General features: G+C 57.1%; 44 protein-coding genes (2 of these 44 cut by a window edge). 19 read left to right on the top strand and 25 right to left on the bottom strand.

Going from position 1 to position 57671, the window contains the following annotated elements:
* Window positions 1–316, top strand: the 3' portion of a protein-coding gene (locus FBR45_RS22670; protein ID WP_138506615.1) for a lytic transglycosylase domain-containing protein. The gene continues 1265 nt to the left of window position 1, outside the view; the window shows 316 of its 1581 coding nt (coding positions 1266–1581); its start codon lies off the left edge, out of view; it ends in the stop codon at window positions 314–316.
* Between the two features lie 106 nt (window positions 317–422).
* Window positions 423–1013, top strand: coding sequence for a Holliday junction branch migration protein RuvA (gene ruvA / locus FBR45_RS22665; RefSeq protein WP_138506613.1), 591 nt, complete (start codon window positions 423–425; stop codon window positions 1011–1013).
* A gap of 59 nt (window positions 1014–1072) precedes the next feature.
* Here ruvA and FBR45_RS22660 read toward each other — a convergent pair whose 3' ends face one another.
* Window positions 1073–3307 (bottom strand): S9 family peptidase, encoded by a 2235-nt coding sequence (locus tag FBR45_RS22660; RefSeq protein ID WP_138506611.1) that lies wholly within the window; start codon window positions 3305–3307, stop codon window positions 1073–1075.
* A 265-nt stretch (window positions 3308–3572) separates the two neighbouring features.
* On the opposite strand from FBR45_RS22660, the gene FBR45_RS22655 reads away from it, so the two are divergent.
* The gene (locus tag FBR45_RS22655; RefSeq protein WP_171044945.1) at window positions 3573–6740 is read left to right on the top strand and encodes a SusC/RagA family TonB-linked outer membrane protein; all 3168 of its coding nucleotides are present in this window, start codon (window positions 3573–3575) and stop codon (window positions 6738–6740) included.
* Window positions 6741–6806: 66 nt separating this feature from the next.
* On the top strand, window positions 6807–8120 hold the full coding sequence (locus FBR45_RS22650) for a RagB/SusD family nutrient uptake outer membrane protein (RefSeq protein WP_138506607.1): 1314 nt from the start codon (window positions 6807–6809) through the stop codon (window positions 8118–8120).
* Between the two features lie 155 nt (window positions 8121–8275).
* On the opposite strand, the gene FBR45_RS22645 is transcribed toward FBR45_RS22650, so the two are convergent.
* The 3 genes from FBR45_RS22645 to FBR45_RS22635 form a co-directional block, all read right to left on the bottom strand.
* Window positions 8276–10837 carry an RICIN domain-containing protein gene (locus FBR45_RS22645; RefSeq protein WP_171044944.1) on the bottom strand — a complete coding sequence of 854 codons (2562 nt, stop codon included), beginning with the start codon at window positions 10835–10837 and terminating at the stop codon, window positions 8276–8278.
* A gap of 684 nt (window positions 10838–11521) precedes the next feature.
* On the bottom strand, window positions 11522–12601 hold the full coding sequence (locus FBR45_RS22640) for a Gfo/Idh/MocA family protein (RefSeq protein WP_138506603.1): 1080 nt from the start codon (window positions 12599–12601) through the stop codon (window positions 11522–11524).
* A gap of 137 nt (window positions 12602–12738) precedes the next feature.
* Window positions 12739–13812: an acyloxyacyl hydrolase gene (locus FBR45_RS22635; RefSeq protein WP_138506601.1), complete on the bottom strand. Its 1074-nt coding sequence runs from the start codon at window positions 13810–13812 to the stop codon at window positions 12739–12741.
* A 378-nt stretch (window positions 13813–14190) separates the two neighbouring features.
* Here FBR45_RS22635 and FBR45_RS22630 point away from each other — a divergent pair, with 378 nt between their 5' ends.
* Window positions 14191–14658, top strand: a complete 468-nt coding sequence (locus FBR45_RS22630) for an energy transducer TonB (protein WP_171044943.1) — start codon at window positions 14191–14193, stop codon at window positions 14656–14658.
* 45 nt (window positions 14659–14703) lie between these two features.
* Here FBR45_RS22630 and FBR45_RS22625 read toward each other — a convergent pair whose 3' ends face one another.
* Window positions 14704–15735, bottom strand: a complete 1032-nt coding sequence (locus tag FBR45_RS22625) for a galactitol-1-phosphate 5-dehydrogenase (protein WP_138506597.1) — start codon at window positions 15733–15735, stop codon at window positions 14704–14706.
* A gap of 138 nt (window positions 15736–15873) precedes the next feature.
* Window positions 15874–17460: an McrB family protein gene (locus FBR45_RS22620; protein WP_138506595.1), complete on the bottom strand. Its 1587-nt coding sequence runs from the start codon at window positions 17458–17460 to the stop codon at window positions 15874–15876.
* Between the two features lie 96 nt (window positions 17461–17556).
* Here FBR45_RS22620 and FBR45_RS22615 point away from each other — a divergent pair, with 96 nt between their 5' ends.
* Entirely contained in the window at window positions 17557–18426 is an 870-nt protein-coding gene (locus FBR45_RS22615) for a hypothetical protein (protein ID WP_138506593.1), read from the top strand.
* A 6-nt stretch (window positions 18427–18432) separates the two neighbouring features.
* Here the strand turns inward: FBR45_RS22615 and thrA are convergent, their stop codons facing one another.
* Window positions 18433–20889, bottom strand: a complete 2457-nt coding sequence (thrA, locus tag FBR45_RS22610) for a bifunctional aspartate kinase/homoserine dehydrogenase I (protein ID WP_138506591.1) — start codon at window positions 20887–20889, stop codon at window positions 18433–18435.
* Between the two features lie 196 nt (window positions 20890–21085).
* Window positions 21086–22387, bottom strand: a complete 1302-nt coding sequence (locus FBR45_RS22605; protein WP_138506589.1) for an MFS transporter — start codon at window positions 22385–22387, stop codon at window positions 21086–21088.
* 481 nt (window positions 22388–22868) lie between these two features.
* Between FBR45_RS22605 and FBR45_RS22600 the strand changes: the two genes are divergently transcribed.
* Both FBR45_RS22600 and FBR45_RS22595 read left to right on the top strand, forming a co-directional pair.
* Window positions 22869–24227, top strand: a complete 1359-nt coding sequence (locus tag FBR45_RS22600) for a neutral/alkaline non-lysosomal ceramidase N-terminal domain-containing protein (protein ID WP_138506587.1) — start codon at window positions 22869–22871, stop codon at window positions 24225–24227.
* Between the two features lie 55 nt (window positions 24228–24282).
* Window positions 24283–24675, top strand: a complete 393-nt coding sequence (locus tag FBR45_RS22595; protein ID WP_138506585.1) for a VOC family protein — start codon at window positions 24283–24285, stop codon at window positions 24673–24675.
* A gap of 12 nt (window positions 24676–24687) precedes the next feature.
* Here the strand turns inward: FBR45_RS22595 and FBR45_RS22590 are convergent, their stop codons facing one another.
* The 7 genes from FBR45_RS22590 to FBR45_RS22560 all read right to left on the bottom strand — a co-directional run bounded on the left by FBR45_RS22590 (window position 24688) and on the right by FBR45_RS22560 (window position 33168).
* Window positions 24688–25899 (bottom strand): ATP-grasp domain-containing protein, encoded by a 1212-nt coding sequence (locus FBR45_RS22590; RefSeq protein WP_138506583.1) that lies wholly within the window; start codon window positions 25897–25899, stop codon window positions 24688–24690.
* 50 nt (window positions 25900–25949) lie between these two features.
* Window positions 25950–27422: a leucyl aminopeptidase family protein gene (locus FBR45_RS22585; protein WP_138506581.1), complete on the bottom strand. Its 1473-nt coding sequence runs from the start codon at window positions 27420–27422 to the stop codon at window positions 25950–25952.
* Window positions 27419–28507 (bottom strand): alpha/beta hydrolase-fold protein, encoded by a 1089-nt coding sequence (locus FBR45_RS22580; protein WP_138506579.1) that lies wholly within the window; start codon window positions 28505–28507, stop codon window positions 27419–27421. The genes FBR45_RS22585 and FBR45_RS22580 overlap by 4 nt, the downstream gene beginning before the upstream one ends.
* Before the next feature lie 33 nt (window positions 28508–28540).
* Complete coding sequence (locus tag FBR45_RS22575; RefSeq protein ID WP_138506577.1) at window positions 28541–29281, bottom strand: HNH endonuclease family protein; 741 nt, start codon at window positions 29279–29281, stop codon at window positions 28541–28543.
* A gap of 7 nt (window positions 29282–29288) precedes the next feature.
* Window positions 29289–30539 (bottom strand): AAA family ATPase, encoded by a 1251-nt coding sequence (locus tag FBR45_RS22570; protein WP_138506575.1) that lies wholly within the window; start codon window positions 30537–30539, stop codon window positions 29289–29291.
* A gap of 118 nt (window positions 30540–30657) precedes the next feature.
* Complete coding sequence (locus FBR45_RS22565) at window positions 30658–32439, bottom strand: ABC transporter ATP-binding protein (protein WP_138506573.1); 1782 nt, start codon at window positions 32437–32439, stop codon at window positions 30658–30660.
* Between the two features lie 54 nt (window positions 32440–32493).
* Complete coding sequence (locus FBR45_RS22560; RefSeq protein ID WP_138506571.1) at window positions 32494–33168, bottom strand: DUF4190 domain-containing protein; 675 nt, start codon at window positions 33166–33168, stop codon at window positions 32494–32496.
* Window positions 33169–33325: 157 nt separating this feature from the next.
* Here FBR45_RS22560 and nusB point away from each other — a divergent pair, with 157 nt between their 5' ends.
* The 5 genes from nusB to FBR45_RS22535 all read left to right on the top strand — a co-directional run bounded on the left by nusB (window position 33326) and on the right by FBR45_RS22535 (window position 36558).
* On the top strand, window positions 33326–34462 hold the full coding sequence (gene nusB / locus FBR45_RS22555) for a transcription antitermination factor NusB (RefSeq protein ID WP_138506569.1): 1137 nt from the start codon (window positions 33326–33328) through the stop codon (window positions 34460–34462).
* Window positions 34463–34572: 110 nt separating this feature from the next.
* Window positions 34573–34875, top strand: coding sequence for a YtxH domain-containing protein (locus FBR45_RS22550; protein ID WP_077921745.1), 303 nt, complete (start codon window positions 34573–34575; stop codon window positions 34873–34875).
* A gap of 88 nt (window positions 34876–34963) precedes the next feature.
* A complete protein-coding gene (locus FBR45_RS22545; protein WP_138506566.1) occupies window positions 34964–35413 on the top strand; it encodes a DUF1573 domain-containing protein in 450 nt (149 codons plus the stop codon).
* Window positions 35414–35462: 49 nt separating this feature from the next.
* A complete protein-coding gene (yajC, locus tag FBR45_RS22540) occupies window positions 35463–35780 on the top strand; it encodes a preprotein translocase subunit YajC (RefSeq protein WP_138506564.1) in 318 nt (105 codons plus the stop codon).
* Between the two features lie 82 nt (window positions 35781–35862).
* Complete coding sequence (locus tag FBR45_RS22535; RefSeq protein ID WP_138506562.1) at window positions 35863–36558, top strand: YbbR-like domain-containing protein; 696 nt, start codon at window positions 35863–35865, stop codon at window positions 36556–36558.
* Window positions 36559–36586: 28 nt separating this feature from the next.
* Here the strand turns inward: FBR45_RS22535 and FBR45_RS22530 are convergent, their stop codons facing one another.
* The 6 genes from FBR45_RS22530 to FBR45_RS22505 all read right to left on the bottom strand — a co-directional run bounded on the left by FBR45_RS22530 (window position 36587) and on the right by FBR45_RS22505 (window position 46104).
* Window positions 36587–36988, bottom strand: a complete 402-nt coding sequence (locus FBR45_RS22530) for a DUF983 domain-containing protein (protein ID WP_138506560.1) — start codon at window positions 36986–36988, stop codon at window positions 36587–36589.
* A gap of 355 nt (window positions 36989–37343) precedes the next feature.
* A complete protein-coding gene (locus FBR45_RS22525) occupies window positions 37344–38825 on the bottom strand; it encodes a calcineurin-like phosphoesterase C-terminal domain-containing protein (RefSeq protein ID WP_138506558.1) in 1482 nt (493 codons plus the stop codon).
* A gap of 8 nt (window positions 38826–38833) precedes the next feature.
* A complete protein-coding gene (locus FBR45_RS22520) occupies window positions 38834–40267 on the bottom strand; it encodes a SusD/RagB family nutrient-binding outer membrane lipoprotein (protein ID WP_138506556.1) in 1434 nt (477 codons plus the stop codon).
* A gap of 26 nt (window positions 40268–40293) precedes the next feature.
* Window positions 40294–43758, bottom strand: a complete 3465-nt coding sequence (locus FBR45_RS22515) for a SusC/RagA family TonB-linked outer membrane protein (RefSeq protein ID WP_138506554.1) — start codon at window positions 43756–43758, stop codon at window positions 40294–40296.
* A 158-nt stretch (window positions 43759–43916) separates the two neighbouring features.
* Window positions 43917–44981, bottom strand: a complete 1065-nt coding sequence (locus tag FBR45_RS22510; protein ID WP_138506552.1) for a FecR domain-containing protein — start codon at window positions 44979–44981, stop codon at window positions 43917–43919.
* Between the two features lie 532 nt (window positions 44982–45513).
* The gene (locus tag FBR45_RS22505; RefSeq protein ID WP_171044942.1) at window positions 45514–46104 is read right to left on the bottom strand and encodes an RNA polymerase sigma factor; all 591 of its coding nucleotides are present in this window, start codon (window positions 46102–46104) and stop codon (window positions 45514–45516) included.
* Between the two features lie 348 nt (window positions 46105–46452).
* On the opposite strand from FBR45_RS22505, the gene FBR45_RS22500 reads away from it, so the two are divergent.
* The 6 genes from FBR45_RS22500 (at window position 46453) to FBR45_RS22475 (ending at window position 51842) form a co-directional block, all read left to right on the top strand.
* Window positions 46453–47130 (top strand): response regulator, encoded by a 678-nt coding sequence (locus FBR45_RS22500; RefSeq protein ID WP_138506547.1) that lies wholly within the window; start codon window positions 46453–46455, stop codon window positions 47128–47130.
* Window positions 47130–48512 carry a sensor histidine kinase gene (locus FBR45_RS22495; RefSeq protein ID WP_138506545.1) on the top strand — a complete coding sequence of 461 codons (1383 nt, stop codon included), beginning with the start codon at window positions 47130–47132 and terminating at the stop codon, window positions 48510–48512. Before FBR45_RS22500 ends, FBR45_RS22495 begins: the two co-directional genes overlap by 1 nt.
* Before the next feature lie 62 nt (window positions 48513–48574).
* Complete coding sequence (locus tag FBR45_RS22490; RefSeq protein WP_246082348.1) at window positions 48575–49540, top strand: hypothetical protein; 966 nt, start codon at window positions 48575–48577, stop codon at window positions 49538–49540.
* A gap of 50 nt (window positions 49541–49590) precedes the next feature.
* Window positions 49591–50757, top strand: a complete 1167-nt coding sequence (locus tag FBR45_RS22485; protein WP_138506543.1) for an endonuclease/exonuclease/phosphatase family protein — start codon at window positions 49591–49593, stop codon at window positions 50755–50757.
* A gap of 87 nt (window positions 50758–50844) precedes the next feature.
* Window positions 50845–51210: a hypothetical protein gene (locus FBR45_RS22480; protein ID WP_138506541.1), complete on the top strand. Its 366-nt coding sequence runs from the start codon at window positions 50845–50847 to the stop codon at window positions 51208–51210.
* Between the two features lie 95 nt (window positions 51211–51305).
* Window positions 51306–51842 carry a ferritin gene (locus FBR45_RS22475; RefSeq protein WP_077921523.1) on the top strand — a complete coding sequence of 179 codons (537 nt, stop codon included), beginning with the start codon at window positions 51306–51308 and terminating at the stop codon, window positions 51840–51842.
* A 105-nt stretch (window positions 51843–51947) separates the two neighbouring features.
* On the opposite strand, the gene FBR45_RS22470 is transcribed toward FBR45_RS22475, so the two are convergent.
* The 4 genes from FBR45_RS22470 to FBR45_RS22455 form a co-directional block, all read right to left on the bottom strand.
* On the bottom strand, window positions 51948–52445 hold the full coding sequence (locus FBR45_RS22470) for a hypothetical protein (RefSeq protein WP_138506539.1): 498 nt from the start codon (window positions 52443–52445) through the stop codon (window positions 51948–51950).
* Between the two features lie 112 nt (window positions 52446–52557).
* Window positions 52558–53277: a DUF3108 domain-containing protein gene (locus FBR45_RS22465; RefSeq protein ID WP_138506537.1), complete on the bottom strand. Its 720-nt coding sequence runs from the start codon at window positions 53275–53277 to the stop codon at window positions 52558–52560.
* Window positions 53278–53753: 476 nt separating this feature from the next.
* Entirely contained in the window at window positions 53754–55646 is a 1893-nt protein-coding gene (locus FBR45_RS22460; RefSeq protein WP_138506535.1) for a glycoside hydrolase family 127 protein, read from the bottom strand.
* A 152-nt stretch (window positions 55647–55798) separates the two neighbouring features.
* Window positions 55799–57671: the 3' portion of a monovalent cation:proton antiporter-2 (CPA2) family protein gene (locus FBR45_RS22455; protein WP_138506533.1), read on the bottom strand. Its footprint extends 8 nt past the window's final position; the window shows 1873 of its 1881 coding nt (coding positions 9–1881); its start codon lies off the right edge, out of view; its stop codon occupies window positions 55799–55801.

Below are 57671 nucleotides of genomic sequence, written 5' to 3'. Positions count from 1 at the left end.
GGTATATGACCTCAAACGCTGGAACCACCTGCGTTCATCAACGCTGCAGCGGGGTCAGCGGCTGGTCATCCTGAAAGAAGTGGCCGAAACCCGCGCCGAACGCCTGGCCGACCAGGGTACCGAAAAGGCCCGCCGGAAAGCCGAAGCCACCGCCAAAACCAAACACTACAAGCCTCGCTACCACCGCGTTCAGAATGGCGACACCCTCTGGAATATCGTTCAGCGATACGATGGGCTAACCATCGACCGGCTTAAGAAGATGAACAACATGCGGAGCAATGCGCTGCGGCCCGGCCAGAAACTGATCGTTGGCTAAGCCCTCTCCATACCGAATCTAACCCGCGGCTTACCTGGTAAAAGCCGCGGGTTTTTCGTATCTTTACTAGTTACAAATACCTCAAAAACAAGCTATTTCAACCGGAATGATTGCTTATCTAGACGGGCTGCTCTCCTATAAAGAACCAACCAGCGCCATTATCGATGTACACGGTGTTGGCTATGCCGTACATATCTCACTGCAAACCTACGCTACGCTGCCGGGCGGGGGTGATCGGGTCAAACTGTTCATTCACCACCTCTTCCGCGAAGACCTGCAGGCCTTGTATGGGTTTGCCTCGGCCGACGAGAAGTCGCTGTTTCTCGACCTGATTGCGGTATCGGGGGTTGGGCCTAATACGGCGCTGGGGATGCTCTCGGCCATGCAGCCATCCGATCTTCGGCTAGCCATTCTGGGCGAAAACGTTCGGGCCGTCCAGGCCATCAAAGGAATCGGCGCCAAAACCGCGCAGCGCATTATTCTGGAGCTGCGCGACAAGATGAAACGGGCGGGCGTTGTTCCCGATGGTCCTTCATACCGGCAACAGCCAGCCGCCAATCCGGTTCGGGAAGAGTCGCTGGCCGCCCTGGTAGCTTTGGGTTTTCCCAAGCCTACGGCCGAGAAGAGTGTGGACGATGCGCTCAAGGCCGATCCTGACCTGACCGTCGAAGAAGTGATCCGGCGCGCGTTGCGGTAACAGACATAAAAAAAGGATCGTTGATAGCGATCCTTTTTTTATGTCTGTTACCTGTTTAGTTAATTCACCGCTCCGCCCCGCAGATTAGCCTCCAGATAGCTTGTATACTGCTGGTACAGCAACAGGTAGCTGGCCGAGTTGTATGACACGCCATGCGCGCCCGGCGGGTAGATACGAAGATCGGCATCTTTACCGGCATCCTCGAGGGCGTTCATCAGCTGGAAGGTGTTACGAACATGTACGTTCTCATCCATAGTCGAGTGCGCAATGAACATCTTACCAGCCAGATTTTTGGCATAAGTCGTTACGGCACTGACTTTATATTTCTCTTCGTTCTCCGGCAGCAGCCCCATATACCGCTCGGTGTAAATGCTGTCGTAGAGCCGCCAGTCTGTTACAGGCGCCCCGACCAGCGCCACTTTGAACACCCCGGGGTGCGTCAGCATGGTGTAGCTGCTCATGAACCCGCCGTAGCTGTGGCCCCGGATCGCCAGTCGGGTGCCATCTACGTAAGGCAGCGTGGCCATGTAACGGGCCGTTTCAACAAAATCCTGGCTCTCGTATTTGCCCAGCTTCTCGTAAACGATTTTCTCAAAATCACGCCCGTAGCCACCGCTCCCCCGATTGTTGACGCTTACCACGACATAGCCCGTCTGGGCCAGCCACTGGTGCCAGCCTGTATTTGACCATTCGTTGTAGACCGACTGAGCACCCGGTCCGCCGTAAATATCGAGCACCAGCGGGTATTTCTGATTCGGGTTGAAGTTGATCGGTTTGATGATCGAGATATCCAGCCGCTGCCCGTCTGAGGTGGTGAAACTGGCCAGCTCTTTAGGCGCGTAGACGTGCGAGGCTACGTACTCCGTCACTTTCGCATTGGTCTCCAGCGCTTTAATCAGTTTGCCGTTCACGTCGCGCAGTTCGACCTGGGTGGGTGTCTGCACGTTGGAGTAGCGATCGATGAAGTACTGCCCGTTGGGTGAGAAGTTAACCGTATGCCGGCCCGCTACCGTTGTCAGCCGCTGCTTGTTTTTCCCGTCAATATCGATCGCGTACAGCTGTCGTTCAGTGGGAGCGGCTTCGGTGGCGGTATAAAAGACCTTGCGGGTTTTGGGGTCGATGTGGTGCACGTAGGTGACCTCCCACGGCCCTTTCGTGACCTGGTTCAGCAGCTTGCCCGTGTAGTCGTAGCGGTACAGGTGCGCAAACCCGCCCCGATCCGATACCCAGTAAAACTCCTTCGCCCCGGCCGGGAAGTAAAGCAAATGATTGATACCCGCAAAGAAGTCGAAGATGTCGACCCAGGTTGTAGACGTTTCTTCCATAATCTGGCGCGCGTCGCCGGTACGGGCGTTGGCCATGAACAGGCGCATGTGGTTCTGCTTCCGGTTCAGGTGCATCAGGGCCAGCTGGCCGGGCTGCGACGTCCAGTAGATCCGCGGAATGTACCCATCGCCCAGGGCCACATTCATCCAGGCTTTGGCTTTGGAGACCACATCGACGGTACCGATCCGGACCGTGGGGTTCTTGTCGCCAGCGCGCGGGTAGGGCAGCGAGTCGTAGGTTTCGTCGAAACCCTTGTAATCGGTCATTTTGTAGATCGGGACCTGCCGTTCGTCCGACTGCCAGAACGCGATCATCTTGCTATCGGGCGACCATTCCCAGGCCTGAGCCAGGCCAAATTCTTCTTCGTAAGCCCAGCCGAAGCGGCCATTGTAGAAAGCGGGTTTGGCATCGCTGGTCAGCTGGGTTTCCTGCTGGGTGGCAAAATCAAATACGAACAGGTTACCCCCGCGCTCGTACCCGATCCGGCTGCCGTCCGGAGCCAGTTCAGCAGTTTGAGCATCTTTGGCCACCAGTTTCAGGCTCTTGTCGGTCAGCGAATACACGTAGTAGTCGGAGATGCCCGAACGCCGGTATACGGGTCGGAAATTGGTCTGAAACAAAATATTTCTGGCATCTTTCGACCATTGAAACGACCCGTAAGCAAACGGTTTGTCGGTGCCGGGAAATTTCAGCTGGCCAGCATCGAAGACGACCGTTTCGGTCTGGTCTTTGGGCGAAACGACCTTGATCGTACTGGCACCACTGGTGTACGAAAATCGACTGCCCCCTTCTATCCAGTTCACCGACCGCGGCCCCGACGAGCCGCTGAGCTGACCACCCGAGTATAAAGCCTGCTGAAGCGCCGGATACGTCTGTTTGGCCGGAGAACCCGCAGAAGATTGCGCGTTGGTCTGCTGGGTAAACAGGCAAACGCTCAAAAGGCCGATAAAGAAACGGCTGTTTGTCATAAAGAAGCATGCTTAGAGAGTAACAAAGCTACCAAAAAATGAAGTGTCGTACACAGCCTTCGTACTGGTGCCAATAAGGCTGCACTACTTCACAGATACGTCTACTGGGCTAACCAGTCATACTGCTATACAGTCACTCTTACTTATACGTGTGCAACCATCATAATAGCGCAATTAAGTATTAGTACGTGGTAATTTTGTACGTATATTTCCGCTTCCAAAAACTGGATTTCTTTACTTCACCTACCAATAGTTATCATTTATGATGAATAGGTACTTACCTGGTGGCCGACCCATCTGCCTGTTGTGGCTGGTTGGCTTCACCCTTTTGCTCTGCGGTACTGTTATGGCCCAGGGCAACCGATATACACTCAGAGGCCGCGTAACGGACGCTGCGGGTTCGGGCATTCCCGGCGTAACGGTACTGGTTCGGGGTACCTCGTTCGGCACAACCTCCGTAGCCGACGGCACCTACACGCTGGGCATCACCATGGCCCCCGGCTCGTATTCCCTGACATTCTCGTCCATCGGCTACAGTGCGGCCGACCGGCCCGTTACGCTCGGAAACCAGGAGACCGTTACAACCGACGTCACCCTGGCCGAAGAAAACCAAACCCTGGACGAAGTGGTGGTAGCAGCCGCTACGCTGTCGGGTCCCCGGCGCCAGTTTGGTAATGCCATCACCACCCTGAAAGGCCAGGAACTGACCCAGGCCGGTACGGGTGGCTTCATCAATGCGCTCCAGGGTAAAGTACCGGGGGCTCAGATTACCCAGAACTCCGGCGATCCGGCGGGGGGGATCAGCATTCGCCTGCGGGGAGTCAAGTCGCTGTCGGGCTCGTCGGACCCGCTCTACGTCATTGACGGGGTTATTGTCAGCAACGCCAGCGACAACGTATCGCAGCTGGCAACGGGCAGCCAGATCGGCAACGCCAACGCGGCTCAGAACCGCCTGGCCGACCTCAACCCCAACGACATTGCCACCATCAACGTAGTCAACGGCGCGGCTGCGGCTGCCCAGTACGGTTCACGGGCCGCCAACGGCGTGGTACTCATCACGACCAAACGCGGCCAGACGGGCGCGCCCCGCGTCTCCTTCACAACCAGCTTCAACGTGAACGAGTTGCGCAAGAGCGTTCCGCTCGGCACGCTGAACAAACAGTTTGGCTTTGCGGGACTGCGGCTCCACCCCATTGGCGGTATCTCGGCGGCTCAGATTGCGGCCAACCCCGGCGTTACGACCATCAACGTAGTCCGCGACGGCGCCACCACGGCACTGGCTACCAACCTCGTCGATGTGACCCGCTACAATTATTTCGATCAGATTTTCCGGACGGGCTACGGCACCGACAACTCACTGTCGGTTTCGGGTGGCACCGACAATACGAACTATTTCGTTTCGTTCGGTTACCTGAAGAACGAAGGGATCATCAAAGGAACCGACTTCACCCGGTACAACTTCCGCGCCCGGCTCGATCAGCGCCTGGCCAGCTGGGCCAAGCTGTCGGCTGGCCTGAGCTACTCCAACAGCTTCTCGAACGAAAAGGCCAACGGCAACGTATTCTACAGCCCCATCAACTCGGTCAATATCACAAACAACATCTGGGACATTACCCAACGCGACGCAGCGGGCAACCTTCAGGCCGTAGAGCCAACCCGGGTGAACCCCCTGTCGACGATCGAAGACATGCGCTTTACCCAATCGGTCAACCGTACCATCAGCGACCTGCAACTGAACCTGACCCCGCTGAAGGGGCTCAGCGTTGACTGGGTGCTGGGCGTAGACACCTACGGCCAGTTTGGCAAGAACTACATCCGGCCTTACCCCTATCAGTCCGTAGCGGGTCTACCCCTGGAACGCTATCCGAACGGATTTGCCGCCACGGCCGTCAACCAGGCCCTGCTCCTCAACTCCGACGTTACGGTAGGTTACGAGCGCAACCTGACCAACGACCTGAAAATGAACCTCATTGCCGGCTACAACTATCAGTTTAGCCAGGCCGATTTCAGCCGGAACGAAGGGCAGAATCTGGCGCCATTTATCGAAACGGTAAGCGGGGCCTCCAGCACTACCTTTCAGCTGGGCTACGGCCTCGATCGCTTCAACCTGAGCGGCTATTTTGGGCAAGCTACCTTCGCCTATCGCAACCTCGCCTTCCTGACGGCAGCGATCCGGCGCGATGCCTCGTCCAAGTTTTCGCCCTCCGAGACCAACCAGCTTTATCCCAAGCTGAGCGGCTCGCTGGTGCTATCGGATCTGGATTTCTGGAAAGAGTCGGGTCTGAATACTGTCTGGAACGACCTGAAGCTGCGGGCCAGTTACGGCGAGTCGGGTAACCTCTCGGGCATCGGATCGTACAGCCGCTTCTGGCAGTTCCAGCCGATTCCGTTTCTGGGTCGCAACACCATTATTCCATCGTCTACGCTGGCCAACCCTGCCGTACGTCCAGAGCGGATGGCCGAACTTGAGTTTGGTGCCGACCTGTCGTTCCTGAACAATCGCATCAACCTGAGCGCTACGGGCTATAACCAGCAGATCAAAGACCTGGTGGTAAACCGAACGCTGGCGCCGTCGACGGGTGGTACGGGCATTGTCAACAACGTAGGAACGATGGAAAACCGGGGTATCGAACTGATGCTCGACGTAACGCCGGTAAAAACCAAAAACCTCTCGTGGGAAGCTACGTTCATCTTCAACCGCAACCGCAACAAGATCCTGAGCCTGGGCAGCCCGCGTATTGAGATTGCCACGGTATCGGGCGCGCCGGTCTTCCTGCTCGAAGGCGAAGCCGCCAGTGTTTTCTATGAATTCCCCTACGCCCGCAACCCCGACGGGTCGCTGCTGCTGACGTCGCAGGGATTCCCGCAGCGGGAGCGCGGCACCCAGGTAGGCAACTCCTACGAAATCCGGCCCGAAAACCGGGTCAATGGTCAGCCTGCCGGGACTTTTGTCCGGACAATCATCGGCGACCCCAACCCAAAATGGACGGGCTCGTTTGCGTCGAACCTGACCTACAAGAACCTGTCGTTCCGCTTCCTGCTCGATGCCGTACAGGGCAACCAGGTGTTCAACGCCGACAAGCGGACCCGCGAGAACGTAGGTATCGGCACACTGGCCGAACAGGAAATGAACGGTACGCTGCAACGCGGTTATATCTTCGCCATCGGGCCAATTGGTGAGTTCCGGGTCGATGACGGGTCGTTCGTGAAACTGCGCGAGGTGGCGCTGAACTACCGGCTGCCCAACTTCGTGAAGGGCATGAGCAACTTCAATATTGCCCTGATTGGCCGCAACCTGATCTCGTGGGATAACTACAACGGCTTCGATCCCGAAACCAACTCGGGTGGTAACTCGGACCTGGTACGGGGTGTCGACTTCGGCAACGTCCCGATCCCGCGTACGTATCAGCTTCAACTCTCGGCCACATTCTAGGAACCCGTTTCCCGTGTTCTGCTGCGGCTAACCCGAGCACGGTGAACCCAAACAAGACATCGACCAATGAAAAAATATAGTCTATTTATCTCCCTGCTGGCATTGCTGCTGACCCAGAACGCCTGCAACCAGGAGTATCTGAACCCCAGTGCAGCCAGCGAACAGCAGGTCGTCAACTCGCCCGACGGGCTGGTCACGCTGGTCAACGGCCTCCAGTACCGGTACACCTTCGGCCGAACGGGCGTTATCTACAACGCGGTGGCCGCCAGTGGCCTGGCCACCCGTGAGCTACGGGTGCTGAACGCCGGTAATACCGACGAGTTGTTTCTGGAGCAGGGCTTCGCCAGCGTTCAGGGGTCGAACGCCGTGGTCCGGAACCTCTGGACCAGCGCGCAGCTGACCCGCTCTACTGCGGATATCGTTCTTTCCAATGCCAACCGGGTTATTACCGATGCCGGTCTGCGGTCGGGCGTCGTAGCGTATGCGTCGATCTTCAAGGCGCTTTCGCTCGGTACGATGGCTCAGTTCTTCCAGCAGGCGCCGGTGGCCACGGGTACCAACGCGGCCTTTGTCAGCCGCGAGCAGCTGCTCCGCGATGCAATTTCCACGCTGGAGTCGGCCGCTACGCAAATCGGTACCACGCCCCCCTCGACCGCTTTCCTGAGTCGCGTACCAACCGGTATCGATATTACCAACACGATCCAGGCCCTGATTGCCCGGTATGCCCTGTTTGTGGGTGATTACGATAAGGCCATTGCGGCAGCGGGTCGGGTCAACCTGGCTACGCGCTCTTCGTTTTCCTTCGACGATAACTCCCGCAACCCGGTGTTCGAAACGGCGTTCAGTAACGTTAACGTGTTTGCGCCCACCAATACCAACTTCGGTCTGCCGGCAACGCTGGCTCCCGATGCTGCCGACCGGCGCATAGCTTTCTACACCCGCTCGGGCGCTACCGCTACGCAGAACCTCGGTACCGGCTTTTATACGGCCAATTCGGCGCCGGTGCCCGTTTACCTGCCGGGCGAAATGCTGCTGATCCGGGCCGAGGCCTATGCGCGTAAGAACGACGTAGCCAACGCCGTAACTGAATTGAACAAGGTACTGACCAAAACGGCCGCTCAGGACGCCTGGGGTGTTGGAGCAGGTTTACCAGCCTACAGTGGTGCACAGACAGCCCCCGCCGTACTGACCGAAATCTACCGGAACCGGCAGATCGAACTGGCTTTTCAGGGCTTCCGGCTCGAAGATAGCCGCCGGTTCAGCCGCCCCGGCCCCGAAACAACCCCGCAGGCCAGCGCCGAACGGACACGCAATTTCCTGCCCTATCCGTTTACGGAGCGCGATAACAACAGCGCTACCCCGGCCGACCCGACCAACTAAGCCGGGCACGCTCCACGCGGTAAACAAAAAAACCGACGCACGGATGCGTCGGTTTTTTTATGTCGGTTGGTGATGTATCACTGCTTTTCAGCGATCATGGCTTAGTTAATTAGCATTATAGTGCATCAGCAGACGACGCCAGGCCCGGGCGATGGTTACCGCTGAATCAGCAGCCGCAACGTAGCGGGCAGTTGCCCAACCGGCGTAAGCCTGATCAGGTACAGACCGTCGGGCAGGTGGCTTGTATCGACCCGGTACGGCTCTGCTGGAACGACCTCCAGCTGCTGCTGCTGTAGTGAGCGACCGAGCAGATCAGTCAGTTGCATGTTTACAGACTGGCCACCAGCGGCCGAGAGGTTAATAAGCACGTGATCACGGGCGGGGTTAGGCCACAGGCTGAACACCATGTCCGTTTTTTCAGCACCGACTCTGCCCGCAGCCGGGCAGGCTCTCTCTTCGATGCGCCACTGCTGATGCTGGCCCGGGCCCAGCGGCTGCTGGCTGATCAGCGCCCCCTCGGCCACACTCGCATCCCGCACCGTCAGAGCCTTGGTCGAGTTGCGGTTGCGGATGCTGTAAAAACCCTCCCCGTTGCGCTCCACCAGCCACTGCTGATGGTAGCCGCCCCAGTACGTCCACTGCTCCACCAGCGCATCATCGGCCACCGACGAGTTGGCCACCTGCAGCCCTTTCTGAGTGTGCAGCACCGAGATGTTGTAGTAGTTGCCCTCGGGGGTGAAGCGCCAGCCCTGGGCCAGCAGGTTGGCATCGGTGCGCTGGCGCAGGGGGGTGCCATCGGCCTGGCCGTTAGCATCGATGCCGATGACCTTGCCACTCAGCCGCGAGACCAGCCGGTAGCATTTGGCAGGATCGATAGCCGAAACAGAATTGCGCAGTGAAACCAGCAACAGCTGACTGGTAGCTACACCTCCTCGATTATCCCTTACCACCAGCCTAACGCTGTAGCTAAGTTGGGGTACCCCCTGCGCCCCCGGTCGAATGGTAAATGTTTTGACCGGATTGGCCTCGGTAGAAAAAGGGCTGCCATCACCAAAGTCCCACTCGTAGGTAATGGGGTCACCGTCGGGGTCGGCGGAGGCACTACCGGTAAACGTCACGCTCAGAGGTGAGGTGCCTGTTAGCGAGGTCGCGGTAGCTACAGCCACGGGAGGTCGGTTGCCCGATGCTGGGGTCGCGCTGACGGCTACGCCACCCGTCCAGCCCCTGCCTTTGCGCGTGTATACCCGGAAGTAATACGTTTGTCCTACCGCCAGATCAGTTACCGTTACCGACGTGCCAGTCCCCTGATAGAGCACTTTGCCGCCGTAAAAATCGGAGCCATTGCCCGTAAAGCTGGCGTTAGCCGTATAGGTCGGTTCGAGGGGAATCTCGCCGATACCCGACCCGGCTTTACCAACCACCAGCACATCGTCGAAGGATATGGCTGGGTTGGTCCAGTTGAGCCGGATCGTGCTGACGTTTGTAAAGGGAGTGGCCGTCAGGTTGGTTACCGACAGCCTGGGCGAATTACAATCGGGATTGATCCTGACAGAATCCTGACCCGAAAGCCCGTTAAAGTCGGTCACTTTCACCGTTATCAGGTAGTAGGCATCCTCCCCTTCGCAGCCCACCGGCGAGATGTTGATAACCGGATTGGCACCGGACGCGATTGTTACCAGCTGCTCGCGGTTATTTTTTCGCAGCTTCACCTCCCAGATCTGGGACTTCAGGCTGTTTCCGGTAACCGTAGCCGCCAACGAGTAACTGGTGACGTTGTCGAGGGCGTAGCTGGTTCCATTGACGGGGTTGGTGATGCGCACCGTTGGGGCATTGTTGGCGAGGGACACATACAGGGTCTGAACCGCGCTGCGCAGCCCCTTATTGTCGATGACGGTAAGCCGAACGGTATAGTTGAGAATCAGCCCAACCCCTTGTCTTCCGGGTTTAGCCGTAAATACCTTCACCGGATTAGCCTCGGCAGAAAAGGAGCTGCCATCGCCAAAGTCCCACTCATAGGTAATGGGGTCACCATCGGGGTCGGCGGAGGCACTACCGGTAAACGTCACACTCAGGGGCGACGTACCCGTTAGCGAAGTCGCGGTGGCCACGGCTATGGGTGCCCGATTGGTGGTAGGCAGGGGGGTGGTGGTGCAGCTTCTCTCCTCGACGCGCCACTGCTGATGCTGCCCCGGGCCCAGCGGCTGCTGGCTGATCAGCGCCCCCTCGGCCACACTCGCATCCCGCACCGTCAGGGCCTTGGTCGAGTTGCGGTTGCGGATGCTGTAAAAACCCTCCCCGTTGCGCTCTACCAGCCACTGCTGATGGTACCCGCCCCAGTACGTCCACTGCTCCACCAACGCATCATCGGCCACCGATGCGTTGGCTACCTGCAGCCCTTTCTGGGTGTGCAGCACCGAGATGTTGTAGTAGTTACCCTCGGGGGTGAAGCGCCAGCCCTGGGCCAGCAGATTGGCATCGGTGCGCTGACGCAGGGGGGTGCCATCGGCCTGGCCGTTGGCATCGATGCCGATGACCTTGCCGCTGAGCCGCGAGACCAGCCGGTAGCACTTGGCAGGATCGATGGCCGAAACAGAGCTGGTTCCGGACAGGCTGGCAACGGGCGGATTAGTCGAAACCCGCGCGGGTTCATCGCGCTTACTACTTTTTGCGGTCTCGCTGATCCTGTTGTAACTCGTCGTTAGGGATAAGCTAAACACGTTAATGTGGCTCACTAGCCAACACAGGGTGCCAAGGCAAAAACGGTATCTGCCAGAACGGGTAAAGAAAATGTTCATAAACCTGACGTTTTGAGTTTTGGTTAGAGGACGGACGAACGATTTATTGGATGTGTCAAGGATACAGGTCAGAATACCAAACAGGCCTTCTAGACTAATAATCCGCTTGTTGTGTAGACCAGAAAAAGCCTGGCCCGTCATCTTTCGCCGGGCATCGTCAACCGGGTAACTTTCCCGAGCGGTGCTATGCCCGTCGCTGGTGGCATGAACAAATCATCGGTCAACAAGACGCTGAACTCGGCGAAACTTCGCCCCGACAGATGGAGATCGTTTTGTACAAGGCGTAAGTCTACGCTAAACGAAGGGAATGGGTACTGCCGTTGGCTTTCCTAGCGGGCAGTGGCAAGCGATTGAAATGGACTTGAAGTAAGCGCAGGCCAGGTCGACAAACCCGTCTTGAGAGTATTGGGGGGAGGGGATATTGAAGAGCCTATTCTGGCCATTGTTTCCCCGAACATTGCCGTCGGGTCTTCGGTCAGATAGCGAATTTCGTACTTGCCCAAGCTGGGCGAGTCGAAGGGCTGGTATTGTATGGGCAGTATCCAACGAACGAAGCCGACCAGCTCCTATTCATGGGCTAGTCGGCTTCGTTCTATATTACCGTTATTACCCCATTTTTACAACCTGCCCGGTTCGGGTCGATTCGTAGATAGCCTGGAAAAGCGCGACCACCTTACGGCCGTCTTCGCCCGTCACCAGGGGTGCCCTGTTTTCATTGATCGCGTCGCGGAAGTCGGCGATTTGTAGCCCGAAGTAGTATGACGTGGCATCGACCTGATTAAAAAAAGCGGTGTCGTCGGTTACGAACTGCGCCAGCTGCGTTTCCTGCCCCGGAATGGTCCAGGTATCATTGACGGGTGGTTCGGCAATACTCGACCGACCGGCAATGAACATGGCCCCACCATCAGTCTGCACCCCTACCGACGCGCCATTCTGGCCGTGAATATGGACTTTGCCGTACAGACCCGGCTGCTGGCTATTGCTGACCACGATGTTGCCCAGCCCGCCATTTTTGAACTGTACAATAGCCAGCGCCGTATCGTCGACTTCGATATACGGGTGGTTGATGTTACGCCAGACCCCGTAAACCGATTCTACCTCGCCCATGTACCACAAGAGCAGATCGAGCTGGTGCGGAGCCTGGTTGACCAGCACGCCCCCGCCCTCTCCGGCCCAGGTGCCGCGCCAGGGGTCGCTGCGGTAATAGGCCTCATCGCGCCAGCCGTACATCTGCACTACCCCCAGGGCGGGGGTGCCAATCTGGCCGGCGTCAATCGCCTGCCGAATCCGCTGGCAGGGCGCGTAGAACCGACGCTGGCTGATTACACCCAACTGCTTCCCGTTGCGCCGGGCGGCTTCGAGCATGGCATCACTATCGGCCAGCGACGAAGCCAGGGGTTTCTCAACCAGTACATGCGCCCCCGCATCGAGCGCAGCTACGGTAGGGTCGCGGTGGGCCGGGTGGGGCGTACAGACCAGACAGAGATCGATATTTTCTCGGTCGACCATGTCATAGATATCCGAATAGCCCGGTATGCCGTAGTGGTCGGCGAAGGCACGGGTTTTGGCAGGGGTGCGGCCGTAGATGGCGCATAATGTCGTATCGGGCGTTTGCAACACAGCTTTAGCGTGCAGATGGGCAACTTTACCCGGGCCAATAATGGCAATGCGAAGCGGATTGGGCATAGACTTATGAATACGTATGACCATGAAACGAGACGGTATCGGGTCATCTACTCAAAACCAGGCAACAAACGACCCACCAGCCCCGTTTTTCAGGCTAAACACGGTCGTACCAACCGCTCGCTCCGGCCAAAACCGGGTCAGAAGCGAAGCCCGAGTCGGATGTCGAAGCCCTCGGCCACGTTCAGTTTCGCCTTGAGGCCAACCCCCAGCAGATACCGATTTTGCAGGGTATAAAGCAGCTGATACCGCTGAAACACCCGCCCGTCGGGTATAGTAGTGGGTTGTACCAGGTTCCAGCCGAGATGGGTAGCGAATGTATACTGCCCCAGCCAGAGTTCGTACCCGCCCAGCACGGCCAGCTGCCAGCCCTCCGGTCGATCACCCGCCCGGCGGGCCTGCTGACGCACGTACCCGTCGTGAACCACTTCTACCCCACCCGACAGCGCGTTGAAGCGGCTGAGCCGGTAGCCAGCCGTACTGGTCAGCCCCCAGAGCCAGGTAGCCTGTTCCGGAAAACGGGTGGTTTGCGGCAGCGTGCGGACCGAGGCAAAGGGGGTTAGCCGCCCGGCAAACCGGCTGGTCAGTATCGGCCGACTCCACTGGCGCACGTCGGGGTACGGGAGCGGCTGCGGGGTATATAGCATCCCAATGGCCAGCGTAGGGAAATTCATTCCCCGGTTGGGTTGCCGGGTTCCGCCGTTGGATATATGGTTATAGCCAGCTGTTACGGACAACGCTACCTGCGGCCCCAGCCGTCTGTACGCACTGGCCGACAGAGCCAGCAGGCCATTGAGCGGGGCACCGAAGAACGTGTTGCGGGGATTGCGGTCGGCGTCGTAGTAGCGCGTTAACCAGGCCAGGCCTGCCGTAGCCCGTACGGAAAAAGAAAGCGGCTTCCCGTACCGGATCAACGGCTCGAAAAAAGCACCGGCGCCGTAGGTTCGCCCCAGCTCGGCCGGATTGCTGAACGTAACGTAGTTGACATAGGCTCCCACCCGGGCAAAACAATTACAGCGCTCAAAGGCCGCTCGTTGCAGGGCCGTTCGGCTGTAGGTTATCTCAACCCCGACTGGTCGCGTTTGAGCGATAGGCCGCAGATCAGGCGCATGGGGAATAATAAATCCGGTATGCAACTGAATGCCGATCTGTTTCTGCACCGAATCGGCGGGTGAGCTAACCAGGAGGTGGCTTAGTAACAGCAGAGCGTTCATAGGCTGTCAGTAACTCGACATTACAGGCACCTACCGGGCCGCCATCTGACTGACTGGCCTGCGGGCGGTGTTTCAGGTCAAAGTAAAGGCAATCACCTGACGGCAGCAATCTGTTGCCGCACAAAGAAACCCGCCCCCTTACACTGATGGTGGTGAAAGCACCAGGAAGATTCCCAAAAGTAATAGTGATTGACTCATGTGCGACAGGTTCACGAACGGATTCAGGCGACCTTTGATCCACGCAGAATGGGAAGCCAAATCTGGTTCAACCCGGCTAACGCTCCTCGCATCCGTTCGTTGTTTCGCCTTACGCTCAGCCCGTTTACGGGTTAAATGAACAGCATCTTTCGTGTTTTTCCTCTTAACCACTACTTCGCCATGAAAACCATCTCTTTGCTCGCTGGCTGCCTAAGCCTCTTCACCTCAGTAGCTACCGCCCAGCTGCCTGATCCGGTGCTATCGGCTGCTGCCGACAACGTAACAGGCGTCATTGCTCCTGCGCCAGAGTCTGTAACGTATACACAATCGACCGACGAGTTCGTGCCTGTAACCAACGAACCGTTTTTTCCGGGCGGGCATCAGGCCCTGGAAGCCTACTTCCAGAATCCGGCGTTTTATCCGCACCAGGCCCAGCAGGCGGGTATCGAAGGAACGGTCCATGTCCGGTTTCGGGTAACCTCCATGGGCCATCTGACTGACCTCAAGGTCGTGAAATCGCGCGGCTCCCTGCTGGACAGTGCCGCTCTTAAAGCCGTAGCGCAGATGCCCCGCTGGTATCCGGCCCACCGATCAGGAATAGCGGTGTCCAGTGTATACGTACTCCCGGTTACCTTTCGGGCTCAATGACGGACGAAACGATCCGATCGGCACTACCTCATCGGCTCCCGGCAACTAGGGCTTTAGTACGACCTTGATCAGTCCTTTCTCCTTGGCATATAGTCGCCGGAACCAGTCGGCTCCTTCCTCGAGCGGTACTTCGGCGCTCAGGATAGCGTCGACGTTGATACGCCCCGACGAAATCAGCGAAAGTGAGGCTTCGTACTCGCCATTGATGGCGCAGGAACCCTGAAGCCGCAGCTGGCGCGTCACAACGGCCTGCAGAGGAATCTCGACCGTGGGAGCCAGGTTACCGACAAGCGTAACCGTAGCGCCTTTGCGAACGCAGTCGATCGCCGTTTTTACGGTTGGGCCCGCCCCGACCACTTCAAACGACACATCGGCCCCGCGCCCGTTCGTCAGCGCCTGTACCTGCTGGGGTACATCGGCCGATCTGGCGTTTATGGTATGCGTAGCCCCGAGTGACCTGGCCAGCGCCAGCCGGTCGTCGTCCAGATCGATGGCTATGATGGCCCCACAGCCCGCCAGCCGGAGCGCCTGAATGACGAACAGCCCGATCATGCCAGCGCCCACCACCACCGCCGAGTCGTTCACCTGAACGGGTGTCAGGCTCAGCGCATGGAGCGCGACGGCTACCGGCTCAACCAGCGCGGCCTGGGTGAAGGTAACGTTTTCAGGAATGGCGTACAGAATATGCTGCGGTACCGTCACGTATTCCGCAAAGGCACCCTGTCGCTTAAACTCGGGCGTCGACACGCCTACCACTTCGCGGCCATCGCTGAGGTTATACATGCCACGTCGGCTGTACCAGTCGTCGAGGGCATATACGGTCGAGTCGAAGGTAACGCGGTCGCCGGTGGCCCAGCCGCGTACATCGGCGCCCACGTCGGCAATGATGCCGCTGGCTTCGTGGCCCATCACAATGGGCGGAATCCGGCGGCCGCTGCTGCCATCCATACCGTGTACATCAGACCCGCAGATACCGACGGCCTGTACCCGAACAAGTACTTCGTTGGCACCGGGTGTTGGTTTAGCTACATCCTGTAGCTCAAACTGATTGTATTCTGTGAGAACGAGCGCGCGCATAGTTGTCTTTGTTTACCGAGACGCAACCGCAGGCAGACCGGCCCTTACGTCTCCCCATCTGGATGTTTTTGTAGCAACCTGCCGACGACGGTTTTGGAATCCGCAGGTATTGTTTTCCCGAACCGTACAGCCGCTGCTTTATTTCTGATAAATCTTCACGAAGGCCTCAGCCGGTATCTGATCAAACGAACCGCTGGCCAGATTCGGGTTGATTTCGTAAGTGATAACATCGTCCATCGTATCGGGGGTTTCGCCGAACAGTTTACCGGCGCTGGCATTGGTATATTTTTTCCTGACCCAGACCAACCGGTGTTCAGGCTCTTTACCCCAGGCCGCATTGTCGCCCAGAACGAGCTGGATTTTAGCCCAGTCGCTGAAAAAGTATTCCTGCAACAGCGGTATGATCCGGTCGCGGAACGCACTACATAAGCCAGCCAGCGTGTCAACACCGGTCAGATAGGCGTGTCCGATCTGGTGGTCACGATCGAGCAGGTATTCGATTCGTTCGTTGATCTGGCGCAGCAGCTGCGCCAGATCAACCCCATCCACGACCGACAGTACGGCCGGATCGGGCAGCATCTCCCGGAAAGCAAACCGACGGCGCAGCGCTATGTCGAGCAGCGCAATGGACCGGTCGGTGGTGTTCATGGTGCCAATGATGTACAGATTGAGCGGTACGCCAAACCGCTCCTGCGAATAGGGCAGCGTAAGCCACAGTTCCTGCTCCGCGCCGAGTCGCTTGTCGGTCTCGAGCAGCGTGATCAGATCCCCGAATACGCTGGCTACGTTAGCCCGGTTCACCTCGTCGATGAGCAGATAATGGGCCGGTGCCCGTTGCAGGCGCTGCCGGCGGCTGTCGGGCGTATCGTTCAGGCAATCGGCTAGCGTAGCGTAGCCTGCCTGCTGAATAGCCGACAGACAGGCTTTGTAAAAAATACCTTTTCGAATCCGGTAGCTGATCTGGGAGCCAACAATTTCGGGCCGGATGCCTTCGATGAACTCTTCGTAGCTGTACGATGGATGAAAGGTGATCAGGCTCGACGCCCCCCGCTCCAGATACGGTTGCAGGGCAAACGTTTTGCCGGTGCCGGGCGGACCGAACAGAATCAGGTTATGGGGTTGGCGGCTGCGCTGATCGTCTGGTTCATAGACCGGTTCCGGCTCTTCGACCGTCTGTCCATTCAGTATCCGTTCGCCCAGGGTCGGGTCGTCGGCCAGTCGGAGCAGGTCGCTGAGCTGGGCTTCGTCTTCGGCCGCGATGTAGATGTCGGGATTGTGCCGAACGGCGTGCGGCCCTCGTTTGCTGGTTTCTACCAGTTCGAGCAGGCAGTCTTCCCAGCAGGTCCGCAGCGTCGGGTTAGTAATCAGGTGTACGTTGGCCTGTCCGATAATTACGGCCAGGTAGTCCGACTTCTCGGTCAGCGGCTCAAATACCAGCTCTTCGATGCGCTTGAGCCGGTCGCGACACGACTTTTTAACGGTCAGGTGGTATTCTACTTCGCCCCGACGGGGTTTCTGGATACGCAGTGCCTGAAAAAAGTTAACGTCGGCCGAGATAGCCGCCTTCTCGCGCCGAACCGAAAAAGCCAGTCGCGCATCGCCATTGGGCAGGTTGACAATATCGATCAGGTCCTTCAGCAAGCCAAAGAACCGACGAACGGCTTCGGGATGCCCGATGTCGCGGATACGGTCAATAAGGGCTTGCTGTTGGGTTTCGGCGATCATATGTAGTCAGAATTGCGAAACTACGACTTTTCAACGTGTCAATATTGATTAACCTATGCGTTCAATGTACTTTTACCTACGCTATTCCAACGAAAAATGACCCTTACATCTATACAAACCCTGGTTTGCCTGCTCGGTTTACTCATCGGGCTTTCGGCCTGTAAAAAAGACCCTTCTCCCCAGCCCGAAACCTGCCGCCTGACCAGCACCCTCGACCAGCTCATGGAAAGCAACGGCACCCTGACCGACCTGGTGTCGCGCACGTTTGCCTATACCAACGGCACGCTGACCGAACTAACCGAACAGTCGACCACCGTACAGGGCCGTTTTCTGCTGGAACGGGTCAACAGCCGGATTGAACGCATCAGCCGGGGTACCAACGACGTACTGGCGCTGACTTATGCAGCAACGGCCACGCAACCACTCAGCGCTACGTTCAGCCGCAATGGGGTGTCCTATTCAACCTTCGAGATGACGTATACGGGAGCAGGTATGATGGCGAGTATTACCGAGCGTCGGCAGGTGTTGCCCAATAGCTCACTCACCCTCGAACGAAGTTACACCTTCACCTACGACCAGACCGGCAACCTGATTACGGAACGCAACCGCTCTACACTAGTTGGCGGGGCCACGCCCGAGCAGGAAACAGAGTATACGACCGGCCCGAATGCGTCGCCTTACAATCACCTCCCCGAACGGGCGGTTCTGACGCTCATCGCCATGACCCTGGGGGCCGAATCGGCACCGGGTCGGTTCTGGCATATAAAGACACCGGCTGGGTACAAGCTATATGGCCTGACCAACGGGGTTCGGGGTAGCCTGCGCGAATCGGCTACCAGCTCACCCACCTACGATAGCGCGGGCAAGCTCCTGTCGCAGGAACAAACGTCACTGCTGTACCAGGCCAGTAACCCGAACCCGATCACCCGAAAAAACCGACAGGCCTACACCTACGTCTGCGAGTGAACAGTTTCAGGCCAAATAACTCCCGATACTGACCACGTCGGCGAAGACGCCCGCAGCGGTTACTTCGGCTCCGGCACCGGGGCCTTTTACGACCAGCGGCCGCTCTTTGTAGCGCTCGGTCGTGAACGACACGATATTGTCGGCACCGGTCAGCTGATAGAACGGATGTTCGGGGCCAACCGACCGCAGTTCGATAACTGCTTTGTTATTCTCGAAAGCCGCCACGAACCGCAGTTTCTCACCCCGCGCTTCGGCCTGGGTCAGCAGGTTTTCGAAATAGTCGTTGTTGCGCTCCAGCTCCTCGAAGAAGGCCGGAATGGTAGGCGCATCCAGACAGGCTTTCGGCAGCAGGTTGTTGACGGTAACGTCGTCGGGCTCCAGCGGGAAACCAGCCTCCCGAGCCAGAATCAGGATCTTCCGGGCTACGTCCTGCCCACTCAGATCGTCGCGGGGATCGGGTTCGGTATAGCCTTTCTCTTTGGCTTCGCGCACCACATCGGCAAACGACAACCCGGGCCGGAAGGTGTTGAAAATGAACGACAGCGTCCCCGACAGAATGGCTTCGATTTTCAGAAACCGGTCACCGGCCGTCATCAGCCCCTGAACGGTATTGATGATGGGCAGGCCGGCGCCAACATTGGTTTCGTAGAGGAATTTTACGCCCCGGTTCAGGGCAGTGCGCTGGAGCCGTCGGTATTCGCTATACGGCCCCGAGTTGGCTACCTTGTTGGGCGTTACGACCGATATGTTGGCATCGAGCAGCGATTCGTAGTGCTGAACAATGTCTTTGTCTGAGGTGCAGTCGATGAAGACTGAGTTGGGCAGGTTGTAATCTTTTATCTTTTCAATGAAGGCGGGCAGCGAAGTCGTCACGCCGTTGGTAAGCTGCCGTTCATGCCACTCGTCGAGCTCGAGTCCTTTGGCATCGAGCAGCATCTTTTTGGTATTGGCCACGCCAACGACGCAGATTTTGAGCAGCTTTTCCTGCCGTAGGTAATCGGTCTGCGCGTGAATCTGGTTCAGCAGCGCTTTCCCGATCAGGCCCGTACCGACCATGAACAGGTTCAACATGCGGGCTTCGGACTGGAAGAAGATGTTATGCAGGGCGTTGAGGGCTTTGGACAGGTTGTTCCTGTTGATCACGACCGAGATATTGATCTCCGACGACCCCTGCGCTACGGCCACAATGTTGACCCCGTTTTTACCCAGCACCGAAAAAAGCTTGCCCGCAATACCCGACGACTTCCGCATCCCTTCGCCCACCGTGGCAATGACCGACAGGTCGCGCTCGATAGCAATGCTGTCGATATGCCCGTGCGCAATTTCAGTAGCAAATTCAGTGTCCAGAATCTGTTTCACCTGCTCGGCTCCGCGCGGGTCGATGGCGAAGCAGATCGAGTGTTCCGACGAGGCCTGCGAAATCAGAATGACACTGATCTTGTGGGTGGCCAGAATACCGAACAGCTTAGCCGATACACCCGCCACCCCAATCATGCCCGAGCCCTGTACATTCACCAGCGCAATGTCATCGATGCTCGAAATACCCGTGATGGTGTACTGACGCCGTTCGGCCGTGCGACTAACCACCGTGCCTTCGTGCGCCGGATTGAAGGTGTTGAGCACCCGAATCGGGATATTGCGTGCAAAGGCCGGCTGCAGGCTGGGCGGATAAATCACCTTGGCTCCGAAATGGCTCAGCTCCATGGCCTCGGCGTAGGTGATGGTGGGTATGTTGAACGCGTTTGGCACCTTGCGCGGGTCGGCGGTCATCATACCATCAACGTCGGTCCAGATGTCGATGAGGGTGGCGTTCAGCGCGGCTCCGATAATGCTGGCCGTATAGTCAGACCCACCCCGGCCCAGCGTGGTGGTTTCGTTTTTCTCCGTCGACCCGATAAAGCCGGTAACCAGCTGAATATCGGTGGTTTTGGCGAAGTGATCCTGAATAAGCTGGTTGGTCAGCGTGTAGTTTACTTCGGCCTGGCCAAACTGCGCGTCGGTTTTGATGATGGTACGGGCGTCCAGAAACTGAGCCGGTACCCCGCGACTTTTTAGTGCTTCGGCAATGACGGTGGTCGACAGGCGCTCGCCAAAACTCGTGATCAGGTCGTGCGTCCGGAGGGTCAGCTCCCGAATCAGCGAAACACCCCGCAACAGGTCTTCCAGCTCATTGATGATGCCACGCACATGCGCAAATACCTTTCCCTGTTCCTTAACCGGAATCAGCGCTTTCACTACATTGAAATGCCGGTCTTCGATGCGCCGAACCAGCTCCATGTAATCCGTATTGCCGGTGGTAGCCATCCGGCCAATCTCAATAAGCTGGTTGGTAACCCCCCCCATAGCCGAGAAGACAACCGCAATCGAATTGCCCTGCTGGCGATGCTGTTCGATAATCTGAAGAACCTGTTTGATGCTCTCGACCGAGCCAACCGACGTACCGCCGAACTTGAGAACCTGCATTTTTTACAATGAGCGATTAAGTGATTGAGCGACTGAGCGATTCTGGGTATCGCTGCTCACTAATTTCTGGAAGCCGTTGATGAGGGTAATTGGGGGAGCAAATATAAGCAAAACTCCGGGTGGGCGGGTTGCCCAGCCGTGTACATGCAAAAACCCGGCCTATTACGAAAACAGACCGGGCTTGTTGCTCGTCGGGTCAGGCGCGGGCGGACTGCATGGCCTGGGGCTGCTCGTCGGCTTCGTCGGTGGGCTGGTCGGCTTCGATCCGGTCGGTGTATTTTCGGGCATCGTCGGGCAGGCGCATCGTCCACCAGAGCACGACCAGCGAACTCAGCGCGCAAAAGATGAACGGAGCGATCATACTTACGCCCGACAACAGGCTATTGACCAGCGCCGTCACGAAACTGGCCACTCCGCCCAGGGCCTGAATATTACCAAACACCTCGCCCTGTCCGCCCCCTTCTTTGGTTACTACCGAGAGCATGGCCCCGATCAGACCGCCAATGAGCGATACTACTACGGCATCGATACCGGCAATGATGTACAGCAACGTTACCGACGACTCGGAGAACATGTAACCAATCTGTAGCAGAATGCTGGTGCCTACGATGAAAAAAATGGCTTTGCGCTTATTGATGCGGTGGACGATGTATTCGAAGAAAATGTAGTTGGAGATAAACGCCAACAGACCAAAATACGTAAAGAAATAGGCCGTGTCGAGCGGCCCCATGTTTAGATCACTCTGGGTCAGAAAAGCCAGAAAGAACGCGTAATAGCCGAAGCCGAGGGTAGCCAGCATGTTCAGGATGAAGAGCGGCTTGATACCCGGCACCTGTTTCTCCGACTCGTCGAGCTGACGCCAGAGCGTGATGACTTTCAGCGCATTGAGCGCTTTGGCAACAATGGCTTTGTAATCAGGCTTCTCCTGTCCAGCCTCGTCGTTGGTTTCTTTGAAACAGAGGACCAGCCCAATATTCAGTACCCCCAGCGCAGTCAGTACGATAACGGTTGGCATGGCATCGATGCGGGCCTCGGGCGACAGATACAGCAAAATAGCCGTTACCATGCCGCCTACGGCCGAGCCGGCCCCAACCATGAAACTCAGTACCCCCGACCAGTTCAGCAGTTTCTCTTTCGGTGCAATATCGGCCACCGCCGACCGCATGACGGCGTACAAACCGTTCGTACCGCCTTTCATGGATCGGTTTACGATATACCCCCAGGATTTCAGGGGCCACAGAAACAGGGTCGAAATCAGCGACGTGATCGTAACCGCAATCGCCACCGGCCGCCGACCGGCCTTATCGGACCAGTGACCAATAGCCGGCGACAGCGCCAGCTGAATACCCAGCATTAGCGCGGTTCCGCCCGTCAGCATCATGGGCTTCAGGGGCAGGGCCACTACGTATTTGGTAACCAGCGCACCCAGACCGTTGGCGGCAACGACATCAACAAAAACGATCGCAAAAATGAGCAGGAGTCGACGGTTTTTCAGCATAATCAGGCAGTCGACTACCGGTAAAAACAGCCAACGCCATACACTACTAATTGAGTAGGATAATTGATTTGAAACCTAGCTGTATTCCCCCATATTTATCTAAAAATTACATAAGTCATTCAGATAATACCAGACTTGCTACTTACCCGCCGGTGTATATTTTTTAAATTTTTTCCCCCCTAGAAAATCCGAAGTACAAACCCAGGCGTATGTACAGATGCAGTCATAAGCTGGCTGATCTTCATCCAGCAAATTCAGGTGTAGTTACACACGCCCTGGTAATAACCGAAAGCTGGTTTTTGGCCGTAGCCAGACCCGTTTTCGGTAGATGAGACTAACGTAATAGGGAAGTTAGTTTGAGGAGCCGGGTAACCGGCAGCGTATTGAAAGGCATCGGGGTATCCCTGGTGCCTTTTTTATGTTTTCGGGTTCGGCAGTTTTTTTGTTGCTTGCGTCCCGGTTTCATTATTTGAAGGCTTCTATGCGGGTTGTGCGTATTATTCTGCGAATCATTCTGGGTCTGGTTCTGCTCGTGGTGTTTATACTGGCCATTGGCCTGGTTCCGGTCGATGATACGCCTTACCGGCAGATGCCCTACTATACGCAGACCCGGCAGCGGCTGGCTCAGCTCCCTGCACCCGCCCCGGCGAAGGCCGCGATCCGGGCGGGCTGGGCCAAAGCCAACATTACCCCACCCTATACTACCCCCACCGGCGGCTACGGCGAACGGCGCGGCCGTCACTGGCGGGTGGTGAGCGACTCGATTTACGCCCGCGCCATCGTTCTCGATAACGGCAGCACGCGCGTGGCCGTTGTAGCGCTGGATCTGCTCATTACGCCCCCTACGGTAGTGGAGCAGCTCAAAAAACGCTTACCCGAGGTCGGGCTACGCTGGGAAAATATCTATACAGGGGCTATACACTCCCACAACAGCGTGGGCGGCTGGGCGCCGGGACTGGTCGGTCAGTTGATTGCCGGGGGGTATGACGAACAGCTGGTCAGCCGAATCACCGACGGTGTTCTTACCGCCATTCGACAGGCGCAGGCCAGTCTGGCGCCCGTACAGATCGGCTACGGCCAGACCGACGCTACCGACCATATCTACAACCGCATCGGTTTCTCGGGGCCAACGGGTCCGCTCGATGGGGCCATCCGACTGCTGAAGCTGCAAAAAGCCGACGGCACCTCGGCCCTGCTGTGTTCCTTTGCGGGCCACGCGACCCTCTTCAACGGCGACAATGGCGATTACCTCAGCCGCGACTATCCGGGCTCGCTGGTCGACCGGCTGGAGAAGAAGGCAGCCACGTTTGCCCTGTTCCTGGCCGGGCCGGTCGGCAGCACCGGTCCGCAGGCACGCGGCACCACCGATTTTCAGGAGATTCGTAATTATGCCGGCGATCTGGCGCTGCGCATCGAGCGTACCGTTTCTGCCATCCAGTCCCGCTCTGACTCGACGCTGGCGCTGCTGACGCTCCCACTCGGTTTGCGCGAACCCCACCCCCGCATCATCGGCAACTGGCGCGTGCGGCCGTGGCTCTTCTACGCCCTCTACGGCGACTACCCATCCGACCTGAAAGCGCTGCGCATCGGACAAACCGTACTCGTCAGCACCCCCTGCGATTTCTCGGGCGAACTGGCCGCAGAACTACAACCCGTGGCCAGTCAGAAGGGCCTCAACCTGCTCGTTACCAGCTTCAACGGCGGCTACATCGGCTACGTCACACCCGACCGGTATTACAACCGAACGACCTACGAAACCCGCGACATGAACTGGTTTGGCCCGTATAACGGCGACTACTTTAAAGAAATGATGACGGGGCTGATCGAAAAAGCTGACTAACGAAGTCAACTAGTCAGCGCACCAATCCCTTGCTGGCGCTCTGATAAACAACTGTATGAATCAACGTCTTGTCCATATGGCGCTCGTGGTTGCCGATTACGACGACGCCATCCGGTTTTATACCGAAAAATTAAGCTTTGTCTTACTGGAAGATACGCCCCTGAGCGAAACCAAACGCTGGGTACGGGTGGCTCCGCCCGGCCATGGCTCCTGTGCCCTGCTGCTGGCCAAAGCCGATAACGACGAGCAGCTGAGCCGCGTCGGCAACCAGACCGGCGGCCGGGTTTTCCTGTTTCTGCATACCGATGATTTCTGGCGCGACTACCATGCCATGACGGCCCGGGGCGTCAGGTTTGTTCGCCAGCCCGACACCATGCCCTACGGCACGGTCGCCGTTTTTGAGGACCTGTACGGGAATCTCTGGGATCTGATCGAGCCAGCAGCCTGACAGCTGCTTTAGCTAGCTCGTTGGCTTATCGGGCACCGGGGCCGATGCATGGTAGTCGGCGTAAATACGGTGCATGTACTCATCGAGCAGGGTCTGAATCCGCGATCGGTCTTCGGTACGGACAATGAGCCCGACATGGTATTCCTTGTTGATGCGCCACCAGACTTCCTCATCGGCAAAAACCGACAGGTCAGGCCACTGCTGCCGGGCCAGCGACACGATCAGACCCGCATGGCGGGGCTCATCGACAGGCGGCACATAATGCTCGTGGCGAGCCATGGCCGTTTCGAGTTTGGCCCACTCGCGCCAGAGGTTCACGCCCGAAGCCGCTTCTACCATTTCGGCAATGTGCGCGCCCCCTACCCGGCTGGCCGTTTCCAGAAAATACAATTCGCCGTCGTGGTCGCCCCGGATGTACTCCGAATGCGACGCGCTGTAGCGCATGCCGAAGGCTTCCAGCACCAAATTATTAATGTCGTACAGGGCCTGGGTGTCGGGTGCCTCGTTGGGCAGGGTCATGGTGCGAAATACCCCGCCCCCGTGCGCTACCTCCATCGGCGTAGCCAGGTACTGGCTGGCGCGGCTAAACATGGCCCGCCCTTCTACCGACAGCGAATCGACGTGGTATACCCGGCCCGGTCTGAACTGCTCGATCAGGTAGTTGTGCCGGTTGTTGCCCAGCGTATGAATCACCTGCCAGGCTTCGTCCAGCGAGTGCACTTTCCGGATTCCGGTGGTCGAGGCTTCGGCGCGCGGCTTGATGAGCCAGGGGCCTTCGGTCGTTTGCAGAAACTGCGTAACGGTTTCATCATGAAAGATCGCACTGAAGGCTGGCACCCGGATACCAGCCGCCTGCGCCCGCATCCGCATGGCCAGCTTATCGCGGAAGTAGCGCGCCGTTGTCTGCCCCATCCCGTCGATCCGAAACGTTTCCCGGATGAGCGCGGCTTTCTCGACGTCGAAATCGTCCAGTGCTACGACCCGGTCGATCCGGCGCGACCGCATCGTATGGGCCAGCCCCATCAGCATATTGTCCAGATCGGCCGTAGCGTTACTTGGTGAGGGCAGAAAAAAGAACTCGTCGATGGCCTCACGGGGCCAGGCATCGTGTTCAAGTTTCTGGTCGGTGAGCAGATAAACGGTATTGCCCAGCTCCTTGCAGGCCCGCATAAACTCCTGTCCTTTGAAGTACGTAGCAATGCAAAGAAACGATAGCTGACTCATGGCGTCGTTGATTTAAAGGTCTAAGCAGGTTGAGAGCGGTTCCGGCCAGCTCAGCCGTTGGCCGGTATTGTACGCAAGTAATCAATTAGCAGCCGAATCCCATAACCCGTTGCGTTTTTCTGCGAGCCAAATTCGGTATCGGCAAAGGCCATACCGGCAATATCCAGGTGCGCCCAGGCCGGGTGCCCTTCGATAAACACCTCCAGGAATTTAGCGGCTGCAATGGCCCCGTTGATGGGTTTGCCGTGAAAATTTTTCACATCGGCCACGTCTGATCGGATGTCGTCTTTGTACAGGTCCCAGATGGGCAGGCGCCAGAGCCGCTCGCCGGTGCGGTCGGCCGATGCGGTAAGCTGGCTGGCCAGGTCGTCGTTGTTCGAAAACAGACCGGCCGCGTGGTAACCCAGCGTACCGATCACACTGCCGGTCAGCGTAGCCAGGTCGATCAGCACATCGGGCTGGTAGTGGCGCAGCATATAGCCCAGCCCGTCGGCCAGAATTACCCGCCCTTCGGCATCGGTGTCGATCACCTCGATGGTTTTTCCGTTGTAGGCCGTAATGACATCCCCCGGTTTGGTCGAGCGCCCATCGGTGGAGTTTTCGGTAGCGGGTACAATACCGATCAGGTGAACGGGAAGCCTGAGTCTGGCGGCTACTTCTACCGTTCCCAGCACGGCGGCTGCTCCACCCATATCGCTCTTCATCAGGTGCATGTTGGCCGAATCCTTGATCGAAACGCCCCCCGTATCGAAGGTAACGCCCTTGCCGACCAGCCCGACCGTCGGCGCTTTGTCTATGCCTTCGGGTTTGTATTCGGCCACGATCAGCACGGGCGGCACGTCACTGCCCTGCGCCACGCTGAGCAACGCGTTCAGCCCCTGACGTTCGAGTTCGGCCCGGTTCAGCACCGTTACCGCGTAGCCATGTTCCCGACCCGACGCCACAGCCCAGTCGCTCAGCCGTTCGGGCGATTTCAGGTTGGCGGGGGCGTTCATCAGGTCGAGCATCTGACGGGTCGTCTGCGCGATGACTTCGGCCCGGTTCAGAGATGTCTGTACGGCTTCTTCCTGGTCGGCAGACACCACCAGCGTCAGCCGGCCGGCATCGGTCAGGAACGCGGGCGGTTCGGGCTTGTCGGTCTGAAACAGCCGCAGGTCGTAGGTGCCCCCGCGTATACCCAGAACAACCGCTTCTACGGTGGCTCCGTCGGCATCGGTCAGGTCTACCCACACCTGCTCAGCTAGTCTGGCTTTCTGATCGAAGATAAGTTTGCGAAAGGCCCGCAGCCAGTCCATAGCCTGCGGTTTTTTGCCCAGTCCGAGCAGGTAAGTTTTGGTACCGCCGGAACCGTAGAGCGACATAACCTCGCGGGCGTCGGCCTTAAAATCACGCGGCAGCACATCGACAGGAACAGCCAGTTCATCGGCCAGTGGCGCCAGCCGATCGGCCAGCGACTCGGTTTGTACAAGGGGAATGATACGGTCGCCAGTGGTGGGCGCCTGGGTTGTGTAGGTAATAATCATGGGTGTTCTCCGTAAAATAACCACTCAACAGCCCGCGGAAACTCACGACTCCAGTGAATTTCTTCGTGGGTGCCGTCGGGGTAGATAGACAAATACATATCGATGGGATTGCCGCCATATTGCTGCTTCACGAGCGACTCTTTAAACCGTTCGAGATTGGGCACCATGTACTTCGATTCGGCCGCACCCCCGTACACAAACACCCGCATCGGCACGGGCGCCTTGAACCGAATGGCATCGAAGTAGATTTTAGGCGAAATCCAGAGCGAGGGCGAGAAAACCATCAGTCGCCCAAACACATCGGGGTGCATCAGCCCCGCATACACGCTGATTAGCCCCCCCAGCGAGCTACCGCCGATACCGGTGTGTTCGGCATCGGGTAAGGTACGCAGCTTAGCGTCGACAGTGGGTTTGAGCGTATTGCGAATGAATTTAAGATAGTCGCGTCCGCGCGCCCGACCGGCCATGCGGGTTTTCTCAACGGTATATTCCTGCAGGCGCTGCTCTTCGCCATGATCGATGGTAACGATGATCAGGTCGTGGCGCCGTCGGCTGGCCAGCATCGCCAGTTTTTCTTCCACGCGCCAGCTGCCGTAGCCGACGCCCTCGCCCAGTAGGTTCTGGCCGTCGTTCATGTACAGCACCGGATAGCGCTTGTCCGGATGATTTTCGTAATCATGCGGCAGCAGCACCATTACCCGGCGGTTGGTGTCGAGCTGGGGCAGGTGAAAATCCTCGCCGACCTGTTTTGGCAGAAATTCGGGGTTGAACGCCTGCCCAAACCACCGCCAGTGGGGCACGATGTCGGGCTCGGCATGGGGCTGCGAGCCCGTGGTTCGGTTCGGTACGCCCTCTCCCGCCGAACTCAGTTCGACATGATCCCAGCCGCCTTTGGTGTATTTATAGTCGACCGTTTCGGGCAACGATATATCGGCCGGGAAGGTGAAGGTATATTGCCCGTCGCCGTCGGGCTGCATCCGGAAGGCCTCATCGGCGGGGTTCCAGTCGTTAAACGAGCCCGATACGAACACGGGGCGGTCGTCATGAACGGGTGTAAATAATTCCAGTCGTAGTTGATTCGGCATACTGTCAGAATCTGAAACCGGGGGCGTTTTGTTTCAGATCAGGTCCGGGAAGTTAGCGCGGACCATGGCCGAAAACAGGCTGTGGGGCTTCCCCCATTCTTTAAACGCCTGTCGAATCTCGTCGGCCAGTTCGCCACCCTGACGTGTTATGGCTTTTTCAAGCAGACGTAATTTCTTCAAATGCTCGAGCCGCTCCTTGAGTAAAAGTTCGCGGTTGAGTCCGGTACGCTTGATTGTTTCGGCGCCTTGGCGTGAGCCATTTTTAGGCTTAATGATTTCAGCTTCAAAAATCAGATGGTCGTCAATATTATCAAGAGCCGGATGCAGAATCAGGCTATCTTCTTCCCTGTAATCATCTCGATGTGAGCCGGCACGTCTGCTTTCGTCAGCCAGTGGGAAATAGTTCTTTTTATACACCTGATTACAGATCTGACAGCAAAAAAACAGATTGGCAAAGTCATAAGCCAGCCAGTAGTAACCTGGCTTCTGCAGCGGCTGATGCTCATCAATCTGATAACCGGCCTTGGGTCTGAAATGCTCTACATCGCCGTGCAACACATGACTAATGTGGGTTTCGCAGAAACAGCATTTGCTGTGTTGCAATTGCTTCAGTGTTGTCTTTACCGAAACATGCCCGTAAATAGATTTTTGAAAAACGAAGTTGGTTTTACCCTCGTTAAAATCAACTTCCAGCTGTCTGGTTGCCTTTTCTCCTCGTCCATTTTCTGCCAAGATCGCCGGTGTCTGTGCGGTAGATTTGTCAAGCTTGATCACAGGCGACTCAATGGGTCAACGATTTGCTAATCAATTCAAGGGCTTTAAGCGCTTCCTGAGACTCCGCTGCTGTCAGTGTACCGAGTTCCTCCTCCAGCCGGGCCAGTTCTTGATTTTCCTGTTCGGTGCGCTCATCCTGCAACAGTAAAGCTCGTCTACGCTGCATACGCTCTTCAGTGGCGGGCGGTCGCGAACTGATTTCGCCAAACAGATCGCTGCTTAGAATCTGATCGATCCGCCAGCTATGTACGTCGATGCCCTGCGCCACGTGCGTTTCATCTCCTTCGCGCTTCAGCAGAACAATGTTGGCGTTTTGAGCCGACTGCACAACCAGCGGGCTGTGCGCCGTTACGATAAACTGGGTGTTTGGGAATGTCTCGGTCAGGAATTTTATAATGCTCCGCTGAAATTTCGGGTGTAGGTGCAGGTCGATTTCGTCGACCAGGCAAACGGCCGGTTCAGCCAGCGGGTCGGGGCTATCGGGGTATCGGTCAAGCAGGCCTTTGGCAAAGTCGACCATCCAGGCAATAAGCGTTTTGTATCCGAGGCTCAGTTCGTGAAGAAGCACCTTACCGTAGTGCGTTTGAAAATACACTTTGGGTGGACCAAACCTGTTAAGCGCGTTAGGCACGATAGTAATACCTGCTATTTCCTGGCCCAACAAACGTTTTATAATGCTGGAAACCAATCCATATTTATTGTTTCCTATCGATTCATTTTTCAAATCTGAATAATCGGCAATTATCAAAAGCTCTTCAGCATTAACCAAGGTCGCATTTTCATCAAAAAGACTTTTGGTTGTGCCTGCCTGCTCTTCAGTTATTCCTGTTATACCTATACGCCTAGCCGCTCCATACGCAAAAACATATGGCTTTTGGTGAGAATCCCCCCCCTTCTCTATGATAGGATGGGTGTCTTCGACTGTAGTGTAGAGTCCATCCCTGTGTACATTTATATGTAGCTTAAATCGATATTCATACACATTTGTACCGTCTGATCTACCGATTCCAACTTTAGCATCCTTATGTTCACGCATAAACCAGTGTGGGCTTACCGTAACACCTTTTTCATCTAGGCACAAACCCTTCAGCACCGTTGTCTTTCCCGTTCCGTTATCACCCAGGATCACGTTCCACTGGGCCAGCTCACCGTCCTTAGTGCCATCGCTGGTAAAGTAAATGGTCTGCTTCGCACCGAACGAACGGACGTTTTCGAGCGAGATGCTTTTAAACCAGACGCGGGGATTTTCTGTAGCCATTGCTTTAGCCTGTTTGTACTCTACTGCTGTCGGTACCGAAACCGAATACTTTATGAACAAGAAAGACGAAGATACCGAAATACCTCCGCCCTGCCGTACATCATAATTCGTAAATCACTTACACCTCCTCGGTCTGCAGCTGCTTTTCGTAGAGTTCGCGGTAGGCGCCGTTGCGGCTGATCAGCTCGGTATGGGTGCCTTCTTCAACGATCTCGCCATCATCGAGCATGACGATGTAGTCGGCGAGTTTGGCCGATGAGACGCGGTGCGAAATAACCACCGAAGTCCGGTCGGCCATGATGCGCCGGAGGTTGTTGAGAATGATATTTTCGGTGTTGGTATCGACCGCCGACAGACAGTCGTCCAGAATCAGGATTTTAGGATCGCGGGCAATGGCGCGGGCAATGCTCAGCCGCTGTTTCTGACCGCCCGAGAGGGTAACGCCCCGCTCGCCCACGCGGGTGTCGAACTGCTCCGGAAACTCGATTACGTTCTGATACAGATCGGCATCGCGAATGGCCTGCTCGACCCGTTCCTGGGGCAGGTTGGGTTTGCCGAACCGTACGTTGTCGCTGATGGTATCGGAGAAAAGGAACACATCCTGCGGTACGTAGCCCATCTGCTCCCGAACGCTGGTCAGGTTATAGTCTTTCAGCGGCAGCCCATCGATCCGGATCTCGCCCGACGAGACGTCGTACATCCGCGTCAGCAGGTTGGCTAGTGTCGTTTTGCCTGAGCCGGTTGTGCCCAGGATCGCGACGGTTTCGCCCGCCCGTACGCGCATCGAGAAGTTTTTGATGGCTACGATGCCTGAATCGGGGTACACGAACCGAACGTTTTTGAACTCGATGTCGCCCGCGATCTCGCGCTTCACATCCTTCTGCGAAACGATGTCGGTTTTGATGCGCAGAAACTCGTTGATCCGCTCCTGCGAGGCTGCGGCCCGCTGGGTCTGGCTCGTTGTCCAGCCGAGCGCCATGACGGGCCAGGTCAGCATGTTCACGTACAGGATAAATTCGGTGATGTTGCCGGGCGTCAGCCGACCCGCCAGAATCTCCTGCCCACCGACGTAAACGACCAGAATATTACTCAGCCCCACCAGAATGGCCACAATGGGAAAAAACAGCGAGTCGACCCGCGTTAGGCTGAGCGATTTTTGCCGGTACTCGTCGCTCTCCAGCTCAAATTTGGCGGCTGAGTTCTGCTCCTGCACAAACGCCTTCAGTACCCGTATGCCCGAAAAAGCTTCCTGCACGTAGGTCGACAGCCGCGAGAGTGACCGCTGAATCTCCTCCGAACGACGAATAATGATGTTGTTGACCAGATAGATGGCTACCGACAGTATGGGAAGCGGCAGCAGCACGTACAGCGACAGGCGGGCGTTGATGCTGACCATGTAGGTGATGACCAGAATGAACAGCACGATCAGGTTGAGACCGTACATGATACTGGGCCCGACGTACATTCTGACCTTGCTGACATCTTCCGAAATACGGGCCATCAGATCGCCGGTGTTGTGCTGGCGGTAGAAACTCAGTGGCAGGGTCTGGTAGTGATCGTAAATTTCATTTTTGAGGTCATACTCCACATGGCGCGACATGACGATCAGCGTTTGCCGGACCAGAAACAGGAAAAAGCCCTTCAGCAGCGCCAGCACCAGCGTTCCCCCCGCAAACAGCAGCAGGCTGAACGCGAAGACGTCGTAGAGCGAAGCCTGTAACGGCGACTGGTCGTATAGGTAATAGATGTCGAGCGTTTCGCGAACGAGGTCGAGCGCATACCGCACCAGCTGCGCCGGAAAAATGCCAAACAGGTTGGAAATGATGGTAAATACGCCCCCCAGAATCAGGTACCACTTATACTTGAGGAGGTATTTATTGAGATAGGAAAGTGCTTTCACAAGACAGCCAAACTGCGTTTATGGGCTAACGACAGGGTAGGTCAAAAGGTTGCACTATTTCTCCCACACCACCCGGGATACCGACAGGGCCGCTACCGCAACCAGGGCCAGGCCTATGGCCCCGGTGCCGACAACGATGGCCGCCATGGCCCAGCCTTTACCCCGATACCGATCCCGGTTGCGGTGAATAGCCGTCAGACTGGCGACACCCATCAGCACGGCCGCCAGCGGGAATACCAGACTCAGGACCCAGAGCAGCGTGCTGCCGCCCACCAGCAGCGAGCCGTAGGATAATACGGCCAGCCCCAGGGCCGCCAGTCCCATCGGGTGGGTTTTCCGGACCGGGCTATGGCGGTCGATCTGTTCGGTATGCACCGGCACGTGCGCCATCGGCATCAGATCGATCAGGCGCCGAATCTGTCGCCGGGAGCGACCTTCGGGGTTGAGATGCCGGACGGGTCGTTTATCAGAAGCTCCCGTGGTCGCTGAAGTTGTTGCCAGCCCAACCGCCGGTTTATCATCGGGCAAAGTCAGGGCGTCGGAAGGGATGGCCTCGGGCAGTGAATCGGTCAGAGCCGCCGGAAGTTCTGGAGCAGCCAGCCGGCTGACGGAGTTGGACTGGGATTGAAAATAAGCGGGGGACGTTGTCTGGCAGGCGCTTACGGCAACCAGGCAACACAGCGCAGCAACGGTTCGCAAACCGCGGGCTCGTCGGGTAAACAGGAACATGAGGAAGGAAGGGATAGGTTAGTTCATAGAACGGCAGTGATTGGGAAAACTACGGAATAGGCCGTATTTTTGCAATTCATACGACAGTTCTTTTTTTATCGGTAGAATAACTAGTGTAAGGCGGATGTTGAATAGGCGATTACTCCGAATCAAGGTCATGCAGGCGCTCTACGCGCTTCGGCAGGCTGAATCTTCAAACCAGCAATTGGCTCTCGACGGTATCGACGACTTGTTTCAGCCCGACCTGAACTCGATGGAGCCGCAAAACAAGCGGCAGCTCGAAGGGTACCGGAAACTGGCCGGCCTGCTGTTCGAGGAAGCCATCAAAACCGATCAGCCCGCTCAGGACGACGATGCGCCGACCAAGGTGATCAAAGCCGCCAACGATGGGCTGGTCTTTTACCGGATTCGGACCAAGAAAGACCGGCAGCACCTGGCGCAGATGATGATCAAGCAGGTGAACGGTATCTACGACGACTACCTGCGGGTGCTGCTGCTGCTGGTCGAACTGGCTCACGCGGCCCGCATCGATAGCGAACGCCAGTATCGCGATGTAGACGAAGCCCCCTTCCCGTTCGAGTCGACCCTCAACGATAATACCGTTATTCAGGCGCTGGCCAGCCATCAGCCGTTGCAGAATGAAGCTATTCGGCACGGGGTATCGTGGACCGAAGACCCGGGCTTTGTTCGTAAGGCACTGCGGGAAGCGTTGAAAACTGACGACACCTACCGGGCCTACTGCGCCCAGCGTACCCACACGACTGAAGAAGACCAGGCGCTGGCCCAGTATGTCCTGCGTTCGCTGATTTTCAAGCACGAAACCATCCGCGACCACCTGGCCGAGATTGACCTGAGCTGGACCGAAAACAGCGAGGTAGTGCGGGGGCTGGCCATCCGGACCCTTAAGTCGGCGCAGAGCCCTACGGGTCTGCAACTCGAACCCCTCACCGACGACTGGGACGAAGACGAGCGGTTTCTGAACACGCTGTTCGAGCAATCGCTGCAAAACGACGCCGACTACGAACAGCTCCTGGCCGAACAGCTTCAGAACTGGGACGTGGAGCGGGTAGCCCTGCTGGATCGGATCATTCTGAAACTCGCTGTGTGTGAGCTACTGAGTTTTCCCAACATCCCGGTCAAAGTTACCATTAACGAATATATCGAACTGGCCAAGGCCTATAGTACGCCCAAAAGCGGTAAGTTTGTCAACGGAATTCTGGATAACCTGTCTGAAAAACTACAAGCGTCGGGTCGCCTTCGCAAGAGCGGACGGGGCTTGCTGGATAACAAATAAGCGTATCGTTACTGCGTTTTCCGACTTCGGTGTTTGGTTTGCTACTGGCCAACCAAATGGAGCTGAAGCAACAGCATACCGAAGACGGAACACCGAAACCTTTTAGAAAAATGAGCCGCATAAGCCGCGATTTGACATTTCTGCTGACCGGTATGATTTCCGGTGCCATTATTGGCTTATTGTACGCCCCGGAGGAGGGAAAAATCACCCGCGACAAGCTGTCATTCCGGCTGTCGAAATACCGGGAGCAGATTGAGCAGTTGCTGAACGACTTGATGGAATCAGCCGACTTGCCCGAAAACCTGTCTAAAAACGAAGGACAGCGGGTCGTTAACGATGCCCGCGAAAAAGCCGAACGGCTACTGGAAGACGTTGATCGTCTGATGGCCCAGATCAAACAACAAAACGCCTAATCAACCAACCCAGTTTTCGGCTTTCGGGTTAGCGACCTGTTCATACTACGCTGCCCGCCCGAAAGCCGAAAACGAGAACACGCTTCCCATGCTCCTCAGAAACTGGCTTTTTGTTATGGCTATTGCCGGCCTGGGCTGTAGCCAGTTCAGCTGCGATAACCGGCAGCAGGGCCAAACGGCACAGGCCACCGCATCGGCCAAAATGCCGAAGATCACCTTTGCCGAAAACGGCATTTATGACTTCGGCCAGCTAACCGAAGGCGATACCGTTGAGCATGATTTCGCCTTTACCAACACGGGTGAATTTCCACTGATTATCAACAATATTACGGCCTCCTGCGGCTGTACGACCCCCGAGTGGCCCCGCGAACCGGTTGCCCCCGGCGCCAAGTCGTCCATTAAAGTGCGCTTCAACAGCCGCGGCAAAATGGGCCAGCAGAACAAAACCATTACCGTATTTGCCAATACCGATCCGGCCATGACCGATCTGCAGTTCAAGGCTATGGTCAGCCCCCGGCCGGACTCAACGCGCTCCTAACCTATACCTCGGGTACGCACCCGCTCCCTGTTAACTAATCTACCTACCTATGTACGCTGTTCTTTTACAAATCCCCTCCGGTAACTCATCTATGATTGCGAATGTACTGCTGTGGGGAGGCATCATTGTTGTCTTCTATTTCTTCATGATCCGTCCGCAGCAGAAGAAGCAGAAAGACCAGAAAAACTTTGTCGACAACCTCAAAAAGGGCGACAACGTCGTCACCATTGGCGGGCTCCACGGCCGCATTGCATCAGTAGAGGGCACAACGGTTACGCTTGAAGTAGACCGGGGTGTTAAGATGACCTTCGAGAAGAGTTCGATCTCACGCGAGGCCAGCGCCAAACCCGCCGACGAAAAACAGTAAGCAGAAACGCCCACAGGCAGGCCGATCGCTGCAGACGGCTCCTGTGGGCGTTTCTGCCGTTCACGTATCCTCTCTTTATCCTGTGAATTCTACTCGAAGAAAACGTTCGGTTCAACTGGCCAAAGTCGTGCTATGTCTGGGCGTAGCGGCTGTATTCTGGCTGCTGAACGCCCTCAACAAACCGGGCTATACGCTCAATGTTGAGTACCCCATCCATTTTGTCTACAACGATTCGCTGTACGTGCCTACCTCCCCCCTGCCGCGTACGGTCATGGTAAACGTATCGAGCGACGGCTGGGGCCTGCTGCGCCACTCGTGGCTGCCGTTTCGGGTTGATCCGGTCGATTACGTAGTCGCCAACCCGCTCCAGGCTTCCATTATCAACACCTCGTCGCTGGCGGCTGCGCTGGCCGAGCAGGTAAAAAAACTGCGGGTCAACTATGTCGTGGCCGATACGCTCGATATGCACTTCGACAAGCGGCTCACCAAAACCGTTCAGCTGGTTGCCGACAGCCTGCACATCAATCTGGCGCCCCGCTACATGGTGTCGAGTGTGATTAACCTGACCCCGCGCACCCTTCAGGTGGAAGGACCAGCCCAGCTGGTTCGGGGACTGCCCGATACGGTTCTGGTGCGAATTCCCCGTAAGCGTATTATGGACAATTACGACGAAGAGCTGCCGTTGAATCCGTTCCGTCACCCACTGCTGCATATCAGCGCCGATCGGGTAACGGTCAGTTTTGAAGTTGGTGAACTGCTCTCACCCGCGAAACCCTAACCACAGGCCGTACGCAGCGGAGTCCGACTTACCGGCCGCTCACCGAATGAGGATGGCCAGCAGCTGTCGGGTCGTACGGTACAAACATATTGATCCAGACGCGCCGGGCCAGCCGGAAAAACAGCGGGGTCAGTATAATCAGCGCCGGAATCAGACCGATCAGCAGGCCGATCTCATCGAACCCCAGAATGGCCACGAACAAAACAAACGCGCTGACGATAGTCGCTACGTAAAAGGCGTAGCTGACGTACATCGAGCCGGTATAAAATCCCGGTTCGGGCGTATAATTCTGCCCGCATACGGGGCAGCTGGTGTGCATCTTGTCGAAATGCCGGATGTTGAAGGCGCTCTTCGTTACGAAGAAATCGCCCTGCTGACAACGCGGACATTTGTTGAATAAGATGCTATAGAGTTTGGTGCCTTTGACCATACAAATGACAGAGTTAAGCGGGCCTGTAGCCACAGTCTGACTGCCCGGCTCATAAAATAACCCGCCAGGTCACGATATAGTTAGCCCGGTTCCCGATTCAGAAACCGAAATTCTGGTGTGGATCAGCCGCCCGATTAGGCAACGGTCTGCAGCAAACATAACAGGTTAAAGGTTTCTGTTCCGTGACAAAAGTCACCCGCCGGACCTGATTACGCGGTTGCGCACCCGTATAAATGAGCGTAATGATCAGCCTCTGTGGCTCAGTTCGGCACCGGCCCCCACCAAAAAAGCGTATGGCTCTGTCAGATCGACCCGACCCGGCAAAACCATACGCCTTTGTTGCTCTTCGGTTTCCTTAGACCATCGACAGGGTTTCGGTATATACCGTTCCGAAGCGATCCGTTGCCCGAACGGTAATCTGTCGGGCACTGGCCGATGGCTCCGCCACGAACAGATGATCCGTTCTGGAAGGGTCTACGAACTTGTGTTTCTTCGGCAAATCAGGACCGGCATACAGGTCAACCGCCCAGGGATCAAAGGTTGTTTGCGGCTGCATATTTCCCTTCAGTACGCCATCTTCCAGCCATTCAACTTTCCAGGCGGGGTCCCAGTTCCAGACATTGGCCGCAACCAGGGCCGGGGTTTCTTTCAGCCGTCCTTTGGGGTAAATGCGCAGCTGGTGCTGACGCGGCTGGCCGGTACTTTTGTAATACCAGCGAATCTCGTTACCGTCTACCTCGTAGACGCCATAGCCGTTGGGGGTGCCATCGCTGCAGATCGGGCCCGACCACCACGCGCCACATACCGTGCCATGCACGTGCTCCATCACGCTACCCTTTTCCCATTTCTCATTGACGTGCGTATGGCCCGACATGATATGCGTCCGGAATGGTTTAAGCAGTTCGTACAGCTGTTTGCGGTTGGAAACGGTACCGCCCAGTTCATCGTCTTTCAGCTGTTCGCGCCGTTTGTGGCCGGTCTGGGTAGGAATATGCAGGCTAACCACCACCGTTGAACCGGGCCTGACCAGCTTCAGATCCTGTTCCAGCCAGTGCAGCTGCGTTTCGGTCAGGTAGCCGATGTATTTCTTGGCGGTACCGATGAAAAACACGTCGTCAAGCACCACGTAATGAATCTGGCCGCGGTTGAACGAATAATAGGTCGGCCCGAACTGTTGCTTGAAGGTCTTTGCCGAATAATCGTCGGTGCGGGCGTCGAGGTCCAGGTCGTGGTTGCCGATTACGTTGAAAAACGGAACGCCGGTGGTTGCTATGGCGGCTTTGTAATCGTCGTACAGCTCGAAGTGATCCCAGACCAGGTCGCCACAGCCAATCCCATGAAACAGGGTACCCCGCGGATACGAGGCAACCAGATCCCGCGTGTCGGGTGCCGATAAGGTCCGTAGCTGTTCAGCGTCCTTTTTGGAGATAATCTGCGGGTCGGCCCAGACAATGAAGTTATGTTTCCGATCGTCGGTAGTCAGCCGCTCCAGCTGGAAGTCAGCCGTCTGCGTGCCAGCCCCCCTAATGGGATGAAAGAACCGGGCCAGGCCGCGTTCATTCGGAAAGGCATAGCCCGGCGGCAGACTAATGTACACAAATTCAGCCCCTTTGTCGGCAGCCAGCGTATACCGACCCGCCGAGTCGGTCGTGGTAACGGTATACCCATCGGTGACGGCCACCCCGGCAATGCCATTTCCGCTGGCGGTTACGCGCCCGCTCAGGCTGGTACCCGCAGCATCGGTGGTCAAATCTGGATTGGCGAGGGCAGCCGGTGCGGTAGTCAGGGCCGCGCCCGACCAGCCAAACTGCCGCAGAAAATGTCGTCGGTTTATCATGGATTGTATTATCTGGCCCACCAGACCTTTGCGTTGATATTGTCGCCACCGATCCGGGCGGCTGCTTCGTCGTAATTGGCGCGGTTTAGCGACTGTACCGACAGCGGATACGCCAGCCGGGCGGGCATCTGCCCGTTGTTTTCAACCCCTGGTCCTTTTGGCAATACCGGAAACCCGGTTCGCCGGTACTCGGCCCACTGCTGCATCTCGGTAAAAAACAGGCTTACGTACTTCTGGGTCATGATCTGCTCGAGCGAGCCGGTATAGGCTACGCCCGGCCGGGTCAGGTAGTTGGCGGGCATCACGGCACCCCAGTAGCCCATCGATGCCCGAATACCTTTCTCGTAGTGGTCTTTGGGCGAGTCGGCACTATACCCCTTGAGGGCAGCTTCGGCCAGCAGGAACTCGGTTTCGGCATACTGCATAATCGTGCCCAGCAGGGGCGACGTCTTCAGCGTTTTATTGATCCGTGACGAAGCGATAGCGGCTATTTTCGGCGCGTCGCCCAGTGAGTAGCCGCTCGGTACGCCTACAAACCGGCCACTTACTTTGGTAGCCCAGACGTCGAGACGGGGGTCCTGCCAGCTGTTGAGCAGCCCGATAAAAAACTCCGCGTAGGCGTTCGACCCGTTGAAGTCGTAGTCGCGGTCATCGGCGAAGGGATTCAGCAGCGGGTTGGTACCGGTAAATTTGAGCGTTGCACTTTCGTCGACGGTGCTCATCAGCGGGTACTGCGCCGGGTTGGCCAGCATGTTCCGTATTTGCTGCCGGAACGCGGGCGATTTGGCTTCGCCCCGCATCAGCAACCGCAGCCGCAACGAGTTGGTGAACCGTTTCCATTTCAGGGTCCCGGCTGCACTCTGTTCGGCTCCGTATAACACATCAGTACCCGGTGCCATCGTTTTAGTTACCTCATAGAGCGCATTGGCCGAGTCGAGCTGGCTTACCAGATCGGTGTATATCTGTTCCTGGGTGTCGAACTTAGGGGATATGATATACTCCGGATACCCTTTGAGCGCCTGCGAGTAGGGAATATCGCCGTAGGTATCGGTCAGGTTCTGATAGAGCCAGGCCCGCAGAGTCAGGGCCGCGGCCATGTGATTGCGGTTGCTGGCTTCTCTGGCCCGGTTGTACATATCCTGTACGTTCGTCAGCGTCAGGTAATAGTTGTTCCAGAGGTAGTCCGACTCGCTCGGAATCAGCACATAGCGGTGAAACTGCCCGTCGGTCAGCGACACCGTTGTCTGCATCAGCTCGTTGTTGAGCCGGTGGCTGCGGCTCAGTCCGATATTGACCCCGCTGAGAACGGCCGTGTTCAGAAAGCTACCCGAGGTAGCCGTCGTTACGGCTTCCGGATCGTGCAGCAGGTCTTCCATAGGGCGGGTACAGCCAGCCGTAGCCAGCACCCCCAGGCCCAGTATTGTTCGCGTGATGAGATTCATAAATAATGTGTGGCAGGAGCCATCGATCAGAATGAAATAGTCAGGTTAGCGCCCATGGTACGGGTCGACGGAAACTGGGCGATTTCGAGGCCCGGCGTAATAGTCGAGTTGTCGAGGGTCGATGTTTCGGGGTCGAAAGCCGGGAAGGCCGTCCAGTTAAACAGATCACGCCCGTACACGCCGATGCTGGCGCCCCGCAGGAATGACTTGCCGAGCAGCTTGGCCGGAAACGCATAGGCCAGCCGAACCTCCCGCAGTTTGGTAAAGGTGGCATCGAAGACATTGGCCTCCACGTTGTCGCGCCCGTAGATCTTACTGTAATAGGTTACGATGTTGGTCGCTTTGGTCGTATTGGGCACGTAGGAACCGTCGCTGGCCTGGGTTACACCCTGCCCGATGATGCCGTCGTACCGCCCCGGCAGCGTGGCCTTGATTTTACCCTGCTCGCCCAGCACCGAGTTGGTCAGCGAGTAGACCTTACCGCCCTGCTGCCGGTCGATCAGCACCGACAGGCTCCAGCCCCGGTACCGGAAATTATTGGCCAGCCCACCCCGCCACTTCGGCGTTGCATTGCCCATATTGATGAACTGCTCGGTCAGCAGCGGGTAGCCGTTTCTGTCGTGTACGATCTGCCCATCCGGCGCGCGCCGGAAGCCCAGCCCGTAGATTTCGCCAAGGGGCTGTCCTTCACGGGCTTCTACCGTTACGCGGCTGCCGACGTAGCGCGCCAGCACAACGCTGCCCGTGCCGTTGTTCAATTCCTGCACCCGGTTGCGGTTCATGGCCCAGTTCAGCGTAATGTCCCAGGTCAGGCCACGCGGACTTTTGAGGGGGCTACCCGTCAGAGTCAGCTCCACACCCTTGTTGACCACCTTACCCATGTTGATCAGCGACGAGTTGTAGCCCGACGCGTACTCGACCGGCGCGTACAGAATCTGGTCGACCGTGAGTTGCCGATACAGGGTCAGATCGAACGAGAGCCGGTTTTTCAGCAGGCGCCATTCAGTTCCGACCTCTACCGAGTTGTTGCGCTGGGGGCGCAGGTTGGGGTTGGCAATGATGTTGGGGTTCTCCAGCTCACCCGGAAATACGCCTGGCTCGTACACTTTCTCCAGGTTATAGGTACCCAGTCGGGCGTCATACCCTACACTGGCAACGGCGCCCCTGAACTTGGCGTAGCTAATCCAGGCGGGCATCGTTACCATGTCTGACGCAATCAGGCTCAGCGTAGCCGATGGATAAAAGAACGAGTTGTTCTGTTGGGGCAGGGTACTGCTCCAGTCGTTACGGCCCGTGATGTCGAGGAACGCCAGGTTCTTGTAGGCCAGATTCACGAATCCATACAGGCTGTTGATGCGCTTCTCGGCCTGGTCGCTACGGGTCAGCGGCAGTTGTTCGCTGTTAGCCAGGTTGTACACGCCCGGAATAACGAGCCGGTCGGCCAGCTGGTTGGTAAACTTCTGCGACTGAATCAGGATGTTGCCGCCCGCGTTGGCCGTCACCTGAAAGTCGGCGGTAGGTTGCAGTTTGTAGCGCAGCAGGAAATCGGTATTCGTCTCCACGTTGAAGACATTTTGCTGGCGGTACATGCCTTCCTGAAACTTCTGGGTGTTTTTGGGCCGCTGCTGCGACCGGAATTCGTAGCCCGCGTCCAGGCCGCCATGCAGCGTCAGATCCAGGTTCCTGACGATGTTGTAGGTAGCCGATACATTGCCCGTGATATTGTGCCGGTTCGACTTGTTGAGCATCTCGTACGAAATCAGGTACGGATTGTCGATCAGCGAACTAAACGGGTGATTCTGCTCTACACCTTCGCGGCCGGGCAGCCAGTACGGCTTGTACCAGTCCAGGTTAATGTTCGGGTTCTGGAACGCCAGGAAGTACATGATCGACTGGTTGTTGTAGCCGGTCGTGGGCAGATTATCGCTGAACTTGTTGTAATAGTTGATCTTGGCGTTGACCGACAGTTTCCGCGAGACCTGCGTCTGGTTGGAGAACCCAATATTGATCCGCTGGTAGCCGGTATTGGGCAGAATCCAGTCGTTTTTGAGGTGCGAGATACTGAGCCGCGTGGTGCCTTTTTCGCCGTTGTTGCTGATCGAGACGTTATTAGACAGCGTCACGCCCTTGCGGAAAAAGTCCCGGCGGTTGTTTTCGTAAGGGACCCAGGGCGTGCGGGCGGTAAAATTCCCGCTGGCGTCGCGGGGCGAGTTGTACTGGTAGAATGACTGCCCGTCGAAGCGGGGGCCCCAGGCCGAGCTGGTACTTTGGGTGCCGGGACCGTCGGCGGTGGTGCCGTACGAATAGTAATTCTGACCAGCGGTGCCCTGTCCGTATTCGTACTGGTAGTCGGGCCAGCGGTTGATGTCGTCGATGCTGATGTAGCTGTTCAGCGTAACCCCGATGCCTTTCTGATCCCGGTTGCCGCTTTTGGTGGTAATAATGATGGCGCCGTTACCCGCCCGCGAGCCGTAGAGCGCCGAAGCCGCCGGCCCTTTCAGCACGTTGATGGATTCGATGTTGTTCGGGTCAATATCGGTCAGGGCGCTCCCGAAGTCGACCGGCGAATCGCCACCCAGGTAAGCGCCATGGCCCACGCCCTGGAAGCCCGTATTGATCGGCTCGCCATCGACCACGATCAGCGCACCGGGCGAGTTCAGATCCAGGATGCTTTCGCCACGCAGGGTGACGCGGCTGCTGCCCATGGGTCCGTCGGTTTTGGTCAGGTTCAGCCCCGCCACCTTCCCCGACAGGGCGTTGACGACACTGTTGGCGGGCGCATCGGTTACGGCCGAGCCGTCGAGCTTCTGGGTCGAGTAGCCCAGCGCTTTTTCTTCGCGTTTGATACCCAGCGCCGTCACAACCACTTCGTTCAGATTTCGCGCATCGACGGCCAGGCGAATGTTCACCACTGAACGACTGCCAATCGTTACGGTCTGCGGCAGGTAACCGACAAACGAAAACGTCAGCTCGGCGGTCCCATCCGGCACGCTGAGTGAATAACGCCCGTTCACATCGGTGGTAGTACCGCGGCTGGCCGCTCCCCGAAGCAGTACGTTAACCCCCGGCAGGCCTTCGCCGGTTTGGGCGTCGGTGACCTGGCCGGTTACGGTAGCCTGGGGTTGCGCCGTGCCGCGCCGGATGATGACCTGGTTGTTTTTAGCGAGCGTGTACTGAAGTTGCCGGGGTTTCAGCAGCTGGTCGAGCACCTGGCTCAGCGGCTGGTTCTGTACCGACACGCTGACCCGGTCTTGGTCGCCGATCAGGTTACCGGCATACACAAATTTCAGATTGGACTGGCTTTCGAGCTGCGTCAGCACCGACCCGAGCGCAGCGTTACGAACCGATAGGGAAACCCGGCTCTGAAGTAGTTCCTGCCCGAAGGTGAGACTGGCCTGAGCCAGCGAAACCGTTAGCAGACAAAGCAAAGGAAGCGAAAAGCAACGCCATACGTTTTGCCGGTGCGAACAGCAGCGTAGGAATTTTTGCATAGGTTTGTACGAGTTAAGTTGAGAAAATAGTCTTTCGGGCACTGTGCGACACCCGGCTCTCCCCTGGCGGGAGAGTCAACAGCCAGGAAGATTGTTTTCGCGGGGGTCAGGTGTGGTGCGAACACATCTGGCCCTTTTTGTGAGGGAAACCGGCCGCGCTACGGGCAGCCATTGCCCTCTATAATCACCTCCTTTCCCTGATTTTGATAGGTGGCCCCAATGGAGCCACACAAGACGGCAAGTACATCATCGAGGCTGGCCCGGTTAAACGTACCCACTACGGTACAGGTCGCCAGCGCGGGCGTGGCCAGCCGAACCCGAACCCCGTACTGTCGGCTGAGTTGTCGAACAATATCGGCCATCGGTGTGCGCCGGAATACCAACGTGCCGGTGCGCCAGGCTGTAGCCAGCTGCGGATCAGCCAGCGTTGTCTGCGTAAGTGTTTCCCGGTCGGGCCGGTACGTGACGCGCTGACCGGGTATCAGCAGCCGTGGTGCCTGCCGACGTCCGGTCGTGCTGACTTCTACTTTTCCCGTCAGCACCGTCACTTCGGCCACCGATTCATCGGCATAGGCATTTACGTTAAAGGTGGTTCCTTTTACGGTAGTGGTCAGCCGGGGGGTGGCCACGACGAAAGGTTGTGCGGGGTTGTGGGCTATCTCAAAAAAGCCTTCGCCTTCCAGAAAGACCTGTCGCGTTGGTCCCGTCAGCGTCTCCGGGTACTGTAGTTTGCTTTCGGCGTTCAGGTAAATTTTTGAGCCGTCGGGCAGCGTTACCGATAGTCGCTGCCCGGTAGGTGCTACCACCTCCCGGTAGGTCACGGGCGCCGATGAAGATGCGCTGGCCAGCGGATTACCGGCCGGTTTTCCGAGCCATACGAGATACCCAGCCAGCAGCAGCAGGGCTACCGATGCGGCCAGTCCGTAGCGTAGTGCGGCCGTGAACCGGTTGGAGCTGGGTTGCTCCGGGTTCGTGAAAACCGACCGGAACGGCGTAGTCGGTAGAGCCGGGTCTACGGGGTTATCGGGCAGGCCAGCCTGCTGCCGCACGGCCTCCCACATATCGTCTTCGAAGCGGCTGGCCTGGGCGGGGCTGAGCGAGTCGATAAACCGCGTATCCTGCGCCAGTCGGTCGGTCCACTCGTCGAAGAGCGCTTTCCCCTGCGGGGTAATTTTCCCGTCGAGGTAATCCCGAATGTGCCGTTCCCGTTCTTCCTGATTCATCAGCCTGGTACGATACGTCGTATCGATGCTTGTTAACAGGTATTCGTATAAGCCGGAGTTTGGTACTATCGGATCAGCAAAATTTTTTAGTTTTTTTTGACGGGGGTCGTCAGCTGGAGGTCTGCGCAATCGAGAGACCCAGCCGATGCGTATCGTCGGGACGCCGATCACCCCGAACCCGATGCCAGGGGGCCGTTTGTTGTCGACGCGTTTGTTGTTGACATATTCTACCAACGCCTGGCTACCGACGCTGCGCTGTTGCGTCCCTACGGGACGATGGAAAATAAATTCTCACCTACCAACCCTGGCTACCGACGCTGCGCTGTTGCGTCCCTACGGGACGATGGGGGAAATGGTTGTGGGACGCTGCTTACACGGACGCAAAACCCTGGATGGGTGGTATGTTGCCAGCCACCGCCGACCGACACCCATAAAGCCCAGGGGCGCGGCATGTTGATTGAGTTATCAGTTTACGGCCTATGATAGCCCCTGATCAACTGAATTTAAGTCTGAAAGACAATCAGGAAAAGATTCACCACCAATACCCCATCACCAGAACCCCGGCCCAGGTCGCGTATTCATGCAGGCTGGTTCGGAGCCGGAACAGCGCCTTCGTGAGCTGGTTCTTAACCGTTTGGGGCGACAACCGGAGCTGTCCGGCAATCTCATCGACAGAAAGATCGTCAAACCGGCTGAGTTGAAAAATTAACCGGCATCGTTCCGGCAGCTTGACTAGTTCGCGTTGCAGATGCTCCAGGAAAGCATCCGACTGGAGTGCCGCTTCGGTCGAATTGTCGTGATCGGTGGTGGTAGCCGCAATGCGTGATACGTACTGCTGGCGTACCGCCTGTTTACGAATGCGGTCGAGCAGCTTGTGGCGAAGGGTAGCGTAGAGGTAAGCGGCAGAAAACGTGTCGGGCTTCACAGCCGCCCGGTTTTGCCAGATATCGGCAAACAGCTCCTGAACCAGATCCTTGGCATCGTCGGTATGGCGGGTGGCCTGGTAGCTGACGTTGAACAGAGGGCGCCAGTACTTGCGATACAGCGTCTGAAACGCAGCGGCATCACCCGCCTGAATCGCAACGATGAGGTCATAGTCTTCCGGTAAGGCTGAAGGTTTCATAACGCGCGGCATCAATTCGGCCGCAAAGGTAGACCCGCAATATCAAGCCAGTTTTACTGTACTGTTACGGAATGATTAAGCCATGAAGAACCAGCTACCGGTTGGCTCCCGGCTAGTTTACCAGATGGGCGTTAATGCGATGGACCGATAAAATACTAACCTTTGTACGAAACGGCCGGTAATCGACCGGGTCGATCATAGCAGGGAAGTGGCTGATTTCTGGCCGTTACCTGCCCCACGAAGCCGAACCCGGAACCGGACAGATCAGGCCAGCGCAAACCAGTTGCGCGTAGAAACGGTTCATCTGGTACGTTAACTCTGTATAGTCAAATGAATGAATAAGGTATCATGAGAATCCTGTTGATCGAAGATGAGGTCAAAACCGTGCAGAGCATTAAACAGGGACTGGAAGAGCACCAGTGGGATGTCGACATAGCCTACGACGGCACGATGGGCTTTCAGCTGGCCAGCCGGGAGCCGTATGCGCTGATTATCTCCGACATTATCTTACCGGGCATGAACGGACTCGACCTGTGTCGCAAACTCCGGCAGGCCGGCGTACAGACGCCTGTTCTGATGCTCACCGCCCTCGGCACCACCGACGACAAGATCGTGGGCCTCGACGCCGGTGCGGACGACTACCTGATCAAACCTTTCGAGTTTCGGGAGCTAATGGCCCGGGTCAGGGCCCTGACCCGCCGATCCCACAGCCTGACACCCAGCACGAACCTGCTCCGCATTGCCGATCTGGAGCTGAATCCGGACACAAAAACAGTGGTTCGGGCGGGCACCGAAATTACGCTGACGGCCAAGGAATTTCAGCTGCTCGAGTACTTCCTGCGCCATCAGGGGCGGGTCATCTCCAAGGTAGAACTCGCCGAAAAACTCTGGGACCTGACCTTCGATACCGGCACCAACATCATTGAAGTATATATCAACTTCCTGCGGAAGAAAATTGACCGGGACTTTGAGCCTAAGTTACTCCATACGCAAATTGGGATGGGGTATGTCCTAAAGTTAGTGTGATGATCAATATCCGTACCCGGCTCACCTACCAGTTCGTTTTTCTGGTGACAGGCATTTTGCTCCTGTTCTCGCTCGGCGTTTACTTATTCAGCAAGCTCTATCTCGAAAAACGGTTTTACAAGCGACTGCAGGACCGCGCCATCACGACCACCACCCTGCTGTTCGATTTGCAGCAGACCGACAGCACCGTGCTGCGGCTCATCGACGCGGCCGACAAGGAACCCCTGCTCAACGAAAACATTTCGGTCTACAACGACCAGACCAAAGAGATCCTGTTTTCTACCAATCCGGCCAACGTCCAGTTCCACCAGCAGTTTGTGGCGCAGCTCGACTCGACCGCTCAGACGCTGTATCTGCGCAAAAACGAATACCAGGTAGTCGCTATCCATCTGACCTCCGGCAAAAGCACCAACTGGGTCATCGTGAGCGGGGTCGACCAGACCGGGCAGGACGCGCTCAACGACCTGCAGAAGATCCTGATCATTATGATGCTGGCGGCTATTCTGCTGCTGGGTATATCGGGCTGGCTGTTCGCCGACCGGGCGCTGGCCCCGATGTCGAGTATTGTTCAGCAGGTCAACACCATTTTTCCGGCCAACGTAACCCGGCGCGTCGAGCACCCCAACCGCTCCGACGAAATCGGGGTACTCGTCACCACCTTCAACCAGCTCCTCGACCGCATCGAGCAGGCCCTGCATACGCAGAAAATGTTTATTGCCAACGTATCGCACGAGCTGAAAAACCCGCTGACCAAGATCAATTCGCAGATCGACGTGGCGCTCATCCAGAAACGCAATCCCGAAGCTTATGAACAGACGCTGCGCTCGCTGCAGGAAGATACCCGCGCGCTGAGCCAGCTGACCAATACCCTGCTGGAGCTGGCCAACACGTCGCTGCAGGCCGAAACCATGCCGTTTGAGCCGGTACGGATGGATGAACTGCTCTGGGAAACCAAAAAGCAGCTCCAGGCCTGGCACGATGACTACACCATTCAACTTACGTTTACCGATTTCCCCGACGAAGAAGACGACCTGATTACCCAGGGAAACCGGGCGGCCCTGAAAGTGCTGCTGATGAACCTTATCGAGAACGCCTGCAAATTTTCGCCCAGCCGAACGGCCGCCGTCGATTTCAAAACCCGGCGCGGAACCATCGTCCTGTCGGTTTTCAACGAAGGCATACCAATCCCACCCGCCGACCTGCCGTATATTTTTCAGCCCTTTTTTCGGGGGAATGCAACCGCACAGTCGAGCAAAGGGCATGGTGTCGGGCTGGCCGTTGTGGCGCAGGTAACCCAGCTCCACCGGGGCGACATAGCGGTACAGTCGACACCCCAGGGGACCACCTTTACCCTGACTCTGCCCAGCCTGGCGGCATTTTAAGGTAAATTTAAGGTGAGCTTAAGTCGTGCTTAAGTTGGTCGCCGTTGCTTTGTAGCCGAACCGTGAACAACAACGATATGGAGGTGCAGGCAACAACAGACAAACAGGGTATACAGACCATGACCATCGGCGCCCTGGTCGGGGTGCTGGCGCTGATGGCCTACCTGTTCATCGGGTCGCGCAACGAAACCCTGGAAGTACAGAAACTGCTGACCCTGAAAGTAGAGCAGTTTGCTGCCACGCAGACCAAGCTGGATTCGATTTCGGGCGTACTCGACGCTAAAATTACCGAAGTCCGGCAGTTGGGTGGCAGCGTTGCCGAACTCGAACGGATCAAACGGCAGCTCGAGACCGACAAGAAACGCCTGAAATCTGACCTGAGCTTTTCCAGCCAGCAGTACACCCTGAAAATCAGAGATTACCAGAACTTCCTGGCGCAAAACGAGCTGACCCTGCGGAAGCTGCGGGCCGAAAACGGGTCATTGGCCGAACGAGCCTTGTCGCTGGAGCAGGAGAAAGAAAGCATTCTGGTCGAAAACCAGGGGCTGAAACACGACAAGGAGGTACTGGCCCGGGCCGTAGTCGATTACTCGCTACAGAATGCCGACCTGAAAGACAAGGTCACCCTGGCGTCGGCCCTGAAAGCGGTCAATATTGACGTATCGGCGGTGGCTTCCAACGGCCGCGAACGCCGGGATAGTCCCTACCGGGCCTCGCGCATCGACCGGCTCAAGGTAGCCTTTATCCTGCCGACCAACCCGCTGGCGGTGCAGAACAACAAGGACATTTATTTACGGATTCTGGATGCCAACGGCGCCGTAATTAGCGAAAGCGGCATCGGAGGCATCCTCTTTACCGACGGGCGCGAGATTGGGTACAGCATGCGCCAGACGGTATCGTACGAAAACAACGACCAGCGGGTGGCTATGCTGTTTCGGCGGGACAATCCCTACAAACCAGGCACCTATACGGTTGAGTTATACGCAGAAGGCTTCCGGATCGGCGACAGCCGGTTCGAAGTCAGGTAAGTCCGCCGGATCAGTCCAGCGGCAATTATCCACCAGACCAGCCACACACTATGTCAACGTTACGAAAATGGATCGCTCACCTATCTCCTGTTTTACACACCCTTGCCGAACCGCTTGCTGATGCTGCCCGGTTTCTTTACCGCCGGTACCGCCAGTTTCCGGTAGCCTATGCCGCCCTCAGCTATTTATTTTTGACTATGGCGTTCAGCTTTTATCCGGTCATGGATCACTGGCTGACGGGGTTTATTATGATGAGCCTGCCTCTGGCCATCCTTTGCGGCCTGGTGGCCAGTATCTACCTGCTTTATAAACGGCAGCAGATGGTTGCAACGGCCGGACTAATCTGGGTCGTTTTTTCATTTCTGGTCGTGAAGCGAATGGTTGGCATTCGCGGGGGCGATCTGGACATCAGCCAGGCCCCTACCCTCAGCGTACTGAGTTTCAACAGCGAAACCTTCCCGACAGGTGCGCAGGGCGGCTTCGACGCGGCCAAACTCACCGCCGATATTGCCTGCTTTCAGGAATATTCGCCCAACGCGCACATCGAACGCCAGTACACGGCCACGATTCAGAAACTGAACTGTTTCGACAATGACCGCGAAGTGGGGCTGGCCCTGTTTTCCAAATTCCCGATCGTTAACGAGTACGGCCGGATCTGGAGCCGCCAGCAGGGGCCCGATATCAACGGGTTCCTGTGTGCCGACATTGCCTACGGGACAGATACCATCCGGGTCGTGAATGTGCATCTGTGGTCGATGGGCGTACGGACCAGCCAGGCCGTTACCGCGCTGAAAGCAGGACAGCTGGGCAAGTTTTCGTTCGAAGTCCTCGACACCTTCCGTCGACTGAAAGAAGGGTTTGAGAACCGTAACGAGCAGCTCAAGGAAGTAGAGTCGTACGTGGCGGGGAGCCGCTATCCGGTCATTATCTGTGGCGACTTCAACGAAATTCCCATCGGCTACTCGTACGGCAAGCTAAGCCAGAACTTCCGGAATGCGTTCGAAGAAGCCGGCCAGGGGCTGGGTTTCACCCTGAACCGGCATCCGTATTTCGCCCGGATCGATCAGCAGTTTGTCAGCTACGACTGGCATATCAAAACCTGTCAGACCCTGTCGGGCGTGTCGTTCTCCGATCATTTTCCCGTACTGGCTCAGTATGTGCTGAAAAAATCAGCAACCGCATCGACCCCGGTGCTGGCCCAGAACCGCCCCCGGTAGTAATGAGTCAGACCGAATCTCTGGTAATTTATTTAGACTTGCTACAAATAAGACCATACTGTATCTTTGTCTCAGCAATGTACAGTCATGGAAAGTAACGTACCCGTCTCGTATCAGGAAGTATTCAGCACCGACAAAGGCGTCGTCTATCAATGTGACCGGACCAACCGCCTGATTTTATCCTTCTGGGGCTCCACCACACCGCTGTCGGCGCGTGACTTTGCGCAGTTTCGGCGGATGGTCAGTACGGTCAACGTGCACCAGATGGCCCTGAGCACCGACACCGCCGACGACGTAGAAATCCTGACCATTCCGCGTTCGGAGCGTTGTTACGTACTGACGCTCTGCGAAGTGATTCACCTGCGCGAGCTGCTCAACGGCGCCAGCCTGATGCTGGAACTCAACAGCATGCTGCGCGAGTGCGGCTGTGCTACCCTCTCTACACTCGGCTAACTTTTTTGCGGAGGATTCGTTAATTAAGTACTTTACAGCCTCAGCAATTTTTACAGTCAGGTAAGTTAACCAAAGTCTCACCAAACGTACGCCCAATGAAAGATCTGGATAGGCTCCGCACGTTGATTAAGGAACCCGTTGAACTGGTTTTGAATCAGCAGATAAAGATGGAAATGGTGTCGTCTTCCAAATACCTGGCCATGGCTGGCTGGTGTGACCGGAACGGATACGATCATAGCGCCGGATTCTTCTACAAACAGTCGGAAGAAGAGCGCAAACACGCCATGAAACTGTTCCATTACCTGTGCGATCAGGGTGCCACGGCCTACTCCCCCGATGTGCCGCCGGTAGGTCAGGAATTTGATACGCTTCGGTCGGTTTTCGAGTCGGCCCTCGATCAGGAGATTGCCGTAACCGACTCCATCAACCGGATTATCGGCGTCTGCCGGCGCGAAGGCGATTACGCCACCGAGGAGTTGATGAAATGGTACGTAAAAGAGCAGGTCGAAGAAGAATACATTGCCCGGCGGTGCCTGGAGCTGATCGATCAGATCCCGGCCGACCAGGTCTATTACCTCGACAAGAAACTGGCCAGCGTCACCTACGACGAAAATCCGTTCGAAGACGAATAGGGTCAGCCAGCCTGGTCATACAACACAACCACAGCGTCCCCGCATCGGTCTATGACTGGTGCGGGGATGATGCGTTCAGGGGCCTGCCACCTGTACCGACCTGTGTTATGAATTCCACCGGAAGCCGGCCGGTACGAATCGAACCTCCCGCACGGGTTGCCCCGCAAACTGCAGCCGCACCACCATTGAACGGGTCCGTTTCAGCTGGGCAATCAGCTTCTCCCCGGCATCGAAGAAAACGATATTGGCCCGTCCGTTAGCAGCCGCCGAAAGCGCATAGGCAACGGGTGGTTTGCCATCGAACTGAATACGGGCGCTCCCGTTCTGATAACTCCGGGTAAAGGTTCCGTTGGCCGCTTCCAGATAGGCGTAGGTGTTGCCATTCGTTTGCCGGATGGTCAGCGTAACGGCCGAGCCGCCTGTATACGGATAGCCAAACTGCACTGTGTTGTTCGACGTCAGGGTCGCTTTATAGACCGAACTCCCCGTCGGACCGGGCGTTTTTTCGTACCGCCAGCCATCGGCCAGCACCCGGTAGCTATGCGCTCCGGCAGCGGGTACGACCAAACAAACCAGATAAACAACCAGCCATCGAACCGTCATAACGCCCATGTTTAGTCCATCGATTCTACACTACTCGCAGCAGCGATTTTTGTTTCGGTCGCCCCACGACGTTACCCTGCCGACGACCGTTACACGCTAACGCGTACTGACTTTACTCAACGGCGACCATCATCATAGAACGCCCTCCGGCCTCTATGGTCTGTTTCCAAAGTTTGCGGTCGGCCTTATCGATGAAATACCGGGATTTACCGTTGCTGATCTCGTCAGTGACGTCTACCACCCAGACCGCCCTCGTACCAACTTTCCGGCTCGTATAGGTACTGCTGCTTACTTCGTTTACCGACGCCGTGATGACGCCTGTTTTGGCGGAGGGGTTGTAATCGTAAATAGCCAGTTTCTGGGTAAACCCTTCTTTCAGCGGCAACCAGCGAATCAGAAGCGGGTAGATATTGCTGTCAAAATAGGCCGCTCGGGTCGTATCACTGATGCGCGTAGTTTTCCCCAGCCGCTTATCGGTATAAAATCCAGTTACGACCCGATCAAAGTCAAGTACCATATCCCGCTGTGCGTTGTAGGAGACATGGCGGATCGGCTTCAGGGTGGCTTTCGCACAAATCGACGAATCGACCCAGGTTCCCTTCATCCCTTTCATGGTTACGGTCGTAATCAGGGTCAGTTGGTCTTTACTGTCTACGACCTGGCTGGTCACGCTGCCCAGTTCAAAGGCAGCCGTATCCCGGATCACGTACCAGGTCATAGCGCCGGTTTCGGGTTTTGCCCACTTCGTTTCGTATGCCTGCCGGGATGGCACCAGCTGAGCCGGACAGCGTATAAATGAGCCCAGACAGAGGGCCAGGAGTAAATAGTTCATAGCGCACCAGTGATTAGATTCTCGTGTAAATCACTGGATTGCCGGCTGGTGCCGAACCATTATTTGCACAGAAGGAAGTAAATGAGGATTAGTGGCAGGCAGCGATCAACGGCCCGATTGCTGGTCGGCAGGCCACCCCGGATGAACTATGGTACAGAAAAACGCAGACCAGCGGGTGGCAGACTTCAGAACGACCAGGCGCCTTATGCCCTGCTCCCTATCGCAAACGAACCCGGCATTTGCAGCCATATGGGTGCTCCGCTACGCGGTTATTTATTGAGTAAACGGGACAAGTTGCTCAGTAACAATGCCGTTCTTTGTGCCACTATATTTATTATGGTGTGGATAGAAACGGAAAGCCCGGTTGTCATCGAAACGACCGGGCTTTTTATTGGCCAGCCTGACCAGGGGATTGATAACCAGTATCGTAGCCTGGCGGCTATGCAAACGGGCGCGGGTACCTGCACTGGCTCTTCTTACGGCAGTTTGGCAGTGTCGACCAGCTGCGGGAGCCAGACCCGGAACCTAGAGCGCTCATCGTAGGTATTACCAGCCGATGCAAAGTCACAAAGGTGCAGTGAGACCGGCGGTACGGCCCGCTCCAGATGCGACTCGACCGCAAACCGGGCGGTATACTGAACCCAGAACGCCGGGTTTGGGTCGGTCACGGGCTCAAGAGCTATAAATCCATCTTTACCCACCAGCGGGTTGAGCGGTTCGTCGATGCTGAGTTTGTCGAGCCGCGAATCCCGGGCCAGCACCAATGGGCCGCGCACAATGGCAACGTGTTCGGCCAGCGGCCCCTGCCGCACCAGCCGACCCCGCATATCGAGTCCGAGGGTGATCACATCGGTGGGGCTCCAGCGTCGGCGGATGGTGGCAAACTGACCGCTTGGTACGGCGTCTACGGGTTGTCCGTTCACGAGCAGGGTCGTTTCGGCGCTCCAGGCCGGAACCCGAATCCGCACCGCCAGTTCTTCGGCTTTGGGCAGGTCCAGCATCAGACGAACGGTGCCGGAGTCGGGGTAGGTTGTCTGCTGCCGCACCGCGGCCTGCTGCCCGCCGGGTGTCAGAAACGAGTAGCGCCCCGGCACAAAGAAATTGACCGACGGCCCGTCGGCCCCGGTCATCACCACCGTAGCGGGCAGGGTAAACAGCCCCCGTGGTCCACTCGCCACGCAGCAGTTGAGGTCCATTCCACACTGCCCTTCGCCTTCCAGCCGCTGCCCCGCCAGTGGCGAATACTTGGCCCAGTCGGCGCCGTCGGGCTGCATAGCTCCGAGCAGGGCGTTGTAATAGCTTTGCTCGATGGCATCGGCGTATCGGGCCTCGCCGGTGAGCCGCAACAGCTGCTGGCTGAGTTTGATCCAGGTGACGGTTACGCAGGTTTCCTGATAGTGGCGAACGGGCAGCGTTTGCAGGTTTTTACCGCCGAACCAGACTTCGATACTGGCTCCTGACCCGGCTACGTTGATCTCCGTATTGCGAATATTTTCCCAGGTTTTCTCGACCGCGTCCCGGTAGGTCTGGTTGCCCGTCAGGCGGTACAGCTCCAGCAGCCCTTCGTAGCACGACATCATCTCATACGCCTTCTGCCCCTGCTCCCACCCGAATGGAGAAGCCGGTTTGGGAAAGCGCCGGGCCACATCCTGATCCGCTTTGCCGATCAGCTGGGGACCATCGGGCGTTTCCCACTGCCGAACAATTTCCTGCGCAAAGTCGAGGTAGCGTTTGTCGCCGGTACGGACGTACAGCTGGGTGATCGGTTCCAGCACCGAACTGGCCGCCATGCCGCGGTGATTTCCTTTTTTCACCAGTAGCACGTTCTTTTCTACCAGTTCCCGCATGAGGTGATCGGCCAGTCGGCGGGTGGCCTGCAGGCTGCGCGTGTCTTGGGTGAGGTCGTAGTAGGCCAGCAAACCCAGCATACAATATTTCCGGCCCCAGATGTCCCACTGTTCGAGGTGTTTGTCGGGGGCGTAATTTCCGATATAGCCGTCGGGGGTTTGGGTGGCCAGCAGACCGGCCACGGCTTTATCCAGCACGGCTTTCAGGCGGGGTTCCGGACGGTATCGATACGCCTGTACCGCCGAGGTGAACCACTTCCCCCAGAATTCACTCTGCCATTTGCTGACTTCGGTACGGCTCCGAAACGGCGCAATCAGATGCTCGACGTCCTGCTCCAGAATCCGGTGTTCATACGACGCATCGAGCCGACGACCCAGATACCCGTCTACCCGAACCGCATCGGCCCACCGGAGCTGATCGACCACGACCGGACTCACCTTCGACTGAGCCGACCCGACACGACTGCCGACGGCCAGCCCCACCACCAGTACCCAAAAAGACAACCGTATAGCCAACAACATAAGACAACCAACAAGACCAGTCCCTATGTCAAAAGCAACCGGTCCCATCAGCCTACTTTACGAGTATACCACTGCATGCACCGGTCCGGTTCTGTGCAAGGACGCGCAGTCTCCGCCGTGGTCTGTGCGGTTGTGCCGAAACCCAGGCGGGTTCAGGAATTTTTGTTGGCGTCGGCGATGAGGCTCTCTTCGCCCCAGCCCTCATCGATACGCAGGTCGGGCGCACTCCGGTCGGCCTGGATGACCCGCTCCAGCTCTTCCATCGACTCGCGGGCCGCGCTGACGTACTCGTCTTCGTTGCGGATGGCCGAGAGTCGTTTTAAGGTCCGCTCGTCGTGGGTAAAGAACGTTCTGGCGGCCCGTGTGGCTTCGTGGGCGCGGTAGCCGAGCAGCGTAAGCGCGTCGACTCCCAGCCGCAGACTCGTGTCGAGGGTTTCGCGGTAGATGTGCAGCATACCGGCATTCATCAGGTCGTACGCATCGTAGCGATTGGTAGACCGGACCAGGATGTGTAGATCGGGGAAATGCTTCTTGATCGTTTCGACCAGTTCGAGCCGTTTTTCGGGGTCGTTGATAGCAATGACAATGATCTTGGCTTTGCCCGCGCCCGCTATTTCCAGCAGGTCGTGTCGGCTCGCATCACCGTAATAGACCTTGAAGCCCATCCGGCGCAGCCAGTCCACGTTGTCGCTGTCGATGTCGAGAACGGTAGTACCTACGTTGTTGGCCTGTAGAAACCGGCCTACTGTGTTGCCAAAGTGGCCGTAGCCCGCGATGATGACCGGGTTGTCGCCGTCCTCCACGTCGCTCTCGCGGGTGTCGGCTTCCCGAACGCCCAGTCGGGGCAGCAGCAGCTTCTCGTTCAGGAGCATGACCAGGGGCGTAAAGGCCATGCTGATGGCCACTACCGCCGTCATGATATCCGTCAGCTCTTTCGGCAGGATTCCCTCCTGGGTCGTAAAGCTGAACAGCACGAACGCAAACTCACCCACCTGACACAGGCCGAAGCTGAAGATCAGATTCTGGTCGGTCGAGAGGGTGAACGCCTTGCCGATGCCCAGCAGCACCACCAGCTTACAGACCATCACACCTACAACCAGACCAAGGATCAGCACCGGGTTGGCCATAATCAGGTCAAAGTCGATGGAGGCCCCGACAGCAATGAAAAACAACCCCAGCAGCAGCCCTTTGAAGGGATCGATATCGCTCTCCAGCTCATGGCGGTACTCGCTGTTGGCCAGCACCACCCCCGCCAGAAACGTACCCAGCGCCGGACTCAGTCCTACTACCGTCATCAGCACCGCAATACTTACCACCAGCAGCAGAGCTGTAGCCGTAAACAACTCCCGCATGTTGGTTTTGGCCACGATCCGAAACAGCGGGGGCGTCAGGTAGCGCCCGACGATAATAACGGCCGCTACGGCACTCAGCACCGCAATCGGCTGCGCCCAGGCGGGCAGGGCGTCGAGCGGGGAAGCACCCCCGTGAGCACCGCCTTCGGTACCGGTGGCGGGTGCCGTGGCCAGCAGCGGAAACAACGCCAGCATCGGAATGACGGCAATGTCCTGAAACAGCAGCACGGCAAACGAGCCCTGGCCGGCAGCCGTCTGCATCAATCCTTTTTCGTTGAGCGATTGCAGCACAATAGCCGTCGACGACATCGACAGGATCATACCCAGCACCAGCGCCTGCTTCAGGTCAACACCGGCCAGCACAGCCAGTCCCGTCACCACCGCCGACGTACCGGCAATCTGTATACCACCCATACCCAGAATCGCCTTGCGTAGTCGCCACAGGCGCGAAGGCTCCAGCTCGAGCCCGATCACGAACAGCATCATGACCACCCCGAATTCGGCGAAGTGCATGATATCGGTGCCTTCCTGCCCAATGAACTGCAGGCAGGCGGGCCCAATGAGCACCCCGGCCAGCAGATAACCCAGCACCGAACCCAACCCTATTTTTTTGGCAATAGGGACCATAACAACCGCTGCGGCCAGATAGACCATAGCCTGAAAGAAGAAGCTT

Origin of the sequence: Spirosoma lacussanchae (assembly GCF_005870035.1) — a bacterium.
Classification (GTDB): domain Bacteria; phylum Bacteroidota; class Bacteroidia; order Cytophagales; family Spirosomataceae; genus Spirosoma; species Spirosoma lacussanchae.
This window is presented reverse-complemented; position numbering and strand designations above follow the sequence as displayed.

Coding starts and splice junctions, on each gene's coding strand:
- FBR45_RS22470 (WP_138506539.1), bottom strand. CDS start 52,445: ATGACGGTTCGATGGCTGGTTGTTTATCTGGTTTGTTTGGTCGTACCC.
- FBR45_RS22570 (WP_138506575.1), bottom strand. CDS start 30,539: ATGGCTACAGAAAATCCCCGCGTCTGGTTTAAAAGCATCTCGCTCGAA.
- FBR45_RS22485 (WP_138506543.1), top strand. CDS start 49,591: ATGTCAACGTTACGAAAATGGATCGCTCACCTATCTCCTGTTTTACAC.
- FBR45_RS22550 (WP_077921745.1), top strand. CDS start 34,573: ATGAGCCGCATAAGCCGCGATTTGACATTTCTGCTGACCGGTATGATT.
- FBR45_RS22460 (WP_138506535.1), bottom strand. CDS start 55,646: ATGTTGTTGGCTATACGGTTGTCTTTTTGGGTACTGGTGGTGGGGCTG.
- yajC (WP_138506564.1), top strand. CDS start 35,463: ATGTACGCTGTTCTTTTACAAATCCCCTCCGGTAACTCATCTATGATT.
- FBR45_RS22585 (WP_138506581.1), bottom strand. CDS start 27,422: ATGATTATTACCTACACAACCCAGGCGCCCACCACTGGCGACCGTATC.
- ruvA (WP_138506613.1), top strand. CDS start 423: ATGATTGCTTATCTAGACGGGCTGCTCTCCTATAAAGAACCAACCAGC.
- thrA (WP_138506591.1), bottom strand. CDS start 20,889: ATGCAGGTTCTCAAGTTCGGCGGTACGTCGGTTGGCTCGGTCGAGAGC.
- FBR45_RS22465 (WP_138506537.1), bottom strand. CDS start 53,277: ATGAACTATTTACTCCTGGCCCTCTGTCTGGGCTCATTTATACGCTGT.
- FBR45_RS22655 (WP_171044945.1), top strand. CDS start 3,573: ATGAATAGGTACTTACCTGGTGGCCGACCCATCTGCCTGTTGTGGCTG.
- FBR45_RS22495 (WP_138506545.1), top strand. CDS start 47,130: ATGATCAATATCCGTACCCGGCTCACCTACCAGTTCGTTTTTCTGGTG.
- FBR45_RS22625 (WP_138506597.1), bottom strand. CDS start 15,735: ATGCGCGCGCTCGTTCTCACAGAATACAATCAGTTTGAGCTACAGGAT.
- FBR45_RS22520 (WP_138506556.1), bottom strand. CDS start 40,267: ATGAATCTCATCACGCGAACAATACTGGGCCTGGGGGTGCTGGCTACG.
- FBR45_RS22605 (WP_138506589.1), bottom strand. CDS start 22,387: ATGCTGAAAAACCGTCGACTCCTGCTCATTTTTGCGATCGTTTTTGTT.
- FBR45_RS22650 (WP_138506607.1), top strand. CDS start 6,807: ATGAAAAAATATAGTCTATTTATCTCCCTGCTGGCATTGCTGCTGACC.
- FBR45_RS22630 (WP_171044943.1), top strand. CDS start 14,191: ATGAAAACCATCTCTTTGCTCGCTGGCTGCCTAAGCCTCTTCACCTCA.
- FBR45_RS22590 (WP_138506583.1), bottom strand. CDS start 25,899: ATGAGTCAGCTATCGTTTCTTTGCATTGCTACGTACTTCAAAGGACAG.
- FBR45_RS22560 (WP_138506571.1), bottom strand. CDS start 33,168: ATGTTCCTGTTTACCCGACGAGCCCGCGGTTTGCGAACCGTTGCTGCG.
- FBR45_RS22595 (WP_138506585.1), top strand. CDS start 24,283: ATGAATCAACGTCTTGTCCATATGGCGCTCGTGGTTGCCGATTACGAC.
- FBR45_RS22505 (WP_171044942.1), bottom strand. CDS start 46,104: ATGAAACCTTCAGCCTTACCGGAAGACTATGACCTCATCGTTGCGATT.
- FBR45_RS22530 (WP_138506560.1), bottom strand. CDS start 36,988: ATGGTCAAAGGCACCAAACTCTATAGCATCTTATTCAACAAATGTCCG.
- FBR45_RS22500 (WP_138506547.1), top strand. CDS start 46,453: ATGAGAATCCTGTTGATCGAAGATGAGGTCAAAACCGTGCAGAGCATT.
- FBR45_RS22515 (WP_138506554.1), bottom strand. CDS start 43,758: ATGCAAAAATTCCTACGCTGCTGTTCGCACCGGCAAAACGTATGGCGT.
- FBR45_RS22480 (WP_138506541.1), top strand. CDS start 50,845: ATGGAAAGTAACGTACCCGTCTCGTATCAGGAAGTATTCAGCACCGAC.
- FBR45_RS22475 (WP_077921523.1), top strand. CDS start 51,306: ATGAAAGATCTGGATAGGCTCCGCACGTTGATTAAGGAACCCGTTGAA.
- FBR45_RS22635 (WP_138506601.1), bottom strand. CDS start 13,812: ATGAACGCTCTGCTGTTACTAAGCCACCTCCTGGTTAGCTCACCCGCC.
- FBR45_RS22640 (WP_138506603.1), bottom strand. CDS start 12,601: ATGCCCAATCCGCTTCGCATTGCCATTATTGGCCCGGGTAAAGTTGCC.
- FBR45_RS22600 (WP_138506587.1), top strand. CDS start 22,869: ATGCGGGTTGTGCGTATTATTCTGCGAATCATTCTGGGTCTGGTTCTG.
- FBR45_RS22545 (WP_138506566.1), top strand. CDS start 34,964: ATGCTCCTCAGAAACTGGCTTTTTGTTATGGCTATTGCCGGCCTGGGC.
- FBR45_RS22620 (WP_138506595.1), bottom strand. CDS start 17,460: ATGATCGCCGAAACCCAACAGCAAGCCCTTATTGACCGTATCCGCGAC.
- FBR45_RS22525 (WP_138506558.1), bottom strand. CDS start 38,825: ATGATAAACCGACGACATTTTCTGCGGCAGTTTGGCTGGTCGGGCGCG.
- nusB (WP_138506569.1), top strand. CDS start 33,326: ATGCAGGCGCTCTACGCGCTTCGGCAGGCTGAATCTTCAAACCAGCAA.
- FBR45_RS22615 (WP_138506593.1), top strand. CDS start 17,557: ATGACCCTTACATCTATACAAACCCTGGTTTGCCTGCTCGGTTTACTC.
- FBR45_RS22510 (WP_138506552.1), bottom strand. CDS start 44,981: ATGAATCAGGAAGAACGGGAACGGCACATTCGGGATTACCTCGACGGG.
- FBR45_RS22660 (WP_138506611.1), bottom strand. CDS start 3,307: ATGACAAACAGCCGTTTCTTTATCGGCCTTTTGAGCGTTTGCCTGTTT.
- FBR45_RS22580 (WP_138506579.1), bottom strand. CDS start 28,507: ATGCCGAATCAACTACGACTGGAATTATTTACACCCGTTCATGACGAC.